Origin of the sequence: Streptomyces litmocidini (assembly GCF_014649755.1) — a bacterium.
Taxonomy (GTDB): Bacteria; Actinomycetota; Actinomycetes; order Streptomycetales; family Streptomycetaceae; genus Streptomyces; species Streptomyces litmocidini.
Window position 1 is genome coordinate 1 of the sequence record NZ_BMTQ01000002.1, and the last position, 56869, is coordinate 56869.

The following is a 56869-nucleotide window of genomic DNA, read 5'->3' on the forward strand; positions in this document are numbered from 1 at the left end:
TCCGGTCCCGTTCGCTTTCGCTCCGGGCCCTTCCGGCGTCTCCGACTCTATCAGATCCTTTCGGCGTCTGATTCCCAGTCAGGGGGGTTTGTCTTTCCGGCTGTTGGGCCGTTCCGACGTCTCAAACTCTAGCGGGTTTCCCCGGCGGCTCATAATCGAGCCATTCGAAATGAATTTCGGCATGCCGAAATTCATCCCGGCAGGGAGTCTGTGCTGAGTAAGAGGTGCCGCATCAGCGGCGGGAGTGGTTGCCGAAGAACCGTTCCGGCTCCGTGACAACTCGGAGAACACTACGCATCCGGGAGGGGCGTGTCAACCCCCGCCCGTGCCCCGTTCCACCCCGTCCGACAGGTCGTCCGACGGGTCGTCCAGCAGGTCAGTCGAGGTCCGTCAGGCGGCCGCCGGCGTCGGGCTGGGTGAGCTCCACTCGGCGGAGGAGGCGGATGAGGACATCGCCGAGGACGCCCTTCTCCTCCGTCGTGAGGTCCTGGAGCAGGTCCTCCTCGAAGTCGGTGGCCATGCGCATGGCCTCCAGCCACTTCGAGCGGCCCTCGTCGGTGAGCTCGACGATCACGCGGACGCGGTTGTTCTCGTCGCGGTCACGGGTGACCAGGCCCTCGCCGGCCATGCGGTCGATGCGGTGGGTCATCGCGGCCGGGGTGAGGCCCAGACGCTTGGCGAGTTCGCCGGGGCCCAGGCGGTAGGGCTCTCCGGAGAGGACCAGCGTCTTGAGGACCTCCCACTCGGCGTTGCTGATGCCGAGGTCGGCGAGCTGGCGGCCGTACGCCACGTTCATCCGGCGGTTCAGTCGGCCGAGGGCGGAGACGACCTTCTCCACCTGTGGGTCGAGGTCGCGGTACTCGCGCTGATACGCGGCGATCTGCTCGTCGAGGCTCGGCTCCTGGGGAGCGGTGTCGGACATGCGGGGAGTATCCCACGGGCCTCGTTGGCGTTGAAGTCCTTCAGTGTGTACTGTTAAGGAGTTAACTTTAGCGTTGAAGTCTTCAGGGTTCAGTCGTACAGGTCTGAACCCGCGACCGAAGTGGGTGAGTGTGACCAAGGCGAGGGGCGCGGCGATGCGCCGGATTCAGGCAGGCAGCGCGCTGAGCGCGTTCGGACTCGGTTTCACCGTGCCGTACCTCTATGTGTACGTGGCGCAGGTGCGGGATCTGGGCGCGGCCACGGCGGGGGTCGTGCTGGCCGTCTTCGCCATGGCTGCACTGGTGGTGCTGCCCTTCAGCGGGCGGGCCATCGACCGGCGCGGTCCCGTGCCCGTCCTGATGGTGGCCTCGGTCCTGGCGGCGGTGGGCGCGGTGGCGATGGGCTTCGCCTCCAGCGTGCCGGCGGCCGTGGGGGCCGCGGCGCTGCTCGGTGCCGGTACGGCCGTGCTCCAGCCGGCCCTCGCCACGATGATCGTCTGGTGCTCGGCGCCGGCCGGGCGCACGCGGGCCTTCGCGATGCAGTTCTTCCTGCAGAACCTCGGGCTCGGCATCGGCGGCCTGATCGGCGGTCTGCTGGTCGACACCAGCCGGCCCGGCAGCTTCATCCTGCTGTTCTCGATCGAGGCGGCGATGTTCCTCGTGCTCGCCGCGGTCGTGGGGACCGTCCGGATGCCGGACTCCCCGGCGCTGCAGGGCGCCCGTCCGTCCGACGGCGGGAAGACCGGCGGTGTCCGCGCGCTGCTCGGGCACAAGGCGATGGTGCAGCTGTGCGTCCTCGGCTTCGTGCTGTTCTTCGCCTGCTACGGGCAGTTCGAGTCGGGCCTCGCCGCGTACGGCACGGAGGCCGCCGGCATCCAGCCGTCGGCGCTCGGGATGGCCCTTGCCGCGAACACGGCGGTGATCGTGGTCGCCCAGTTCCTGGTGCTGCGGTTCGTCGAGCACCGGAAGCGGACCCGGGTGATCGCGGCCGTGGGTCTGATCTGGGCCGTGGCCTGGGCGGTCGCCGGGTACGCGGGCCTCGGGCACGGCAGCCAGGCCATGGCGACGGCGGCCTTCGTCTCCACGTACGCCCTCTTCGGGCTCGGTGAGGCGATGCTGTCGCCGACCGTGGCCCCGCTGGTGGCCGATCTGGCGCCGGAGTCGATGGTCGGGTCGTACAACTCGGCCTTCGCCCTGGTGAAGCAGCTGGCGCTGGCCGTCGGTCCGGCCGTGGGCGGGCCCATGGGGGCCGCGCTGCACGGGCCGTACATCGTGACCTTCGTGCTCTTCTCGCTCGGGATCACCTTCCTGGCCGTCCGGCTGGGTCGGCAGCTCACTCCCGAGCAGGACCGGCCGTCGCTCGCGGTCAAGCCGTCGAAGGTGGTCGCGCGGCACGAGCCGGTCCGTGAGGACGAGACCGCGGTCGCCTAGTCCGGAATCAGTCCGGCAGGGCGAACTCGCACCAGACCGCTTTGCCGCCGCCCGGTGTGCGGCGGCTTCCCCAGGACGAGGCGATCGTCGCGATGATCGAGATGCCGCGACCCGCCTCGTCCTCCGTTTCCGCCCTGCGACGGCGCGGCAGGTGGTCGTCGCCGTCCGTGACCTCGATGATCAGGCGCCGGTCGGTGCGCCGCAGCCGCAGGCGCATGGGCGGGGTGCCGTGCTGGAGGGAGTTCGCCACGAGCTCGCTGGTGGCCAGGACGCCCAGGTCGCGCAGCTCGACGGGGAACCGCCAGGAGGAGAGGACGCCGGAGGCGAAGGCACGCGCGCGTGGTGCCGCTTCGACGCCGCCGAGGAGTTCCAGGGCGGCGTTGTGGAAGAGCTCGGCGTCCGCGCCCTTGCGGGAGGGGTGCTGGACGACCAGGACGGCGACGTCGTCGTCGTGCTCGGCGGTGACCCCGAGGGCGCGGAGGAGCCGGTCGCAGACGACCTGCGGGGTGCCGTCGGCGCCGGCCAGGGCACGGGCCAGGGCGGCGACGCCCTCGTCGATGTCCTCGCGGCGGCGCTCGACGAGACCGTCCGTGTAGAGGACGGCGGTGGAGCCGGGCGGCAGGGCGATGGAGCCCGAGGCGTGCAGCCAGCCGCCGGTGCCCAGCGGCGGACCGGTCGGGTCCCCGGCGCAGCGGACGGTGCCGTCCTCGTCCCGTACGAGGATCGGGAGGTGGCCCGCGGAGGCGTACACCAGCTTGCCCTCGCTGGGGTCGTGGATCGCGTACACGCAGGTGGCGATCTGGCTGGCGTCGATCTCGGCGGCGAGGCCGTCGAGGAGCTGGAGGACCTCGTGCGGGGGCAGGTCCAGGCGCGCGTAGGCCCGGACGGCGGTGCGGAGCTGGCCCATGACGGCGGCGGCGCGCACGCCCCGGCCCATCACGTCGCCGATGACGAGCGCGGTGCGGCCCGCGCCGAGGGTGATCACGTCGTACCAGTCGCCGCCGACGGCCGCGTCCGCGACGCCGGGCTGGTAGGTGGCGGCGATCCGCAGGTCGTCGGGCTGCTCCAGTTCCTGCGGGAGCAGGGAGCGCTGGAGGGTGACGGCGGTCTCGCGGTGTCTGCGCTCGCTGGCCCGGAGCCGCTCGGCGGCCTCGGCGTGGTCGGTGACGTCGGCGGCGTGGACGAGGACTCCGCCGCCTTCGAGGCGGGGGCTGTCGACGGGCAGGCAGGTGACCGTGTACGAGCCGCCGCCCCGGGTGCGGCGGGACTTGACCGTGCGGGGCCTGCCGCTGCGCAGCACCTGGTCCATGAGGGGCAGCAGGCCGAGTTCCTCGGCCTCCGGGCAGGTGTCGGCGACGGTGGCGCCGGCGGGGCGGGGGCCGAAGGCGGCGGCGTACGCGTCGTTCACGTACGCGATGCGGTGCTCCGGTCCGTACGCGAGCGCGACGAGCCCGGGGAGGCGGCCGAGCAGCTCCCGTACGGAGAAGTCCTCCAGGGCGGGGACGTCGGCCGCCTCGGCAGCGCTGTCGGTGAGCTGCTCCAACTGCTGACCGTACTCACCGCGGGCGGCGGGCACGGAACCTTCGGGCCCCCGCGCCGCGCGGCGCTGCGTGCCGGGGAGCCGGGCGCTCCAACGGGTGAAGTTCACGGATGTGTATGCCTCGTGGTGTCGGTGCCGTGCAGAGTCACGCTGTGCAGGTGTGAGCCCACCTATGGTCACACGTCCAGTGTGGACGAGTGCACTGACAGTGATGTCAGGACCGCGGCTTGTCGCCGTCGCCGGGGGGTGGAGCCGCGGCGAGTTCGAACTCGGCCCTGGGGTGTTCCAGCGAGCCGAGGGAGACGATCTCCCGTTTGAACAGGCCGGACAGGGTCCATTCGGCGAGGACCCGGGCCTTGCGGTTGAAGGTCGGCACCCTGCTGAGGTGGTAGGCGCGGTGCATGAACCAGGCCGGGTATCCCTTGAGCTTGCGTCCGTAGACGTGGGCGACCCCCTTGTGGAGGCCCAGGGAGGCGACGGAGCCCACGTACGCGTGCGTGTACTCCTTGAGCGGCTGCCCGCGCAGGGAGGCGGCGATGTTCTCGGCGAGCACCCTGGCCTGGCGGACGGCGTGCTGGGCGTTGGGCGCACACTCCTTGCCCGGTTCCTCCGCCGTCACGTCGGGGACGGCGGCGGCGTCGCCGGCCGCCCAGGCGTGTTCGACGCCCTCGACGGTGAGCCGGGCGGTGCAGCGGAGCCTTCCGCGTCCGTCCAGCGGCAGGTCGGTGGCGGCGAGGACGGGAGCGGGCTTCACGCCGGCGGTCCAGACGACCGTGCGGGTGGGCAGGCGGGTGCCGTCGCTGAGGACGGCGACCCGGTCCTCGCAGGTCTCCAGGCGGGTGCGCAGTCGGACGTCGACGTTCCGGCCGCGCAGCTCGCGGATGGCGTACCGGCCCATCTCCTCGCCGACCTCGGGGAGGATCCGGTCGGAGGCCTCGACGAGGACCCAGCGCAGGTCCTCGGGCTTGAGGTTGTGGTAGTAGCGCGCGGTGTAGCGGGCCATGTCCTCCAGTTCGGCGAGGGCCTCCACGCCCGCGTAGCCGCCGCCGACGAAGACGAAGGTGAGGGCGGCGTCGCGGATGGCGGGGTCGCGGGTGGAGGAGGCGATGTCCATCTGCTCGATGACGTGGTTGCGCAGGCCGATGGCCTCCTCGACGGTCTTGAAGCCGATGCCGTGGTCGGCGAGGCCGGGGACCGGGAGGGTGCGGGAGACGGAGCCGGGCGCGATGACCAGCTCGTCGTACGTCAGGTCGAGGGTGCCGGCGCCCTCCTCCTCGGTGGCGAGGGTGGAGAGGGTCGCGGTGCGCTTGGCGTGGTCGACGGAGCGGACCTCGCCGATGACGATGCGGCAGCGGTCGAGGACCCGGCGGAGCGGTACGACGACGTGGCGCGGGGAGATGGAGCCGGCCGCGGCCTCCGGCAGGAACGGCTGGTACGTCATGTACGGCTCGGGGGTGACCACCACGATCTCGGCGGTGCCGGCTCCGAGCTCCGTCCTGAGCTGCCGCTGGAGGCGCAGCGCGGTGTACATGCCGACGTATCCACCGCCGACCACGAGAATGCGCGCAGGTTCGGTCACTGTCCCATGACGCACCGCCGTCCGTGGTTTGTCCACAGGCTCGGCAAATTGTGTGACCGGAGGGGTACGGAGGCGTGGGGTGGCGCACGACAGGCGCGCGGGGAAACCGCGCAGGTCACGGTGGGTGGGGGCGGTTCGGGGAGGGGTCGGAAACGGGAGCCTTCCGGGCCTTGCTCCGATCGGGGGGCGCACCGGACGGAACTTCCCCTTCTGAATTGACCCCGACTCAACTATGTTCGTACTTCGTCGGGGTGTCGGATCGGAGTGCGCGTGGACCGAAGCGCTCGTCCGCCGGAGACCCCGTGTCAGGGCGGGGAAGTCTCCGGGGGGAGACATCATGAGCGGGGGAACGCTTATGCAGATTCAGGATTCACGGTGGCAGTCGGGCGCCGGGACGGCGACCGTCGTCGACGGGCACGCCCCGGGGACGGCCGAGGTGCGTAACGGGGCGCCGGTGGCGGGCGGCAGGTCCGCGCCGCTGCGGGTGGACGCCCAGCGCAATCTGGAGCACGTGCTGCGGGCCGCCCGCGAGGTGTTCGGCGAGCTCGGCTACGGGGCTCCGATGGAGGACGTGGCGCGCCGCGCCCGGGTCGGCGTCGGCACCGTCTACCGCCGCTTCCCCAGCAAGGACGTGCTGGTGCGGCGGATAGCCGAGGAGGAGACCTCCCGGCTGACCGAGCAGGCGCGGGCCGCGCTGGGCCAGGAGGAGGAGCCGTGGTCGGCGCTCTCCCGGTTCCTGCGGACCTCGGTGGCCTCGGGCGCGGGACGTCTCCTGCCGCCGCAGGTGCTGCGGGTGGGCGTGGACGACTCCGGTGCGCCGCTCGTCGCGGACGACGCGGACGAGGCGGCCCGGGTGCCGTACCAGCGGGGTGGCGTCGAGCAGGCCGACGCGCGCGTGGTCGCGCCGCGCGGGGTGCCGGTCGACGAGCGGGACGACGCGGGGGCCTCGGAGCTCCTGGAGGTCGTCGGGCGGCTGGTCGACCGGGCGCGTGAGGCGGGCGAGCTGCGGACGGACGTGACCGTGGCGGACGTGCTCCTCGTCATCGCCACCGCCGCGCCGGCCCTGCCGGACGCGGTGCAGCAGGCGGCGGCCTCGGCGCGGCTCCTCGACATCCTGCTCGAGGGTCTGCGCTCCCGGTAGGAGGGCCGCGGTCGTTTTCGTACGGCCGTTCTCGTGCGGTCGGTGCCGTACGGACGTACGGTCGTTTCCGTACGGCTGGGCTTCTCGTGGTCCGGGCGGGCCCACGGCAGGACACGAACGCGTGCGCGGTTACGCCCGGATACACGAAGTCGCCCCGGACGAGTGGTAAGTGGACGCGGCGCTTCGGCGCGCCCGCGCTCTGTGGCAGGCTTGGCCGACATTCGGGTCCGAGCGTGGTACGGGGGCTTCCGCGATGAGCGGTGACAGTCGGGACGATCCGCTGGGCAGTGGCGGCGGCGCGGAGACCGGAGGCCTTCCCTCCCGGCAGGTGCCGAGCCAGGGCGGGCCGGGAGGTCTCTCCGGCGTGCCGTCGCCGACGTCGACCGGTGCCGCGGGTCCCGCCGGGTCGTCGGGCCCTCCAGGAGCGTCGACCGGACCCGCCGGGCCGACCGGACCCGCCGGACCACTCGACGCGAGCGTGCCGCAGCAGCGCGAGGGCAAGCCCGCGGGGCCGGGCGCCGGGGCGGCAGGCGGGACGGGGCCCGCCGACAGCGGCGGTGGTGGCGGTGCCGAGGGCGGTGATGTCCTCGGCGGTGACGGCGACGCCGACGGCACCCACGGCGACGGCACCGGCAGCGGCGACGCCCGGGGCGGTCGCGTCGCCCACGGCCACGCCCCCGGGGTGCACGCCCACAGCGGTGACGCCGGCGACGGTGACGCCCCCGGTGGTGACGGCCATGGTGGTGACGGCCACGGACGTGACGGCGGTGTCGACCTCGACGAGCCCGACACCGTCCTTCCGCCGCCGCGCGAGCTGCCGCCCTCCGACGCCGAGCTCGTCCGGCGCATGCGGGACGGTGACGACTCCGCGTACGAGGAGCTGTTCCGCCGCCACTCCGAGGCCGTCCGCCGCTACGCCAGGACCTGCTGCCGGGACGCGCACACCGCCGACGACCTCACCGCCGAGGTCTTCGCCCGCACCCTCCAGGCGGTCCGCGGCGGCGCCGGCCCCGAACAGGCCGTGCGCGCCTACCTCATGACCACCGTCCGGCGGGTCGCCGCGAACTGGGTCAGGACCCAGAAGCGCGAGCACCTCGTCGAGGACTTCGCGGTGTTCGCCGCGGACGCCGCCCGTTCCGCCGAGGTCTCCGACCCGACCGTGTCCTTCGGGGCGGGGATGGACCTCGGCGCGGACGTCCGCGCCATGCACGAGGCCGAGCAGTCCCTCGCCCTGCAGGCCTTCCGCTCGCTGCCCGAGCGCTGGCAGGCCGTGCTCTGGCACACCACCGTCGAGGAGGAGTCCCCGAGCGAGGTCGCCCCGCTCTTCGGACTGACCGCCAACGCCACGGCCGTGCTCGCCAGCCGGGCCCGCGAGGGCCTCAAGCAGGCCTACCTCCAGGCGCACGTCAGCCAGTCCCTGACCGCGGGCGGCGACTGCGCCCGCTACGCGGACCGGCTCGGCGCCTACGCGCGCGGCGGGCTGCGGATGCGGGCCGAACGCGGCCTGCGCACGCACCTCGACGAGTGCGCCAAGTGCCGGCTCGCCGCCGGTGAGCTGGCCCATGTGAACGCCGGGATCCCCGCGCTCCTGCCGGTCGCCGTCATCGGCTGGTTCGCCGCCGGGTACTCGCTCAAGGCCGCCGGTGTCGTCGCCGGTGGCACCGCCGCCGCGGCCGGTGCGGGCGCGGCGGCCGCCGCCTCCGGGTCCTCCGGGGGCGCCGCCTCGGGCGGCTTGGCCGCCGAGGGGCTCGGCGCGCCCGCGAAGGCCGGCCTCGCGGCGGTCGTGGCGGTCGCCGCGGCCGCCGGGCTCGTCTGGGCGATGGCCGGGGACCCGCAGCCCGTGGCCGCGCCCCGGCCCGCCCGGCCGGTCGTCGCCCCCGCCGTGCCGCCGAAGCCCGCGCCGCCGGCGGAGCCCTCCCCGAAGCCCGTGCCGCCCGCCCCGCCCGTCACCTCCGAGCCGCCGGCGCCCGCCCCGCCGCCTCCCCCGAAGCCCAGCCCCAGGCCGACGCCCAGGCCCACGCCGAAGCCGACGCCGAAGCCGACGCCCAAGCCGTCCCCGAAGCCCACGCCCGAGCCGGTGCCGAGGCCCGCGCCGAAGCCCAAGCCGTCCCCGAAGCCCGCACCGGCCGTCTACCAGGTCAGCGAGCTGCAGTACGGGACCTTCGGCGACGGCACCAAGCCCGAGGTGGCCCTCTCGGACAGCAGCTGGATGTGGCAGCGCGACGGCCTGTCCATCGGCGGCACGCGGTACGCGCACGGGGTGAGCGTCCACGCGCCGTCCTCGCTGCTCATCGACCTCAACCGGCGGTGCACGAGTTACGACGCGGTCGTCGGCATCGACGACCTGAGCGCCCGGCTCGGCGTCGGCGGCGTCCGCTTCTCCGTCTACGGGGACGGGGCGCGGCTCTGGCGCTCCGGGGTCGTCCAGGCGGGCGACCCGCCGGTCCCGGTGCACGTCGACCTCTCCGGGCTCTCCACGATCCGGCTCGTGGTGGAGGAGCACACGCCGTTCGGCCGGGCCGCGGTGGCCGACTGGGCGGAGTCCCGGATCAGCTGCTCCTGACGCCCGTCCCGGCGGCCGGGCGGGCGGGGACGAAGGGTTCGACGAGGTCGAGGACCTCGTCGAGGCCCAGCTCCGCGCCGGCCGCGCGGGCCGCCGCCAGGGCCGGCCCGTCGAGTTCGACGAGGGCCCGGGCCGTCACGGACTCGGCGTCCTTCAGCTCGGGGACCGAGCGGGGCGTGTCCCGGCGCCACCGGTCGGCGGCGGCCAGGACCCGTACGGCGAGCTCGGCCTCGCCCGCCTCGGCCAGGACGATGGCGAGTCCCTCCCCCAGGCCGGTGGTGATGAAGTCCGCGCACTGCGCGTCCCGCGCGGTGCGGAGTGCGGTGACGGCCGTGGCGACGGCGGCGAGCCCCTTGCCCTCGTACGCCTCGACGCGGGCGGCGATTCCGGTCATCGCCGCCACGAAGTGCGGGGGCGGGGTGCCGAGCGCGACCGCGCGGCCCGCCTCCTCCAGCTGGGCGCGGGCCTCCGTGATGTCACGGTGGTGGAGGGCGAAGGCGGCGCGGAGGAAGCAGACGTACGTCTGGGTGTCCCGTACGTGGTAGCGGTCGGCCTCCCGCGCGGCCTCGTCGAGGGTCCGCTCGGCGGTCTCCAGGTCGCCGGTGCGGTAGGACAGTTCGGCCAGGCGGGCGAGGAGGAAGGGTGCCTCGGCGTGGGCGCCGACCTCGCGGGCGAGGGCGAGTGCCTCCTCGTACGCCTCGCCCGCCTCCGTGTGCCGGCCCCGCATCGTGTACGACTCGGCCGCCGCGCTCGCTATCTGGGCCCCCATCCAGCGGTCGCCGACGCGCCGGGCGATGTCGCGGAGTTCGGCCAGGGCGTCGTCGACGCCGGGCATGCCGCCGGGCATGTCGACGACCATGTGCGTGCGGAACATGAGGCTGACGCCCAGCTCCCAGTCGCCGCCGTGGCGGCGGCAGTTGTCGACGGCGGTGTCGAGGAGGGCGCGGACCGCGGCCGGTTCCTCGGTGAGGTACGCGGTGAAGGGCCAGAGCAGGCCGGGGAAGCGGGCCGCCTCGGGGCCGGGGTCCGTGCCGAACGCGTCGCGGACGCGCCGGACGAGCGCGAGGACCTCCGGCTGCTGGAAGTCGCCCATCGTGTGGCTCTCGACCGCGAGGAAGAAGTGCAGCATGCGCAGGTGCATGCGGGGCCAGTGGCGGGGGTCGGCGGGGTCGGACGGGTCCTCGCCGAGGGCGATCGCGCGCTCGACCCAGGCCAGGCCCTCGGGGCGGTAGTTCCGCAGCCACCAGAACCAGCCCATGGCGAAGACGAGGCGGAGGGCGGTGGCCTCGTCGGGCGGGGGTCCCCCCTGTTCGAGCGAGGCCGGGAGTCCGGGGGACGTGGCGAGGGTGCGGTGGAGGGCGGCGCGGATGTTGTCGAGGTCGCGCTCGACGCGGTCGATCCAGGGGAGCTGTTCCGCCGAGCGGAGGCGGGGCTCGGCGGTCTCGGCGAGGGCGGTGAAGTGGGCGGTGTGGGTGGCTTCGGCGGCGGCGAGCAGCTCGGGGTCCTCGGCGGCGCGCTCGGCGGCGTACTCGTGGATGGTCTCCAGGAGCCGGTAGCGCATCTCGCCGTCCTCGGTGGGGGTGGCGACGACGAGGGACTTGTCGACCAGGGCGCCCAGGGTGTCGGCGGCGCCCGGGGAGAGGGCCTCGGCGGCGGCCAGGTCCCAGCCTCCGGCGAAGACCGACACCTGGCGGAGCAGGGTGCGTTCGGCCGGGTCGAGGAGGTCCCAGGACCAGTCGACGACGGCGCGGAGGGTCTGCTGGCGGGGCAGGACGGTCCGCGAGCCGGAGGTGAGGAGGAGGAACCGGTCGTCGAGGCGGTCGGCTATCTGGCGCGGGGTGAGGAGGCGGAGGCGGGCGGCGGCCAGTTCGATGGCGAGGGGCAGGCCGTCGAGGCGGCGGCAGATCTCGTCGACGGCCCCGCCGCCGTCCCGGGCGAGGTCGAAGGAGGGGCGCGCGGTGCGGGCCCGTTCGACGAAGAGGCGGTGGGCGGGGTCGGGTGGGAGGGGCTCGACGGGGCGGACGGACTCGCCGGGGACGCCGAGGGGTTCCCGGCTGGTGGCGAGGACGCGCAGGTGCGGGCAGTGGGTGAGCAGGGTCTCGGCGAGGGCGGCGGCCGCGTCGATGACGTGCTCGCAGTTGTCGAGGACGAGGAGCAGCGGGCGGCGGGCCAGGTGCTCGACGAGGTGGGCGGTGGGGTCGTCCTGGAGCTGCGCTCCCTCGCGGGTGATCAGGTTGATCTCGCGGAGGCGGAGCGCGGAGAGGACGGCGCCGGGGACGGCGGCGGGGTCGTCGAGCGGGGCGAGTTCGGCGATCCAGGCGGCGGGGCCGGCGGCCCGGAGCGCGGCCTCCTCGGCGAGGCGCGTCTTGCCGGAGCCGCCGGGTCCGGTGAGCGTGACGAGCCGGGAGCGGGCCAGGTCCGCGTGGAGGGCGTCGAGTTCGGGCTCGCGGCCGACGAAGGAGGTGAGCCGGGGGCGGATGTTGCCGGCTTCGGGGGCGGGGGCCGGGGCGGGTGGCTCCGGGGCGCCGGGGGCGGACGCGGGCGGGGCCGGGGCGGGGGCCGCGGTCGGGGCCGGGGCGGGGGCTGGGGTCGGGGTCGGGGTGGGGGCCGGGGCCGGGGCCGGGGTGGCTCCGGTGAGGAGTTCGTGGTGGAGGGCGGTGAGTTCGGGGCCGGGGTCGGCGCCGAGGGCGTCCGCGAGGGTGCGGCGGGCCGACTCGTACGCGGTGAGGGCGTCGGCGTGGCGGCCCTCGGCCCGCAGGGCGCGGATGAGGTGGGCGCGGAAGGCCTCGTCGTACGGGTACGTGGTGGTGAGCTCGGTCAGCTCCGGTACGAGGCCGTCGGTGGCGCCCCGGCGCAGGTCGGCCTCGACGCGCTGCCGGAGGGCCGCGAGCCGCTGTGCCTCGGGGCGGAGGCCCGCCGGGTCGGGCAGGTCGGCGAGGGCGGGGCCGCGGAAGAGGCCGAGGGCCTCGCGGAGGAGGGCGGCGGCGGTGCCGGGGTCGCCGGCGTCGAGGCGGGCGGCGCCGTCCCCGGCCTTGCGCCGGAAGACGTACAGGTCGATGTCGTCGGGGCCGGCGACGAGCCGGTAGCCGGGGCCGGGGGTGGAGGCGACGGCCTCCCTGCCGAGGATCCGGCGGAGGCGGCCGATCAGGGCCTGGAGGGCGGCGGGGGCGTCCTGCGGCGGGTCGTCCCCGTACACGTCGTCGGCGAGCTCGCCGACGGAGACGGCCCGTCCGCCGCGCAGCGCGAGCGCGGCGAGCAGCGCGCGCAGCCGGGCACCGCCGAGGGGCAGCGGGGTGCCGTCGGGCCGGAGGGCCTCGGTGGTGCCGAGGATGAGATACCGCACCGGCCCATTGTGTCGGGCGGGCATGGCGGACGCCTCGGGGTTTACCCCGGTGGGCCCCCTCGGAAGGCGCCGGTGTCCAGGTCGAAGCCGGGGGGAAGCGGGACGACCGGCCCCGGCTGGTTCGTGGACGTGTTTGCGGGCGAAGTCGTCCCCGACGGGCCCGGAGCGGACGACGGCCTCTCCGGCCCCGGGACGAAGTCCGGGAAGCGTTCGCTCGGACGGGCGTGCCGTGGGGTTCCGCGCGCTCGGCGGAGCCTCACGCCGGCAGTGACCGTCTCGACGCCGGGATCAGCGGGCCCCGGGCCGCCCGAGGGGCGCGGGGGGTCGTGGTGTCCGTCCAGCAGGAGCCGCGACGGGCGAGGAGGCGGCGGAGCCAGAGTTCGGTGGAGACGAGGTCGGCGAGGCCGTCGAGGGGGACGGGGGCGCCGTCGGCCGCCGCGCGCAGCGCCTTGCGGACGACGCGGGCCTCGATCAGGCCGGCGTCCGCGAGGAGCGGCGCGTCGAAGAGGGCGAGGAGCTGCGGGAGCGCGGCGCGCAGGCCCGCGCGCGTGGCGGCGGCCGGGACGGCCGGGTGGGGGGCGCCCCAGCCGGCGGGGACGTCGTGGACGCCGGCGCCGGAGAGGACCGTGCGCAGGACGCCGGCCCGGGCGTCCGGCTGGACCCGGAGCGATTCGGGGAGTTCGCGGCAGGCCCGGACGACCTGGTTGTCCAGGAACGGGGCGTGGAGGCGTTGGCCCCGGATCTCCGCCGCCTGTTCCAGGACCCGGTGGTCGGCCGCCGCGCGGACAAGGGCGGCACGCGCGCGTGCCTCGCCGGGGCGCTGGACGGCGGCCGGGAGGGTCGCCGCCCGGTTCAGGCGAACCGATACTTCGGCGAGGGCCTCGCCCGTCAGCCAGCGCGCCGCGGGGCCCGGCCGCGACCAGGCGAGGGCGGAGAGCGAGGCCTCCAGGGGCCCGGAGCCGTCGGGGGCCGTGCGGTTCGCCTCCAGGACCCGCCGGGCCGCCGTCTCCAGCCCCGTCCGGTACGGGGTGCGGGCCAGCTTCCGCGCCGCCCGGTAGACGGTCAGCGGCACCAGGAGCGAGCCCGCCGACGGCCCCGAGGCCTTGGCGAGCGCCGTCACCGGCCGCACCAGGGAGCGGCGCCTGCGGTCCATCAGGAGGTCGGCCAGGCGCGCCGGGTGCGCGTCCAGGACCTGCTTGGCGCCCATGCCGGTGAAGTGGTCGGCGCTGCCGCCGGCGAGGCGTCTGCGGTGCCGTTCCGCCGTGACGAGCGCGGGGCCCGGCTCGTCCGTGAGGGGTCCGTCGAGCGCCGCGTACGGCAGGGCCTCCTCGCCGCCCGCGACGACGACGTGGTGCAGGCGGGGGTCGGCGGCGATCGCGCGGGCCCGTTCCAGTTCCGCCGTGCGGCGCGCGCCGGCCCGGGTCGCCAGGTCGTTGAAGGTGACGGCGAGCAGCCGCTCCCCCGCGCCCGTGCCCTGTCCGGTGATCGTGCCGGGCACCCCCGGGAGGCCCGCCGCGAGCAGGGCGAGCGTGCCGGAGGCGCTGCCGCCGGACAGGTCGGCGCCGATGCCGGGCGCGGGGCCCGCGCCCCGGGCGGCGCGCCGGTCGGCGGGGCCCATGCCGGGGACCGGGCCCGGGTCGGGGAGCGGCGTCTCGGGCGCGTGCCGGGGGGCGGTGAGCCGGGCGCGTACGGCCTCGACGAGGGCGTCCCGTACCCCTTCGACGGCCTGCCGGGGGTCGGCCTCGGGCGCCGCGACGGCGAGCGAGGCCACCTGCTCGTAGCCGGTGATCTCGCGCGAGCCCTCCCGCAGGATCAGCGCGTGCCCGGGCGGCACCCGCCGCACGCCCTCGTAGGGGGTGGAGTCGCGCAGGGCCTCCGGGGTCTCGGGGCAGGCGAGCAGGGCGGCGAGGTGGCCGATGTCGAGCTGGGCCTCGACGAGGTCGGCGAGCGGCAGGGCGGCGGTGGCGTACGCGGTGCCGCCCGCCCACGGGGTGTGGAACACCGGCCGGGCGCCCGCGAGGTCGCCGGTGACGGTGACGCGGCGGCCGGTCCTCACGACGGCGGTGTAGCTGCCGGGCCAGGCGGTCAGGTGCCGCAGCGCGCCCCCGCGCGCGGTGAGCAGCCCGATCCTCAGTTCCTCGTCGCTCGCGGCGCAGCAGCCGAGGACGGCGAGGCGGGTGTGGTCGTCGGCGGCCACCACGCGGACCTCGTCGGGGCGCCAGTCGCCGACCGCCCAGAGCGGGTCGGGGCCGTCCCACAGGAGTTGTGCGCCCACCGGTTGCACCGTGCGCCCCTCGGCCGCGGGGCCGGTGCCGTACGGGGCGCCGGGGTCGTATCCGGGGTCGTATCCGGGGTCGTACGGGGAGCCGGAGGCGGGTCCGGAGCCGGGGGCGCGCCCGGAGCCGTACGCGCCGTGCACCGTGCCCGCCCGGCCCGCCGCGGTCGTTGCGAAGCTCGCGGCGACACTGCTCCAGCCCACCAGCCATCGCATCGGCGCCTCCACATCCGTTTCGGTGGAGGACATGCTGCCATGACAACGGCGCACGGGGCGGGGTGCGGGTGCACGCGCGCGAAAGCCGAATGCGCCCCTGGCATGGGCCGGTTGGCCTTCGGCGGGGCACGGGCGTCATTCGGCCAAATATCGATGCCCGGTGGACGTTTCGGAGGGTGTCCGGGCACAAGGCCGGCCACCGGCTGTCCGGGAGGCGCTCCCGCCCCCCGGTGCCGTCCGCCGCCCGCGGGGAATGGGGCGGCGGTGTCCCCCGGCCCACTGGTCCGGACACCGTTCCCGGCCGAGCGGGCCGACCCACGCGGTACTCATGGAAGCGCTCCCCCGCCGGCCGGACGAGAGCGCACGGCCGGGCGCACGGCCACACGGCGGGGGCACGAGCCGCCGCGCCGGGCCCGTTGGTCGCACGTTCACACAACAATCTCGCCATACGGAACACCGCCCCTTAACGGTAGGGATGCGGCGAACTACGCTGTGCTTACGAATGCCGCACGCCTATGCCCGGCGTCGTGGCGGCCGTCTGGGTTGTCGAGGGGTGGCGTCATGTCCAGGGAGCAACGCGGGCCGAACGAAAAGCTCGGCACGGTTCTCGCCCTCGCGGGAATCAGCAACGCCGGGCTCGCCCGGCGCGTCAACGACCTCGGCGCGCAGCGGGGGCTGACGCTTCGTTACGACAAGACCTCGGTCGCCCGGTGGGTGTCCAAGGGCATGGTGCCGCAGGGCGCCGCCCCGCACCTGATCGCCGCCGCGATCGGGCAGAAGCTGGGGCGGCCCGTGCCGCTGCACGAGATCGGTCTCGCGGACGCCGACCCGGCGCCCGAGGTCGGACTCGCCTTCCCGCGCGACGTCGGCGAGGCGGTCCGCTCGGCCACCGATCTGTACCGGCTGGACCTCGCCGGACGGCGGGCCGGCGGGGGCGGCATCTGGCAGTCGCTCGCCGGGTCCTTCTCGGTCAGCGCGTACGCCACGCCCGCCTCCCGCTGGCTGATCACCCCCGCCGACCCGTCGGTGGAGCGCGAGGCCCCGCGCCCCGGGGCGGGCACCGGCCTCGCCGCGGCGGGCACGACGGCCGCGGAGCACGCGCGCGTGGGCCACAGCGACGTCGCCAAGCTCCGCGAGGCCGCCGAGGACGCGCGGCGCTGGGACTCCAAGTACGGCGGCGGGGACTGGCGTTCCTCGATGGTGCCCGAGTGCTTACGCGTGGACGCGGCCCCGCTGCTGCTCGGCTCGTACTCGGACGAGGTCGGCCGGAACCTGTTCGGCGCGACGGCCGAGCTCACCCGGCTCGCCGGCTGGATGGCCTTCGACACCGGCCAGCAGGAGGCCGCCCAGCGCTACTACATCCAGGCGCTGCGGCTGGCGCGCGCCGCCGCCGACGTGCCCCTCGGCGGATACGTCCTCGCCTCCATGTCCCTCCAGGCCACCTACCGGGGCTTCGCCGACGAGGGCGTCGACCTCGCCCAGGCCGCGCTCGAACGGAACCGGGGGCTCGCCACCGCCCGCACCATGTCCTTCTTCCGGCTCGTCGAGGCCCGTGCGCACGCCAAGGCCGGCGACGGGGCCGCCGCCGCGGCCGCGCTCAAGTCCGCCGAGGGCTGGCTGGAGCGCTCGCGGGAGGGCGACGCCGACCCGACCTGGCTCGGCTTCTACTCGTACGACCGGTTCTGCGCCGACGCCGCCGAGTGCTACCGGGACCTGCGGATGCCGCGCGAGGTGCGGCGCTTCACCGAGCAGGCGCTGTCCCGGCCGACGGAGGAGTTCGTCCGCTCGCACGGGCTGCGGCTCGTCGTCTCGGCCGTCGCCGAACTGGAGTCGGGCAACCTGGACGCGGCCTGTGCGGCGGGCACGCGCGCGGTGGAGGTGGCGGGCCGGATCTCCTCGGCGCGGACGACCGAGTACGTACGGGACCTGCTGCACCGGCTCGAACCGTACGGGGACGAACCGCGCGTCGTGGAACTCCGCGAGCGGGCGCGGCCGCTGCTCGTCGCGCCGGCGTGAGACGGCCCGGCGCGCGGGGCGGCCCGGCACGAGGAGCGGCCCGGCACGAGGAGCGGCCCGGCACGAGGAGCGGCCCGGCACGAGACGGCCCGGCGCGAGGGGCGGCCCGGCACGAGGGGCGTCCCCGAAGTGACGCGCGTCCCACGAGGTGGGCGTTTAGCCGCGTTGTCAGTGGGCCAGTGCACTATCGGGGACGGGAGGTGGCGCTGGTGTTTGACTGTGACGTGCTGGTGATCGGCGGTGGGATCGTCGGTCTGTCGACGGCGTACGCCCTGACGCGCGCCGCTCCCGGCACCCGGGTCACGGTCCTGGAGAAGGAGCACGCCCTCGCGCGCCACCAGACCGGACGCAACAGCGGAGTGATCCACAGCGGGATCTACTACCGGCCCGGGTCGCTCAAGGCGCGGTTCGCGGTCCAGGGCGCGGCCGAAATGGTCAAGTTCTGTGCGGAGTGGGGCATTCCGCACGAGGTGACGGGGAAGCTCATCGTCGCCACCACGCGCGAGGAACTGCCCCGGCTGCACGCGCTCGTGCAGCGCGGCAGGGAGAACGGCATCCCCGTGCGCGAGCTCGGCCCCGCGCAGATCAGCGAGTACGAGCCCCGGGTGCGGGGCCTCGCCGCGATCCACGTCGGCACGACCGGCATCTGCGACTACGGGGCGGTCGCGGAGCGGCTCGCCGAGTCCTCCGGGGCCCGGATCCTGTACGGCGCGGAGGTCACCGCCGTCGACCGGCGGCCGTTCGGCGTGGCCGTGGCGACCGCCGACGGGCGCGTGGTGCGGGCCAAGGTCCTGGTGAACTGCGCGGGGCTCCACTGCGACCGGATCGCCCGGCTCACCGGCGACGACCCGGGCATGCGGATCGTCCCCTTCCGGGGGGAGTACTACGAGCTCGCGGACCCGTCGCTGGTCAGGGGCCTGGTCTACCCGGTCCCGGACCCGGCCTTCCCCTTCCTCGGGGTGCACCTCACCCGGGGCATCGACGGCGGCGTCCACATCGGGCCCAACGCGGTCCCGGCCCTCGCGAAGGAGGGGTACGGCTGGTCCGTGGTCCGCCCGCGCGAACTGGGCGCCACCCTGGCGTGGCCCGGCTCGTGGGCGATCGCCCGCGAGCACTGGCGGTACGGGGCGGGCGAACTGCGCCGGTCGCTCTCGAAACGGGCCTTCACCGAAGCGGTGCGGCGACTGCTGCCGATCGTCGAGGAGTCCGACCTGCGGCGGGCGGCGCCGGGGGTGCGGGCGCAGGCGGTGCTGCGGGACGGGACGCTCGTCGACGACTTCCTGATCCGCGAGGCGGCTCGGACGGTGCACGTCCTGAACGCGCCGTCGCCCGCGGCCACGGCTTCCCTGCCGATCGGGCGCGAGGTGGCGGCCCGGGCCCTGTCCCGCCTGTAGCCCGCCGGGTGCGGAGGCCCTTCTCCCGGGTCCGCCGTAGAATCGGCCGCATTGTGTCTGAGCAGATTGAGAACGGCCCGCAGCCCGTCGCCGCCCCCGTACAGCCCGTCGCGCGGCGGGGCAGCCGGATGTTCGCCCCCGGCGAGGGACCCATGCCCGATCCCGCCGGGGCCCACCACGAGCGGCGGATCCGCAGCTTCCAGCCGCGTCGCAGCCGCGTCACGTACGGGCAGGCCGAGGCCATGCTGAAGCGGTGGCCCGACTGGGGGCTCGACATCGACGGCAAGCGGGTCCTCGACCTCGAAGAGATGTTCGAGGGGCTTCCGGTCGTCCTGGAGATCGGCTTCGGCATGGGCGAGGCGACGGCCCAGATGGCGGCCGCCGATCCCGGGACCGGGATCCTCGCCGTGGACGTGCACACCCCGGGCCAGGGCAACCTGCTGGGCCTCGCCGACCGGAACGGTCTGACCAACGTCCGGGTCGCCAACGGCGACGCGGTCATCCTGCTGCGCGAGATGCTCCGGGACGCGTCCCTCGACGGCTGCCGGGTCTACTTCCCGGACCCGTGGCCCAAGGCGCGCCACCACAAGCGGCGGCTCATCCAGCCCGAGTTCCTCAGCCTCCTGGCGCCGCGGATGAAGCCCGGGGCCGTGCTGCACTGCGCCACCGACTGGGAGGAGTACGCCGAGCAGATGCTCGAGGTGCTCTCCGCGCATCCGGACTACGAGAACACGCAGGCCGACGGCGGCTACGCGCCCCGCCCCGACTTCCGTCCCCTCACCCGCTTCGAGGGGCAGGGCCTCGACAAGGGGCACGTCGTCCACGACCTGCTCTTCCGGAGGAAGTGACCCCCGGGGCCCGTGGGCTCCGGGGCCCCGACCCGCATATCCCCGTCGCCGGTGTCGGTGCGGGTCGTTAGGGTCGCTCACGTGTCGAACTTCGCCACCGGCGCCCCGCCGGACGCCGCTCCCGTCCCGTACCGGGACACCGAGGAGCCGGCCTTCCCCGCCGCCGCCGACCGGTCCCAGTGGCGCTACCGGCCCCGCCGGGCCTTCTGGCGCAGCCGGCTGGTCCGCGCGGTCGCCGTCGTGACGCTGCTCGCGCTCTGCGCCCTGGTCATCCTGGCGCTGGTCCGCGAGCAGACCGGCACGCGGGGCTTCCTCGTGGGCCTGGGCCTGGCCGTGCTTCCCGTACCGCTGCTGATGTCGGCGTTCCGATGGCTCGACCGGGTCGAGCCGAGCCCCTGGAAGAACGTGCTGTTCGCCTTCGCCTGGGGAGCCTTCGCCGCCGCGCTCGTCGCGATCCTGGCGAACTCCTTCGCGGTCCGCTGGATCGCCGCCACCACGGCCGATCCGGACTCCGCCGACACCCTCGGAGCCACCTTCGTCGCCCCGGTGGTGGAGGAGAGCGCGAAGGCCGCGGCGATCCTGCTGCTGTTCCTGTTCCGCAGACGGGACTTCGGCGGTCTCGTCGACGGGGTCGTGGTCGCCGGTTTCACCGCGACCGGCTTCGCCTTCACCGAGAACATCCTCTACCTGGGGAACGCCTTCGGCGAGGACCAGGAGTTCGGTGCCTCGGGGCTCGGTTCGGTGACCGCGGCGACCTTCTTCGTACGGGCCGTGATGTCGCCGTTCGCGCATCCGCTGTTCACCGTGCTCACCGGCATCGGTTTCGGCTTCGCCGCCCTCGCGCCGCGCGGGAAGCGGCTGCGCCGGGTGCTGCTGCCCCTGGCCGGGCTGCTGCTCGCCATGGGCCTGCACTCCACCTGGAACGGCTCGGCCACCCTCGGCGGCCCGCTGGCCTTCTACGCGGTGTACGGGGCGCTCATGGTCCCGGCCTTCGGGCTGCTGACCTGGCTGGCGGTGTGGAGCCGGCAGCGCGAGCTGCGCACGATATCCGGGGTGCTCCCGGCGTACGCGGCGGCCGGCTGGCTCGCGCCCGCCGAGCCGCTCGCGCTGTCCTCGATGCGCGCCCGGCAGGTGGCCCGCTCGTTCGCCGCCCGGACGTACGGGCCGTCGGCCGCGCGGGCGGTCGGCGAGTACGAGTCCTTCGCGACGACCCTCGCGTTCCTGCGGGACCGGGCTCGGCGCGGCACGGCGGGGCCCGACTTCCCGGCCCGGGAGCAGGAGCTGCTGCACCACCTGTGGCAGCGTCGCGAGGTCGCCTCCCCGGCCCTCACGTACGCGGCCCGGGTGACGGGCCGGGCCTGGGCGCCGCCGCAGTACCTGGACTACGACGGCTACAACCCGTACCGCAGCTAGACCGCGGAGGCCTCCGTGAGGAGGGTCATTTCGGCCTCCGTGAGGGTGAGGCCGGCGGCCGCGACGAGGGCCGGCAGCTGGTCGACCGTGCGGGCCGAGGCGATCGGCGCGGCGACGGTCGGGCGGGAGGCGAGCCAGGCGAGGGCGACCGTGGCGGGCTCCGCTCCGTGGGCCTCGGCGACCGTGTCGAGGGCGGAGAGCACGGCCCGGCCCCGCTCGGTTTCCAGGTGCTTGGCGGCGCCGGCGGAGCGGACGCTGTCGACGTCGGCGCCGGGGCGGTACTTGCCGGTGAGGAAGCCGGCCGCGAGCCCGTAGTACGGGACGGCGGAGAGTCCGGCGTGCTCGACGACCTTCAGGAGCGGGCCCTCGTAGGTGTCGCGCGAGACCAGGTTGTAGTGCGGCTGGAGGGCGACGTAGCGGGCGAGGCCCTCGGCCTCGGCGAAGTCGAGGGAGGCGCGCAGCCGCTCGGGGGAGATGTTGGAGGCGGCGACGGCGCGCACCTTGCCGTCCCTCACCAGCTGGTCGAGGGCGGTGACGATCTCCTCGACGGGGACGGACTCGTCGTCGAAGTGGGTGTAGTAGAGGTCGATGTGGTCGGTGCCGAGGCGGCGGAGCGACTCCTCTGCGGCCGCCTTGATGGTGGGGGCGGAGAGGCCCTTGAAGCGGGGGTGGGCGCCGCCCTTGGTGGCGACGACGATGTCGGAGCGGTTGCCCCGGGAGGCGAGCCAGCGGCCGATGACGGTCTCGGACTCGCCGCCCTCGTTGCCCTCGGCCCAGGCCGAGTAGACATCGGCGGAGTCGACGAAGTTGCCGCCCGCGGCGGCGTAGGCGTCGAGGACGGCGAAGGACTGCTGTTCGTCGGCGGTCCAGCCGAAGACGTTGCCGCCCAGGGCGACGGGGAAGACGTGCAGGTCGGAGGTGCCCAGTCGGCGCAGAGAGGTCATACGTGATTCAACCGTTCCCGCCGCCGGGCCTATTCCGCCGATCGTCGGGGGTTCAGAGGCTCAGGCCCTTGGAACGGAGCCAGGAGGCCGGGTCGATGCCGTCGCCACCGGCGGTGTGGACCTCCATGTGGAGGTGGGCGCCGGTGACGTTGCCGGTGGCTCCGACGCGGCCGACGGTCTCGCCGGTGGAGACGGTCTGGCCGGCGCTGACCAGCATGGACGAGAGGTGGCAGTACCAGACCTCGGTGCCGTCCTCCAGCTCCAGGACGATCCGGTAGCCGTAGGAACCGGACCAGCCGGCCGACTTGACGGTCGCGCCGTGGACCGCCTTGAGCGGGGTGCCCGTGGGGGCGGCGAAGTCGAGGCCGGTGTGGTAGCCGGAGGACCACATCGAGCCGGACTGCATGTAGGTGGCGGTGAGGGTGTACGAGGAGACCGGCAGCGAGTAGCTGGCGGCGAGCTGGGCGAGGCGCTCGGCCTCGGCCTTCGCCTTGGCCTCCGCTTCGGCCTTCGCCTTGGCTTCCGCCTCGGCCTTCGCCTTCGCCTCGGCGGCCGCCTTCTCCGCGGCGGCCTCCTTGGCCACGGCCTCCGCGGCGGCCTTCTCGGCCGCGGTCTTCTCCGCGGCGGCCTTCTCGGCGGCGTCGGCGGAGGCCTGCTGCTGCTCGGCCTGCTGGAGGATGCGGGCGCGCAGGGCCTCGCCCGCGGCGGGGGCGGCGGCCTGCTCGGTGTGCTCGTCGGCCGCGGTGGTGTAGGTGGCGGCGGTGAGCGGGTTCGGGTTGGCGCGGTCCGCGGTGACGGGCGCGCTGTGCTCCTCGGGAAGGAGGTCGCCGACGCCGGGGAGGTCGTGGGCGTCCGGCAGGCCCAGGTCGGGGAGGTCCGGCAGCGATATGGAGACCGGGGGCTTCTCCTGCGCGGTGGCGAGGCCGCCCGCGCCGACGGCCGCGATGACGCCGACGCCGAGGACGGTGGAGGAGCGGGCGAAGTTGGAGCGCTGCTTGACGACCCGGTGCCGGCCGCCGGAGCGGTTCTCGGCGCGGAGGGAGCCCTCGGTGGGGTTCCACTCGGTGTCGGAGGCGGCGGCGGGGCCCGCACCGCCACCGAACGCGTCGAAGGGGGCTTCGGGTGCGGGAGTGTTGGACGCCACGGGGGCGCGCTCCTTTCCTTCCTTCTCGCCTACCGGGTTAGCTGACGGGTTCGGAGCAGGAAGGTCTCCTACGGGCTCGACCGCGCGCGTGCGTGGTTCGCACGGGTGCGAAGGGGCCCGATTCACCCCAAGTGGTGGTTCCCCGGTTCCTTTTCAGGATTCGGCGCGTGCGCACGGTGCCGCCTCTTGCGGCGGCTGGGACGACCGCGCTGCGTTATCGAACGTTAATAGACAGGGGGTCCCGATTCCAAGCCGTTCCCCTTGATCATTCATTGAATTGAGGGCGTATCGCCCGAGTTGACCCCCCTTCAGAGAGGCGCAAGGGGGGAAGGGTGAAACCTTCGCGATCTGACGTTATGTCAATTGTTATCGCAGTGACACCTCTCGACTACGCCTGGTGACCGGGCCCGCCCGGCGGCACCACCGGCATCGTCCGGCGCCGTTCGGGCTGCCCCGTCGCCGGGCGGCTCAGCGCGAGCAGCGCCATGTCGTCCGTCGACCCGCCGCCGGTGTGGAGCCGTACGTCGCCCACGAGCGCGTCGAGCAGCTCCTCGGGTCCCGGGAAGATCCGTCCGGCGAGGCGCGCCGCCGGATCGTAGAAGACGCCCTGCGCGTTCCGCGCCTCCGAGAGGCCGTCCGTGTAGAAGAGCAGCGTCGCGCCCGGCGGGAACGGTCGCGCCTCCGCCCGGTCCGGCCACGCCGCCAGGTCGCCCATGCCGAGGGGCAGCGCCGCCTCGCCCGGCTCCAGCGTCTCGAGCCCCCCGTCCGCGTGCAGCATCAGCGGCGGCGGGTGCCCCCGGTTGACGACCCGTACGAAACCGCCGAAGGTCCCGCTCCCGTCGGCACGCGGGATCTCTGCCAGGACGGCCGTGGTGAACCCCTCGAAGGCGTCGAGGCCGTGCCGGCGGGTGCCCTCCCGGGCCAGGGCCCGTTCCAGGCGCTGCGCCACCCCCTCCAGGGTCCGCTCCTGCTCGGCCGCCTCCCGGAAGGCCCCGATGACGATGGCGACGGCCTCGACCGCGTCCATCCCCTTGCCCCGGACGTCCCCGACCACGAGCCGCACCCCGTGCGGGGTGTCCTGGACCGCGAACAGGTCGCCGCCGATGAACGCGTCGGCCTGCGCCGCCTCGTACCGCGCCGCGCACTGCAGTCCGCCGATCCGCTCGGCGGGCGTCGGCAGCACCGCCTTCTGCGCGGTCTCGGCGATGACCCGCGCCGAGGCGAGCCGCTCGCCGCTGCGGCGCACGACCCGGTTGATGAGGAGGGCGAGCACGGAGACGGTGACCACGGTCAGGGTCTCCGTGAGCGCCGGGACCTCGTCGGCCGTGCCGTTGTAGAAGTGCAGCCCCACGGAGGCGAGGACGGCGCCGATCCCGGTGAGGAGGGTGGTCAGCGTCGAGAAGAAGGGCGCGGCGATCAGCGGGGCGGCGGAGAAGAGCGGCGACGCCGTGTACGCGGGCGGGGTCGCCAGGTCGAAGACGACACCGCCCGCGATGACCAGCGGGGGCAGCGCGCGGATGAACCGCCGGGCACCGCCGTACTCGGGGCGGCCCTCGCCGTCCCGCCGTCCTCCGCCCGCCGCTCCTAGGGGGTGCCCCACCTGTGCTCTCCTGCCCGGTCCGACCCGGCCGCGGTCCGCGCCGCGCCCTCCCAGGGTGGCCGCCGCCGCCCGCGGCGGCGACTCCCACGGGGCCGAGTGGCGTACGGGGTCAGCCGGCCGCGAGCCGCCCGCCCCGGGCGAGGATCTCCATCGCCGCCGCGCAGCCCAGGCCCACCGCGCACAGCGCGAGCCACGGCGCCGCCGACCAGCCGGTGACGTCGAGGAGCGCGCCGGTCCCCAGGTTCCCGAGGGTGATCCCGATCCCGCACACCGTGTTGTAGAGCCCGTAGTGGGTGGCCACCCAGCGCCCCCGGGAGAGGGCGACGACCGTGTCCATCTCGTACGGGTAGAGCACCGCGTTCGCGACGGCCAGGACCGCCGCGCACAGCAGCAGTCCCACCGGCCCCCGGCCCAGGGCGGCCGGGGCGAGGAAGGCCCCGCCCATCAGCGCGAGCCCGAGGACGAGACACCGCTCCCGGCTGAGCCGGCGCCGGGTCCAGGCCGTGATCCGCAGCTGCCCGGCGAGCGCGACGAGCGCCGAGACGACGAACAGCGCGGTCGTCGTGCCCGTGCCGCCCGCCGCGAGCGGCAGCGCCAGATAGACCTGGAAGTAGAGCACGTACGAGCCGGTCATGGCGAGCGAGAAGAGCCAGAAGGTGCGGTGGGAGAGCACCGTGCGGAACTGCCCCCGCGCTCCCTCCTCCCCCGCAGGACCGGCGGCCTCCCCGGCAGGACCCGCGGAGGCCCGTACGGGCAGGTGCCGGAGCTGTACGACGGTCAGGCCGGCGAACAGCACCGCCGCGACCACGCACGTCAGCCGGAACGACACCCCCGTCAGGGCCACCCCGACGAGCGGTCCGAGCAGGATGCCCGCCTGGTAGTACGCGTTGAACAGCGCGAAGGCCTCCACCCGGCGCTCCTCCCCCGCCTCCGCCGCGAGACAGGCCCGCACGGCGGGGTTGAACAGGGCCCCCGCGAGACCCGTCGCGAGCGAGGCCGCGATCAGGGTCGGCAGCGACTGCGCGAAGGCGAGCGCCCCGAAGCCGACCGTCCGCAGCGCGCAGCCGGCCACGATGAGCGGCTTGAAGCCCAGCCGGTCGGCGAGCGCCCCGCCGACGAGGAACATGCCCTGCTGGGAGAGGTTCCGGGCGCCGAGGACGAGACCGACGGCCCAGGCGGCCATGCCGAGCCCGTCCGCGAGGTGCGCGGCCAGGTACGGCATGAGCATGTAGAAGCCGAGGTTGATGGTGAGCTGGTTGAGGAAGAGGAGCCGTACGGCCGGATCGAAGGTGCGCGTCTGCCTCCAGACGCCCCCGGCCTTCGCGCGCGTGGTCGCCGTCGTCGTCATCGGACACGCCCCAGGGCCCGGCGGGTCCAGCCGGTGACGGTGTCGGCGGAGACGTACGCGGCGGGGTCCTCCCGTACGGGACCGTCGAGGAGCCCGTGCGCCGCGCAGAACTCGTCGTTGAAGACGGTGTCGAAGTACCGCTGCGGCCCGTCCGGGAAGACGGCCGCGATCCGGGTCCCGCGCGGCCGCGTCCGGGCCAGCCAGCCGGCGACCAGCGCGACGGCGCCCACGCTCCAGCCGCCGGTGGCGAACTGCCGCGAGGCCAGTCGGCGGGCCGCGCGGACCGCCTCCGCCGGGCCCACCCAGTGCACCTCGTCGAAGGCCCCGTGGTCGACGTTCCCGGGGTGGATGGAGGAGCCGAGGCCGCGCATCAGCCGCTCCCCGGCCGGAAGGCCGAAGACGGTGGAGTCCACCGAGTCCACCCCGACCAGCTCCAGGGCCGGGCTGGAGCCGGCGCGCAGGGCCCGGGAGATCCCGGCCGAGTGGCCGCCGGTGCCGACCGCGCAGACCAGGACGTCGATCCGGTCGAGCTGCGCGGACAGCTCGGCGGCGAGCCCCGCGTACGCGGCGGGGTTGTCGGGGTTCCCGTACTGGTCGGGCCACCAGGCCCCGTCGAGGCTCCCGAGCAGCTCGGCGACCCGGTCCATCCGGGCCTGCTGCCAGCCGCCGTGCGGGCTGGGCTCGGGGACGACGTGGACCCGGGCCCCGTGGGCGACGAGCATCCGCTCGACGATCGGTTCGAGACCGGGGTCGGTGACGACGTGCACGGGGTGGCCGTGGAGCACGCCCGCGAGGGCGAGGCCGAGACCGAGGGTCCCGGAGGTCGACTCGACGATCGGGGCGCCGGGCCGCAGCTCCCCGCGGCGGCGGGCCTGCTCGACCATGTAGAGGGCGGCGCGGTCCTTGATGCCGCCGAAGTTGAAGCCTTCGAGCTTGGCCCAGTAGCCGTCGTCCGTCCACAGGACGGGGGTGTTGCCGACGGTCTGTCCGTCGACGGGAAGCGCCGGTGGTGCGGTCATGGGGGTGTGTCCTCGGGGGGTGTGCGGAAGGGAACCTGGTCACGCGAGTGCGGGACCCGGCTCAGTTCCGGTCCACCCCGAGGGCGAGCAGCAGCCGGCCCGGTTCGGGGCCGGGGCCCGCCCGGTACCGGACGCAGCGCGCGCGGGGATCGGTGCGGAGGTCCGCCGCGTGGGGCGGGGCCGAGGCTCCGTCGGCGTCGGGCGCGGCGAGCGGGGAGGCGGGGGCCTGCGCGGGGAGGTGGGCGTCGAAGGTCCAGGCGTCCCCGGACCGCTCGCAGCCGTGGGAGTGCGCGGGGGCGGAGACGGTGGCGGTGCCGGAGGTCGGCAGCACGTGCCCGTGGGAGCCGTGGCAGACGCTCACGAGGAGGGCGAGGAGCGCGAGCAGGACGAGCACGGCGGGCGCCCGCCGGCTCACATCGCTCACACGCTCGTCACTCATGGTGCGCGTGAGGTTACGGTGGGGCGCGACGCGGCCGCAAAGAGGCGGGCCCGGTTTCGGCCACCGTTTACTTCAGACAGGCCCGTCCCGCTCCGGACGGGTCCACCCCGCCCCGGACGGGTCCGGAGGGGTTCCCGTCCGCTCCGGACGGGCGCAGGGGTTCCCGTCCGCTCCGGACGGGTCCTCCGTCAGAGGTTCCGCTCCGCGTAGACCTCCATCGCGTCCCGGACGAGGACCGCGGTGCCCTCGCCGTGCTTGTCGTAGTTGGCGGTGAAGCGCGGGTCGTCGACGTACATCCGCCCGAGGCCGATCACGTACTCCCTGCTCGGCGTCGTGGTCGTCGACAGCCACGCGATCTGGCGCCGTGCGATCTCCTGCACCTCGTCGCTGTCGGCGGCCAGGCCGTCCCGGGCCGCTCGTCCGAAGTCGCGGGCGATGCCGGCCTGCTCCTCCACGAACGCCTTCTTCTCGGCGTCGGTGAGCGAGCGCCACCAGCGGTCGCCCTTCTCGTACGCGTCGCGGCCCCAGCGCTCGGTGACCTCCTCCTCGTACCGCGTGTGGTCGAAACCGTCGAACACCTCGTCGGCCATGAGTTCCTCTCCTCTCTCGGTCTTCCGCAGAGTGGTCCGCACCGACGCGATCTGGCGTCCGATGCGCTCGCGCTCCCGCTCCAGGAGGGCGAGATGGGTGCGCAGGGCGGCGGAGGCGTCCCGCTGCCCCGCGAGGACCTCGGCGATGGCGGGCAGCGAGAGCCCCAGCTCGCGCAGCAGCAGGATCCGCTGCAGCCGCACGAGCCCCGCCTGGTCGTAGTACCGGTAACCGTTCGCGCCGATCCGGCTCGGCTCCAGCAGTCCGCGCTCCCCGTAGTGCCGGAGGGTGCGGCTGGTGGTGCCGGCCTTCTTGGCGATCTCCTGGATCGACCACTCCATGCCGAGAACGCTAGATCTTGACGCTGCGTCAAGGTCAAGCGGAGCGTCCGGACACACGACGAAGGCCCGGATCCAGTGACTGGATCCGGGCCTTCGTCGCTACTGAGTAGCGGGGACAGGATTTGAACCTGCGACCTCTGGGTTATGAGCCCAGCGAGCTACCGAGCTGCTCCACCCCGCGTCGGTAAACACGACTCTACGGCATGACTGGGGCGATCACGAAATCGGTTTCCGTCAGCACCCGCAGTCGTCGGAGTCGACCGGCGCCGTCAGCGGGTCGGCGGCCTTCTCCGCGGGCCCCTCCCACGTCTCGTACGCGAAGCCCTCGCGCACCCAGTACTCGAAGCCGCCGAGCATCTCCTTCACCTGGAAGCCCAGCTCGGCGAGGGCCAGCGCGGCGCGCGTGGCGCCGTTGCAGCCGGGGCCCCAGCAGTACGTGACGACCGGCACGGACCGGTCGAGCAGCTGCTCGGCCTGCTCGGGGACGAGCGCGGTCGGCAGGTGGACCGCGCCGGGGACGTGGCCCTGGTCCCAGGAGGCGGTGGACCGGGAGTCGATCACCACGAAGCCCGGGTCGGTCCCCTCGGCGGCGGCGGTGGCGAGCGCGGAGGCCACGTCGGAGACGTCGGCGTGGAAGGCGAGGCTGGCGGAGAAGTAGGCGGCCGCGGCGGCGGGGGAGGCCGGCGGCGTGCGGAGTACGGGGTTGACCTGCGGAGTCGTCGTCGTCATGGTGATCAATCTACGGACGAAGATCACCGTGCTGAAGTGGGGATTCACGGCGATCGGGGGCACCGGCCGGGGAATCCCGGGCGTTCGCCACGAGACGGCGGGGATCTCACACACCGGAATCCGGAGGCCCGGTCTCCGCTGTCACATCCGCAGCATTCCATCCGTCATGACGGCATGACGGGACGCGAACGGGGAGATCGACGAGTGGACCACGAAACGGCAGTCGGCCAGGGGCTCGACAAGGACTTCCTGGCCCGGCGCTTCGACGCCGACCGCGGCCATCTGCGGGCGGTGGCCTACCGCATGCTGGGCTCGCTCAGCGAGGCCGAGGACGCCGTCCAGGAGGCCTGGTTCAAGCTCAGCCGCAGCGACGTCAGCGGGGTGGAGAACCTCAGTGGCTGGCTGACCACGGTCGTCGGCCGCGTCTGCCTGGACATGCTGCGCTCGCGCGGCTCGCGCCGCGAGGACCCGCTGGAGTACTACGTCCCCGACCCGGTCGTCCGGGTCGCCGACACCACCGACCCGGAGCACGCGGCCGAGCTCACCGAATCCGTCGGGCTCGCGCTCCTCGTCGTCCTGGACGCCCTGGGGCCGGCGGAGCGGCTCGCGTTCGTGCTGCACGACATGTTCGCCGTCTCCTTCGACGAGATCGCGAAGATCGTGGACCGCACCCCGGCGGCGACCCGCCAGCTCGCCAGCCGCGCCCGCCGCCGGGTCCAGGACGCCACCCCCGCCCCCGGCCCGGACGCACGGCGGCAGCGGGAGATCGCCGACGCCTTCATGGCCGCCGCGCACGGCGGCGACTTCGAGGGGCTGCTCGCCGTCCTCGACCCGGACGTGGTGCTGCGCGCGGACGGCGGCAGGACCCTCGCGGCCGTCTCCCGGGTCGTCCGGGGCGCCGAGGCCGTCATCGCGCAGGCCCTCACGTACGCGAAGTTCCGCACGGGCGCGCTGCGGGTCGTGGCCAACGGCCAGCCCGCCGTCCTGTCGGTCGTCGAGGGACGCCCGGGCGCGCTCATGACGTTCACGATCGTCGGGGACCGGATCGTCGAACTGCACATCCTGGCGGACCCGGAGCGCGTCGAGGCGCTCGGCTTCACGGAGGAGGACCTGGCCGGGGCGACGTACTGATCCGGCCCCCGTCCCGTACCGCCGACCGCACCGCCCGACGGGCGGTCACCTCTCCCTGGCGGCCCACCAGCTCCCGGCCGCCAGGGAGGCGCCCGCGCTCGCGACGCCGAGGAGGGCGCCCGCCGCGACGTCGCCGGGGTAGTGCACGCCGGTGTGGACCCTGGAGTAGCCCACGGTCCACGCCAGGGCCGCGAGGGGCAGCGACAGGGGCGGCAGCACCGACCCCACGGCGGTGGCGAAGGCGACCGCCGACGCGGTGTGCCCGGAGGGGAACGACGCCGAGGTCGGCATGGGGACGTGCCGGCCCACCACCACCCGGGCCGCCTCCCGGTCCGGCCGCGGCCTGCGGACCAGCCGCTTGCCCAGCAGGTTCGCCGAGGCCGAGGCCACCGCGATCGCCCCGACCCCGGCGAGCGCGGCCCGTCGCGGCCGGCCCGGGACCAGTGCGAGGGCCGCGGCGACGGTGAAGGAGATCTTGGAGTGGTTCGCCGCCGTGGAGAGCCGGCGGAGCGTGGTGTCGAGCGTGGGCGTGGAAGTGGCGGCCACCGCGGCGTACAGGGCGCCGTCGACGGCCCGGATGTCGTGCAGGACCGCCCGGAGGGTCCCGGTCGTCGTGTCGTCCGTCATGCTCCGCTCCTAGGGGGTTCGGTGGTACGGGAGTTCAAAGGGGGCGGGAGTTCGAGGGGCAAGGGGTTCAAGGGGCAAGGGGTTCAAGAGGTACGGGGAGGGCGGGGGGGCAAGGGGTCCGGGGGTACGGGGTTCAAGAGGGACGGGAGCCCCACGGGTCGCCCCGGTCCGGCTCCTCGGGGAAGGCCAGCCGGGTCAGGCGCCGCCAGTCCAGGGGCGGCGGCGGCACCGGCGACCCCGGCCGGCCGCGGGGCACGAGGACCCGCAGGGCGCGCGGACGCAGGGCGCAGACCACGGGCGTGGGCAGGGTCAGCGCCTCGCCGTCCACGGCGACGGGGATGACGGCGCCCGCGCCGGGGCCGCCCCCGACCTCCACCCTACGGGCCGTCAGGACGTTCAGGCCGGTCGCCCGGTTGCCCAGGACCGCCAGCTCCGCCGCCTGGGCGGCCCCGTCCACCCGGACGCCGATCACCCCGAGCACGCCGCCGTCGAGGCGCGTCCTGCGGGCGGCGACCGTGCCGAACGGGTCGGGCGCCGCGTACGGGTTGTTGCTGACGAGGAGCGCCTGCTGCGCGGTGAGCGGGGTGGAGTCGGCGAGCGCGTCGAGTCGGTCGCCCTCACCGCCCTGGAGCAGATCGGGCAGGGCGTCGAGGGCCGTGCCGGCCTTCGCGTCGCGGTACTCGGGGCGCTGGACCACGTCCGCGTACACCCCGAAGGAGACGGTGTTGACGAACGGCCGCCCGGCGACGTCGCCGAGGTCGACCCGGAGCTCCTCCCCGTCGGTCAGCGCGTCGAGGCAGCGGGACGGATCGGAGCGGTCCAGGCCCAGGTCCATGGCGAAGTGGTTGCGGGTGCCGGCCGAGATCACCAGGAACGGCAGGTCGTGCTCGGCGGCGACCTCGGCCACCAGCGCCTGCGTGCCGTCGCCGCCGGCCACCCCGAGCAGATCGGCGCCCTCCGCCACGGCCTTGCGCGCGAGGCCGGCGACATCGGCGGGGGCGGACGGGTCGAGCAGGATCACCCGGGCCCCGAGCGCCTCCGCCCGCTCGACGAGCCGGAACCGCTCGACCTTCCCGCCCCCGGACTTCGGGTTCATGATCAGGACGGGTCGGCGGGGCGGGACGCCGGGCTCGCCCCGCATCAGCACGTCCCGCTCGTCCTCCGGCCGGCGCAGGGCGGACCGGGCGCAGGACAGCGCCACGCCCCACAGCCCCAGGGCCACGAGGGCGTTCACCCAGACGCCCCCGACGACGTACAGATAGAGGGTCACGAGGGGCGCGGCCACCGCGAGCACCCCGCCGAGCAGCCGCAACGGCCCGCGGTGCGCGAGGAACCACCAGACGCCGACGGCCGAAGCGGCCAGCCCCACGATCCCGCTCAACAGGACCAGCGGCCCGCTGCCGAGCGCGGCCAGCAGGGCCGCGCCCGCGACCGCCATGGCGATCAGCGCCCGGCGGGCCAGCCTCTGGGCCTCCCCCGCCGGATCACCGGAACCGCTCGCCGTCACCGACCCCACCTCCGCACTCCGCGTCCACGCTTCCCCACGTTCCCCCTACCCGCCCCCGGGAAGAGCCCGTTCGGAGGAAGGATCCCCGGGGAACAGGACGACGGGAACGCGGGGAAGGTTCTCGGACCGACGAAGGTCACACGGTCGGAACCGGGTGGGTCGCCGCGTCTCCGGCGTGATGGCCGGTCAACTCACGCTCATGCCACGGTCCGGCCACCGGCCGCGTTCCTCTCGCATCGCGTCGACCTTCCGGGACGCCTTGACGAGTGAGGGGGCCGGCCGGCTCCGGCCGGCACGAGGAGGACACGGGCGACGAGGAGTTCGACATGCCGCTGGGGACGGAGCCGCCCCTCGCCCGCAGGCGGTGAGGCCGTCAGGTGCCCCCGGCCCGCCGGGATCCGCCTCCCGCCCGGACCGTCCGCTCACGCCTTGCTCGCGCACCCGCCCCGGAACGACGGAGCGCCCCACCCGGTCGGAACCGGGCGGGGCGCTCCACAGCAGGTCAGAGGGTTTCCCCCTCCCCTGCCTTCGGTAGGCCGTGTGGGACTCGAACCCACAACCAATGGATTAAAAGTCCACTGCTCTGCCAATTGAGCTAACGGCCCGTGGACAAGCACACCCGAGCAGCATAGCCCGAGAGGGCCCGGGAACCGATCGGGTATCCGACACCGGCCGTGCCTCGGGCGTGGCGGAGGCTCGATCCGCGGGGTGCCGGTACGGGACAGGGCCCGTACCGGCACCGGAGTGCTCGTACGGGCCCTGGCTCAGGGGATCAGGCGATGTCAGCCGTTGCGCTTCCAGCGCGGCTTGTCGTCGCGGCGGCCGAAGGAGCCGCCGGTCGAGCCGGTGCTGCCGCGGTGGTCGTCACGACGGCCGTACGGACGGTCGCCGCCCGAGCGGAAGCCGCCGGCGGGGCGGTCGTCGCGACGGTCGCGGTTGAACGGACGGTCGCTGCCGCGGTGGCCGCCGCGGTCGTCGCGGTTGAAGCCACCGGACGGACGGTCGTCACGACGGAACCCGCCGGAGGGACGGTCGTCGCGGCGGAAGCCGCCGGACGGACGGTCGTTGTCACGACGCTCGAAGGAACGGCCGCCGCGGTCGTCGCGGTTGAAGCCGCCCGACGGACGGTCGTCACGACGGAACCCGCCGGAGGGACGGTCGTCGCGGCGGAAGCCGCCGGACGGACGGTCGTTGTCACGACGCTCGAAGGAACGGCCGCCGCGGTCGTCGCGGTTGAAGCCGCCCGACGGACGGTCGTTGTCACGACGCTCGAAGGAACGGCCGCCGCGGTCGTCGCGGTTGAAGCCGCCCGACGGACGGTCGTCACGACGGAAGCCGCCGGACGGACGGTCGTTGTCGCGGCGGAAGCCGCCACGGTCACCGCCGCGGAAGCCACCGCGGTCACCGCGGTCGTCACGGTTGAAGCCACCGCGGTCGCCGCGGTCACGGCGCTCGAAGTTGCCCCGCTCGTCGCGGAAGGTCGAACGCTCCTCGCGGCGCTCCTCGGCCTTCGCGGCGCGCTCGGCCTCGACGGCGGCGGCCGCGACCTCGGCCTCGGCGGCCTCGGTCACCTCGGCGACGGCGGCCTCCGGGTCCTCGCCGCGCTCGCGGGCGGCGCGGGCGACCAGGCGGTCGGCCTCCTCGCGGAGCTCGACGGCACGGCGCTGGAGGCGCTCCAGCTGCTTGGTCAGGTCGGCGACCTCGCGCTCGGCCTGCTTGGCCGAGTTGTTCGCGGAGTCGGCCTGGACCTCGGTCAGCGAACGGGCGCCGGTGATCTCGGCGACCTCCGGGTCGAAGGCGCCGGCGCCGCCGACGATGTGGCGCGAGGCGTCGACGCCCGCGTCCTCCATCAGGCGGAAGATCTGGCGGCGCTGGTGCGGCAGGGCCAGGGAGACCACGACGCCGGAGCGGCCGGCGCGGGCGGTGCGGCCCGAGCGGTGCAGGTAGTCCTTGTGGTCGCCGGCCGGGTCCACGTTCAGGACCAGGTCGATGCCGTCGACGTGGATGCCGCGGGCGGCGACGTCGGTCGCGACGAGCGCGTTGACGTAGCCCTCCTTGAAGTCGGCCAGGGTGCGCGTGCGGGCGCCCTGGGTCATGCCGCCGTGCAGGGCGTCGGCCTTCACACCGGCCTCGCGCAGCTGCTCGGCGATGCGGTCCGCGCCCAGCTGGGTGCGGACGAAGATGATCGTGCGGCCCTTGCGGGCGGCGATGGCGGCGGTGACCGGGGCCTTGTCCTTCGGCTTCACGACGAGGACGTGGTGGGTCATGGTGGTGACGGCGCCGGCCGACGGGTCGACCTCGTGCGTGACCGGGTTCACCAGGTAGCGCTTGACGAGGGTGTCGATCTCGTTCTCCAGGGTGGCGGAGAAGAGGAGGCGCTGACCGCCCTCGGGGACCTGGTCGAGCAGCTCGGTGACCTCGGGCAGGAAGCCCAGGTCGGCCATCTGGTCGGCCTCGTCGAGGACGGCGACCTGGACGGCCTCCAGGGAGCAGGCGCCGCGGTTGATGATGTCGCGCAGGCGGCCCGGGGTGGCGACGAGGATGTCGACGCCGCGCTCGAGGGCGTAGATCTGGTTGCCCATGGACGTACCGCCGCAGACGACCTTCATCTTGAGGCCGAGCACGTCGCCGTAGGGCTGGAGGGCGTCCGCGACCTGCATCGCGAGCTCACGGGTCGGGGTGAGGATGACGCCGCGGGGCTTCTTCTTCTCGGTGCGGCCGTCCGCCAGGGTGGCGAGCAGCGGCAGACCGAAGGAGAGGGTCTTGCCGGAGCCGGTGCGGCCGCGGCCGAGGATGTCCTTGCCGGCCAGGGCGTCCGGGATGGTCGCCGCCTGGATCGGGAAGGGGGTGGTGACGCCGTTCTGCGCGAGCTTGCGCACGATGCCCTCGGGCAGACCGAGGTCGCCGAAGGTGAGGGTGGGCTCGGCGGGCTCCTCGACGGAGGCCTCGGCGCCGGTGTCGTCGCCCTCGAACTCGTCGAGCTCGGTGGCCTCGACGATCGCGACGGTCTCGGTGGCCTCTACGGCCTCGACGATCTCGTCGTTCTCGGGCATGACGGCGTGGTCAGAACTGAAAATGGACATGCGAAATGCGAAACCTTCCGGAGTCTCGGCACGCGCCCGTCAACTCCGTGATTTCGCAAATCGACCGCCTCAATGCGGTCAGCCACGGCTAGGGAGAGTACGCGCCACACGGCGCTCTTCTGTGTCGGCGCCGGGCAATGGGATCAAACGATCTACCACCATACGCACCCTCCCCCACCTGTGGCAAATCGGACTACGTCACACCGGTCCGACCTGCGGGGATGCCGTCGGCTCCGAGGGCGCTCCCGGCCCGTCCGCCGCTCGCATCGCGCCCAGCTGGGTGTCGGGGCCGGAGGACGGCGGATCGGTGGGGTTGGAGGTCGGCTCCGGGGTCGGCTCGGGCGTCGGGTCGGAGGTCGGCTCGGGCGTCGGCTCGGGGCTCGGCGGGGGCGGCTCGGGCGTGGGCGTGGCCCCGCCGTCCTGCCCCCCGGCGCCTCCGCCGTTCCCCCCGTCGCCGCCCCCGTCGCCGCCGTTCCCCCCGCCCCCGCCGGGGCCGCCGCCCGTGGCCTCGTGGCCGCCGCCGGCCGGCTGCGGCTTCGACGGTCCTCCGGGTCCGCCGGGGCCCTCCACCGGCAGTACCGCGCCCGGCGAGGGCTTCGCCGTGCCCGACGGCGAGCCGCTCGGGACCGGGGACTCCCTGCCCGCGCCGGCCGGGGCCGGTCCGCCCTTCTCCGGTCCGCCGTTCCAGGCCCCGCCGCCCCCGCCCCGGGCACCGCCGCCACCGTCGGTCTCGGCCGTCGCGCCGTGCTTCCCCCCGGACGCGCCGGGCGTCGGCTTCGCCCCCTCGTCACTCACACTCATACAGCCGCTCAGACCGGCACAGGCCGCGACGGCCAGCGCGGTGGCGGCCCATCTCACCGGGGTGGGCAAATGGCGCACGGGGGGCACCTCCAGGACACAACGGGCAGGAACGGAACGCGTCGCCCTGCCCAACTCCCCGGGCACCACAAGGGACACGGCCCCCGCGGGCCCGCCCAGTCCGGCCGGAGCCGCCCGATCGGGCCGGGCCCACGGCGTCCGATCCGGTCCGCGCCCGCCGGATCCGCCCGATCGCCCCGCGGTCCGCGCCCGCCCCGCTCAGCCGTAGCCGAGCGCGTGCAGCCGGGCGTCGTCGATGCCGAAGTGGTGGGCGATCTCGTGCACGACGGTGATCTCGGTCTCCTCGACCACGTCCTCGCGCGACTCGCACATCCGCAGCGTCGGCCCCCGGTAGATCGTGATCCGGTCGGGCAGCACCCCGGCGTACCACTCGCCGCGCTCGGTCAGCGGCGTCCCCTCGTAGAGCCCGAGCAGCTCGGGGTCGTCCGGGGCGGGCTCGTCCTCCACGAACACGGCGACGTTGTCCATGAGCCGTGTCAGCTCCGGCGGAATCCGGTCCAGGGCCTCGGCGACGAGCTCCTCGAACTCCTCGCGCGTCATCTCCAGCACGGGCCCATTCTCCCCCTCCCGGAAACCGTTTTGGCGATAGCGGCCGGCATCCCATATGCTTCTCACGTCCCCGACGCACTGAGAAGTGCGCAGGTGAGCCTCTAGCCCTCATCGTCTAGTGGCCCAGGACGCCGCCCTTTCAAGGCGGTAGCACGGGTTCGAATCCCGTTGGGGGCACGCATCACCGTGTGCGATACTAGTGATCACGCACAAGCAAGGCTCTGTGGAGCAGTTGGTTAGCTCGCCACCCTGTCAAGGTGGAGGTCGCGGGTTCAAGTCCCGTCAGAGTCGCTGAAGCTGGAAACGGCTTCGTGGCTGGGTAGCTCAGTTGGTACGAGCGATCGCCTGAAAAGCGATAGGTCGCCGGTTCGACCCCGGCCCCAGCCACAGAGGGAAGGCCCCGTTCGAAAGAACGGGGCCTTCTTCGTGTCCGCCGGAAGGCGGGGGTACGGGGGAAGGGGCCGCGCCCCTCCCCCCGTACCGCTCAGGCCTCCTCGCGCCGCCCCGCCCTGCGGCCCCGCACCGCGAACACCGCCGCCACCGCGACCACGACCACGACGAGCAGCGCCCAGTCCGGCACCGAACGGCCCAGCGAGGCGACCCGCTCCTCCACGGCGAAGGACTCGTCCACCGGGAGCAGGCCCGGCAGCCCGGTCGTCCCGTCGAAGACCAGGAAGAGGGCCCCGAGGGCGACGAAGAAGAGGCCCGAGAGCAGCGAGGTGGAGTGGGCCTCGAAGCGGCCGACACGGAGCGGCCGGCCGCGCAGCCAGCGCCGCCGCCCCAGCTCGTACCGGTCCCAGAACAGCGCCAGGACGAACAGCGGGACGGCCATGCCGAGCGCGTACACGGCCAGGAGCAGCCCGCCGTACGCCGGGCTGCCGCTCAGCGCCGCCACCGTCAGGACGCTGCCCAGGATCGGGCCCGCGCAGAAGCCCGCGAGGCCGTAGACCAAGCCGAGGGCGTAGACGGAGAGCGCCGAGACGGGCCGGATCCGGCCGCTCGCCCCGGTGATCCGGCGAGAGGTGAAGCCGAGGCCGAGGGCCTGGAGGACGCCGAGGCCGATGATCAGCCAGCCGCCGACGGTGACGAGCAGCTCCCGGTGGCCGTAGAAGAACCGGCCGGCGAGGGAGCCGGCCGCGCCGAGCGGGACGAGGGTGGTCGCCAGGCCCGCGTAGAGGATGCCGGTCCTGGCCACGAGCTTCGCGCGCGTGTCGATCGAGTACGCGAAGAAGGCGGGCAGGAGCAGGGCGCTGCACGGGCTGAGCAGGGCGAGGAGGCCGCCGAGGAAGGCGGCGAAGTAGCCGATGCCGGAGGTCACCGGTCGGCCTTCTTCGGGGCGGTCTCCTTCGGGGCGGCCTTCCGGGAGGCGGCCTTCGCCGCCGCCTCGATCGCCTCCGTGAAGGTCTCCAGGGGCTGGGCGCCCGCGATCGGCCGGCCGTTGATCAGGAACGACGGGGTGGAGGAGGCGCCGAGTTCGTACCCCTGCTCCTGGTCCTTCCGCACGGCCTCCCGGGCCGCCGCGCCGTCGCCGTCCCTGGCGAACCGGGCGAGGTCGGGCACGCCGGCCTCCGTCGCGAGGGCGGTCAGCCGCTCCTTGCCGAAGCCCTTCTCCTTGGCGCCCTCGGCGTAGGCGGCCCGGTGGAACTCCCAGAACCGGCCCTGCCGCCCGGCCGCCCAGGAGGCGCGGGCGGCGGCCTCCGACTCCTCGCCGAAGATCGGGAAGTTCCGCCACTCGATGCGCAGGGTGCCGTTCTCGACGTACTTCTTCACCAGGGCGGGCTCGGTGTCGCGGGCGAACTTCCCGCAGTAGCCGCACTTGAAGTCGGCGTACTCGACGAGCACGACGGGCGCGTCGACGCGGCCGAGGGCGAGCTCGTCGGAGGCGTCGCGGCGGGCGTAGGCCTCCAGTTCCGCGTAGACGCCGGCGGAGGGGTCGGCGGAGACCTCGGCGACGGACGAGGAGCCGGAGGCACCGGGGGACGAGGGCTTGGTGGCGGTGTACGAGACGGCGCCGGCGAGCACGGCGGCGGCCGCGACCCCGGTGACGATCATGATCGGCTTGGACTTGGACATGGGGAAGCGCTCCTGGAGGAGGAAGAGGGAGGGGGCGGCTGGGGACGGCCGCCCGCCTACACCCTCAGCACCGACAGCTCCACGGGGGTCGGCACGCGCGCGGGCGGCTCCCGGCCCGGCTGCGCGGCCGGGCCGACCGCGTCCGGCCGCCGGACCCCGGGCGCCGCCCGGTCGGCGGCCAGGGCCGGCAGCAGCTCGGGGAAACCGTGCGCACGCGGCGGTACGCCGGGGTTCGCGGCCCCCTCGTCGACGGCACGGCCCGGGTCGCAGCCGGGCACGGCGGCACCGAGGACGACCGGGGCGGGGCCGTGAGCCGGGGCCGGGCCGGAGACCGGGGCCGGGCCCGGGGCCGCACCCTCCGGAGCGGAGGCGCCGTACGTCAGAAAGGAGAGCACCAGGCCCAGGAGCGCGGCGAACGCCGCCGCCGCGCGGGGGGTGCGGGACATGCGAAACCTCTCCGGTCCGGGCCAGATGCCCGAAATACTACGCACGGCCCCCCGGCCCACCTCGTAAATGGGTTCGCCGCTTCTCGTCCGCAGGTGCGATCCTGGATCCCGTATGTCTACTTCCTTCGCCGCCCTCCAGTCCGTCCTGGCCGAGGTCTCGCTGCGGGACTCCCACCGGCTCGGCCGCCGTCTCGAAGGCGCCCGCCGCATCCGCAAGCCCGAGGCCCGCGCGGCCGTCCTGGACGAGATCGCCGCCGAGGCGGCCAAGGCCAAGGAGCGCGTCGACGGGCGCGCCGCCCGCGTGCCCGCGGTCACGTATCCCGAACAGCTGCCCGTCTCGCAGAAGAAGGACGAGATCCTGGAGGCGATACGCGACCACCAGGTCGTGATCGTCGCCGGTGAGACGGGCTCCGGAAAGACCACCCAGATCCCGAAGATCTGTCTGGAGCTGGGCCGGGGCGTCCGGGGCATGATCGGGCACACCCAGCCCCGCCGGATCGCCGCCCGCACGGTCGCCGAGCGCGTCGCCGAGGAGCTGAGGACCCCGCTGGGCGAGGCCGTCGGCTGGAAGGTCCGCTTCACCGACCAGGTGAACCCCGACGCGACCTTCGTGAAGCTGATGACGGACGGCATCCTGCTCGCCGAGATCCAGACGGACCGCGAGCTGCGCGCGTACGACACGATCATCATCGACGAGGCCCACGAGCGGTCCCTCAACATCGACTTCCTGCTCGGCTACCTGGCCCAGCTGCTGCCGAAGCGCCCCGACCTCAAGGTCGTCATCACCTCGGCGACGATCGACCCCGAGCGCTTCTCCCGGCACTTCGGCGACGCCCCGATCGTCGAGGTCTCCGGCCGTACGTACCCGGTCGAGGTCCGCTACCGGCCGCTCCTGGAGGAGGACTCCGAGGAGGCCGACCGGGACCAGATCACCGCGATCTGCGACGCCGTCGACGAGCTCCGCAAGGAGGGACCGGGCGACGTCCTGGTCTTCCTCTCCGGCGAGCGGGAGATCCGCGACACGGCGGACGCGCTGCTCAAGAAGAAGCTCTTCGACACCGAGATCCTGCCCCTGTACGCGCGCCTGTCGCACGCCGAGCAGCACCGGGTCTTCCAGGCGCACTCCGGCCGCCGGATCGTCCTCGCGACCAACGTCGCCGAGACCTCCCTGACGGTCCCCGGCATCAAGTACGTGATCGACCCGGGCACCGCCCGCATCTCCCGCTACTCGCACCGGACCAAGGTGCAGCGGCTGCCGATCGAGCCGATCAGCCAGGCCAGCGCCAACCAGCGCAAGGGGCGCTGCGGCCGTACGTCGGACGGCATCTGCATCCGGCTGTACTCCGAGGACGACTTCCTCACCCGCCCCGAGTTCACGGACGCGGAGATCCTCCGTACCAACCTGGCCTCCGTCATCCTCCAGATGACCGCGGCCGGCCTCGGCGACATCGAGAAGTTCCCCTTCATCGACCCGCCGGACCACCGGAACATCCGGGACGGCGTGCAGCTCCTCCAGGAGCTCGGGGCGATCGACCCGGCCGAGAAGGACCCGAAGAAGAGGCTCACCCCGCAGGGCCGGAAGCTGTCCCAGCTGCCGGTGGACCCGCGGCTGGCCCGGATGGTCCTGGAGGCCGACAAGAACGGCTGCGTCCGCGAGGTCATGGTGATCGCGGCGGCGCTGTCCATCCAGGACCCGCGCGAGCGGCCGGCGGAGAAGCAGGCGCAGGCCGACCAGCTGCACGCCCGCTTCAAGGACGAGACGAGCGACTTCCTCGCCTTCCTCAACCTGTGGCGGTACGTCCGCGAGCAGCAGAAGGAGCGCGGTTCCAGCTCCTTCCGCCGGATGTGCAAGCAGGAGTACCTGAACTTCCTGCGCATCCGCGAGTGGCAGGACATCTACGCCCAGCTGCGGACGGTCGCCAAGCAGATGGGCATCCACCTCAACGAGGAGGACGCGCCGGAGCAGTCCGTGCACGTCTCCCTGCTCTCCGGCCTGCTCTCCCACATCGGCCTGAAGGACGTGAAGGAGTCCAAGGACGGCGGCCGGGACCCGAAGCGCGAGGGCGGCGGCCGGAACGAGTACCTGGGCGCCCGCAACGCCAAGTTCGCGATCTTCCCCGGCTCCGCGCTCTTCAAGAAGCCCCCGCGCTTCGTGATGTCCGCCGAGCTGGTGGAGACCTCGCGGCTCTGGGCCCGGGTCAACGCCCGGATCGAGCCCGAGTGGATCGAGCCGCTCGCGCAGCACCTGGTGAGGAAGACGTACAGCGAGCCGCACTGGGAGAAGGACCAGGCGGCCGTGATGGCCTTCGAGAAGGTGACGCTGTACGGCGTCCCGATCGTCGCCGACCGCAAGGTGAACTACGGGCGGATCGACCCGGAGGTCTCCCGCGACCTGTTCATCCGGAACGCGCTCGTCGAGGGCGACTGGCGCACGCACCACAAGTTCTTCGCGGACAACCGCAAGCTGCTCACCGAGGTCGAGGAGCTGGAGCACCGGGCCCGGCGCCGGGACATCCTCGTCGACGACGAGACGCTCTTCGACTTCTACGACAAGCGCGTCCCCGAACACGTCGTGTCCGGTGCCCACTTCGACTCCTGGTGGAAGCACAAGCACCGCGAGGAGCCGGAGTTCCTCGACTTCGAGCGCGAGATGCTCATCAACGAGAAGGCGGGGGCGGTCACCAAGGACGACTACCCGGACTCGTGGCGGCAGGGCGCGCTGAAGTTCCGGGTGACGTACCAGTTCGAGCCGGGCGCGGACGCGGACGGCGTGACCGTCCACGTGCCGCTCCAGGTGCTCAACCAGGTCACCGACGAGGGCTTCGAGTGGCAGATCCCGGGGCTGCGCGCGGAGGTCGTCACGGAGCTGATCCGCTCCCTGCCGAAGCCGATCCGCCGCCACTACGTCCCGGCGCCGAACTTCGCGGCCCGCTTCCTCGACTCCGTGGTCCCCGTGCAGGAGCCGCTGACGGGCGCGCTCGCCCGGGAGCTCCAGCGGATGGTCGGCGTCCCGGTGACGGCCGAGGACTTCGACTGGGCGAAGGTCCCCGAGCACCTCAAGGTGACCTTCCGGATCGTCGACGAGCGGCGCCGGAAGCTGGCGGAGGACAAGGACCTGGAGGCGCTGCGGCTGAAGCTGCGGCCCAAGGCCCGTCAGGCGCTCTCCAAGGCCGCCCAGGCGGCCACGGCGGGCCCGGACGGCTCCGGCCCCTCCCTGGAGCGCTCGGGGCTGAAGGACTGGACGATCGGGACGCTCACGAAGGTCTTCGAGACCAAGCGGGGCGGTCAGCCGGTCAAGGCGTACCCCGCGCTGGTCGACGAGGGCGACTCCGTGGCCGTGCGGCTCTTCGACTCGGAGGCCGAGCAGGCGCGGGCCATGTGGCAGGGCACCCGGAAGCTGATCATGCTGAACATCCCGGTGAACCCGGCGAAGTTCGCCTCGGAGAAGCTGACCAACCAGCAGAAGCTGGCCCTGTCGTCGAACCCGCACGGCTCGATCCAGGCGCTCTTCGACGACTGCGCCACCGCCGCCGCCGACAAGCTGATCGCGGACCACGGCGGTCCGGCCTGGGACGAGGAGTCCTTCCGGAAGCTGTACGACAGGGTCCGCGCGGACCTCGTCGACACGACGGTGCGGACGGTGGGCCAGGTCCAGCAGATCCTGGCGGCCTGGCAGGCGTGCGAACGCCGGCTGAAGGCCACGAACAGCCTGGCGCTGATCAACAACCTGACCGACGTGCGCGCGCAGCTCGCCTGGCTGATGCCGGCCGGTTTCGTCACCCGTACGGGGCTGAAGCGGCTGCCGGACCTGATGCGCTACCTGGTGGCGGTGGACCGGCGGCTCCAGCAGATGCCGACGGGCGTCCAGCGGGACACCACCCGCATGGAGAAGGTCCAGGAGATGCAGGACGAGTACGCCTGGCTCCTGGAGCAGCTTCCGAAGGGGCGTCCGGTGCCGACCGAGGTCACCGACATCCGCTGGATGATCGAGGAGCTGCGGGTGAGCTACTTCGCCCACGCGCTGGGGACGGCGTACCCGATCTCGGACAAGCGGATCGTGAAGGCGATCGACGCGGCGGCGCCGTAGGGCCCGGGGGTCCGTGGGCCCGTGGGGTCCGTGGGCCCGTGGGGTCCGTGGGCCCGTGGGGTCCGTGGGCCCGTAGCCGGGCCCTCGCCGTCGGTGAGTTCGACCGGACCCCCTGACCTGCTGTACAGTCTGTCTCGCAGCCAAGGTCCTGTGGAGCAGTTGGTTAGCTCGCCACCCTGTCAAGGTGGAGGTCGCGGGTTCAAGTCCCGTCAGGATCGCCTCTACGAAGGCCCGCATCGTGAGATGCGGGCCTTCGTTGTGCTCCCGTGTCTTGACGGGGTCGCGCGCCCGCCGGTACCCCGGACATCAGGGAACCGGGGGCCCACACCGGAGGTGGTCGCGCATGGCCGCGGCGTCCGCAGCACGGCACGACACCCGCGCGCTGCTGCGCGCCCATCTGGCGGCCGCGTCGCGGTACGGGCACCTCACCCGCCAGTGCCCGGTCTGCCATCGCCTCCTGCGGCTCGCCATGGAGACCCCGGAGCCGGAGGAGCCGGAGGAGCCGGCGGACGCGGCCGAGGACGAAAGTCCCACCGACCCATGACCGACGGCGGGTTGGGGACGTTCCGCGAAGTGGGAGGCTGTTCCTTGGCAAGACTTCCCCGGTGTGACGGGAGTCACTGAAAGAGTTTCAGAAACCTCCGTACTTACACCCTCCCTACACCGCCCCGATTTAATATGTGCAATTGCACCACCCTGGAGGGTCCCGACCCGGAGGGCGTGTGGCGCCGGACACAAAAAGATCGCGCTGGACCCGGCGGAGTCCAGCGCGATCGTTGACGGAGACCTGTTGGGGCAGGAGCCCGTCGGCAGTACCAGGGGTGGGCGACCGGATTGGGGGATCCGGAAAGGCCCGGTGTTACGGGGTGTTGCGGGGTGCTGCAGGGTTCTGCGCGACCTCAGGCCTCGCTGCGCTGCTGCGGAATGCCCGCCAGCAGGGCGCGAACCTCGGCCTCGCGGTACCGGCGGTGCCCACCCAGGGTGCGGATGGACGTGAGCTTGCCCGCCTTCGCCCAACGGGTAACCGTCTTCGGGTCCACGCGGAACATCGTGGCAACCTCGGCGGGGGTCAGCAGCGGCTCGGCATCAGGGGTGCGAGCGGTCATGAGCGGCCTCCTCGGGAGAACCGAACCTATCTCGGTTCTTTCCTCTAAATTCTGCACCTTGACCCGCCATGCCCGAAATGGCAGAAGCGGGTCGAGTCGGTTATAGGACGAACGGCTTGTCCTCGGCACTACAACTACACCATCCGTCCAGCCGCGTCGGCCAAACCGATGGAATTGCCCTCGCAGGTGTTCATCAGCGGCGGAAGTCGACTGACCATGCCATAACGGACAGTCACGCCACTGTGACGATCAGTCACAGAGCGATCAGGAGTCCTCAGACCCCCCATAGAGTGCAATGCTGAGCGTTCCGCCCGAACTTGGGCGGAAGGAACCCTCCCCGGACTCCTTGTCCTATTTTGGCACGAGGGTGGGTGATGGGCGCAAGGGTGCGTTACGTGCTGTCCGTCACGCTTGAACCAAAGGCCCGGATCGGGACCAACGTCCCCGCGCCGGCGGTGCGAAAGCCCCGGCCGACCGGGCGGACGTCGATCCGGCCACCGGAACCGGCCACCGCCTCGAAGATCATTTACACCCGCCGGACATGTCTTGTCGATACCGACCTGACGAACTTGTCCGACTGGTGTCAGTTCGCGAAACGCAGGTCCCTGACGGCCCGCCAGCGCTCCGCGAGGCGTCCGTACACCTCGTTCGCCGCCTCGCCGTCCCCGTCCCGCAACGCGGCGATCCCCTCCGCCAACTGGGCCGCCGACCGGTCCTCCGCCAGCCACCGGGCCGGCAGCGCGTGCACCAGACCGCCGAAGTCCAGCTCCACGAGCGCCCGCGGATGGAACTCCTCCAGCCAGCGCCCCACTTCGACCAGCCCCTGCGTCATCGGACCGTCGTCGACGGACTCCCGCAGCGCCTTGAGCGCCCGCGCGAGCCGCCGCCGCGCCTGGGCCATCGTCGTCCGGTAACGCAGCACCGGCGCCCGGCCCGTCACCGCGCTTCCGGGGTCTCCCGGCTCGTACTCCCGCTCCTCGTCCCCGAAGAGCGCGAACCAGCGCAGCGGCACCTGCCAGACCCCCGTACGGATCCACGGCCGCGCGTCCGGGTTCCGGCTCAGCCAGCGCTCGTAGTCGCTCGCCACCTGGGCGCGCACCACCGGCGGCAGCATCGCGTCGAGCACCGCCGCCGGGTACGGGCCCGCCGCCAGCTCCTCCATCGCCAGCCAGCCGCGCAGCCGGGTCCGCCAGGGGCAGATCACCACCACCCCGTCCAGGTGCGCGACGAAGGCCTCCCCGCTCTCGTGCACCGGCACCGGCACGGGCGGCGTCGGCAGCAGGTCCGCGAGCGAGCGGCGCAGCTCCTCCTGCGCCCCCGGGACGCCCGGCCGGCGCGCGTAGCGCGCCCAGTGGGACCGCTCCGGCTCGGGGAACGCGGCCAGCGGCTCGTACACCCGCAGATAGGACGCGTAGGGAACGGGGACCGTGGGGGCGACCGACATGTCGCAAATCCTTCCACGGAGGTACCCCCGGAGGGGGTGATCCTCAGCACTGCGCCCGATCTACGCACAGGTAGGACTTACCCTCTTGCCGAACTGGTCCTCCCCCACCCACAGGGAGGGCCGCCACCGCCGCTTCGTACTTGGGAGTCACCACCGTGACCGATGTGACCGGCGTTCCTGGCGACGTACTGAACACCCTGTTCCACTCGGAGCAGGGTGGCCACGAGCAGGTCGTCCTCTGTCAGGACCGCGCCACCGGCCTCAAGGCCGTCATCGCCCTCCACTCCACCGCCCTGGGCCCCGCCCTCGGCGGCACCCGTTTCTACCCGTACGCCACCGAGGCCGAGGCGATCGCCGACGCGCTCAACCTGTCGCGCGGCATGTCGTACAAGAACGCCATGGCCGGGCTCGACCTGGGCGGCGGCAAGGCCGTCATCATCGGCGACCCCGAGCAGATCAAGACCGAGGAGCTCCTCCTCGCCTACGGCCGCTTCGTCGCCTCCCTCAACGGCCGCTACGTCACGGCCTGCGACGTCGGCACCTACGTCGCCGACATGGACGTCGTCGCCCGCACCAACCGGTGGACCACCGGCCGCTCCCCCGAGAACGGCGGCGCCGGCGACTCCTCCGTCCTCACCGCCTTCGGCGTCTTCCAGGGCATGCGCGCCGCCGCGCAGACCCTCTGGGGCGACCCGACCCTGCGCGGCCGCAAGGTCGGCGTCGCCGGCGTCGGCAAGGTCGGCCACTACCTGGTCGAGCACCTCCTGGAGGACGGCGCCGAGGTCGTGATCACCGACGTGCGCGAGGAGTCGGTGCGCCGGATCACCGACAAGCACCCGCAGGTCGCCGTGGTCGCCGACACGAACGCGCTGATCCGCGTCGAGGGCCTCGACGTCTACGCGCCCTGCGCGCTGGGCGGCGCCCTGAACGAGGAGACCGTGCCGTTCATGACCGCGAGCATCGTCTGCGGCGCGGCCAACAACCAGCTCGCCCACGCGGGCATCGAGAAGGACCTGGAGGCGCGCGGGATCCTCTACGCGCCCGACTACGTGGTCAACGCCGGCGGCGTGATCCAGGTCGCCGACGAGCTGAACGGCTTCGACTTCGACCGCTGCAAGGCGAAGGCGACGAAGATCTTCGACACCACCCTGGAGATCTTCGCACGTGCGAAGGCGGACGGCATTCCGCCGGCCGCGGCGGCCGACCGGATCGCCGAGCAGCGGATGGCGGACGCCCGCCGCCGCTGATCCGCGCGGCAGGACGGCACGGAGGGCCGGCCCGCCCCCGGGGAGACTTCGCTCACGCCTCCCGGCGGGTCGGTACTCCAGAAGAGGTTAAAATCGCGATTGACCAGCGAGGAAAGGGCACCTCGAAGGTTCTGTACCGGGGTATGTGATGCGCGCGGCGTACCGTAGACCCACGGAAACAGGTACCGTTGAAGCCCTACGGACCGGTCTCTCTGCCGAGAGTCCGTTCCGAACCATGAACGCGTGTCAAGACTCTGGGGCCGACGAGCCCCGTCACCGAGGGGGTCGAGCCATGGGGCGCGGCCGGGCAAAGGCCAAGCAGACCAAGGTCGCCCGCCAGCTGAAGTACAGCAGCGGCGGGACAGACCTGACGCGTCTGGCCAATGAGCTGGGCGCTTCGACTTCGAGCCAGCCGCCGAATGGCGAGCCGTTCGAGGACGACGACGAGGAAGACGACCCGTACGCCCAGTACGCGGATCTCTACAACACGGACGACGAGGACGAGGACGACCAGTCCGGTCCGAGCACGTCCCCGCGTCGCGCTTGACCTTCTGAATCACCGAAACCCGGACCGGGGTCACCCGGCCGGGTTTCTGTGCTGTCCGCACGCCGATCCCGGTCGCCGGGACACGCGAACGGGGCGCCCCCTCAGGAGCGCCCCGCCGTACAGCCGCGCACTGCTTCGCGGCGTCCTCAGCCCGCGTACGTGCCCACCAGCTCCGCGCCGGTCGCGTGCGCCCCGCGCTCGGTGATCTCGCCCGCGACCCAGGCCTCGACCCCGCGGTCCTCCAGGGTCGCCAGGGCCACGTCCACGGACTCGGCCGGCACGACGGCCATCATGCCGACGCCCATGTTGAGGGTCTTCTCCAGCTCCAGGCGCTCCACCTGACCGGCCTTGCCGACCAGGTCGAAGATCGCGCCCGGCGTCCAGGTCGAGCGGTCGACCGTGGCGTGCAGCCCGTCCGGGATCACCCGCGCCAGGTTGGCGGCGAGGCCGCCGCCCGTGATGTGGCTGAAGGCGTGGACGTCCGTGGTCCGGGTGAGGGCCAGGCAGTCCAGCGAGTAGATCTTCGTGGGCTCCAGGAGCTCCTCGCCGAGCGTCCGGCCGAGCTCCTCGACCCGCTGGTCGAGGGTCATGCCGGCGCGGTCGAAGACCACGTGCCGGACGAGCGAGTACCCGTTGGAGTGAAGGCCCGAGGACGCCATGGCGATGACCGCGTCCCCCGTACGGATGCGGTCCGCGCCGAGCAGCCGGTCGTGCTCCACGACACCCGTGCCCGCGCCGGCGACGTCGAAGTCGTCCGGGCCGAGGAGGCCCGGGTGCTCCGCCGTCTCGCCGCCGACCAGGGCGCAGCCGGCCAGGACACAGCCCTCGGCGATGCCCTTCACGATGGCGGCGACCCGCTCCGGGTGGACCTTGCCCACGCAGATGTAGTCGGTCATGAAGAGCGGCTCGGCGCCGCAGACGACGATGTCGTCCATGACCATCGCGACCAGGTCGTGGCCGATCGTGTCGTACACGCCCATCTGGCGGGCGATGTCGACCTTCGTGCCCACGCCGTCGGTCGCCGAGGCGAGCAGCGGACGCTCGTAGCGCTTGAGGGCGGAGGCGTCGAAGAGGCCGGCGAAGCCGCCGAGGCCACCGAGGACCTCGGGGCGCTGCGTCTTCTTCACCCACTCCTTCATGAGCTCGACGGCGCGGTCGCCCGCTTCGATGTCGACGCCCGCGGACGCGTAGCTGGCGCCGCCTGCGGCACTGTCGGTCTGAGACATGGGTTCAGAGCTTTCGTGTCGTACTGCGGGTGTGCAGCGGGGTCTTACGGGCGACGGAGGGCGTCGGAGGCCGCGGTGGCGGCCGGGCCGGCGGCCAGCTCGGTCTCCAGGAGCTGCTTGCCGAGCAGCTCGGGGTCCGGCAGCTCCATCGGGTACTCGCCGTCGAAGCAGGCACGGCAGAGGTTCGGCTTCTGGATCGTGGTCGCCTCGATCATCCCCTCCAGGGAGATGTACGAGAGCGAGTCCGCGCCCAGCGACTTGCCGATCTCCTCGACCGACATCCCGTTGGCGATCAGCTCCGCGCGGGTCGCGAAGTCGATGCCGAAGAAACAGGGCCACTTGACCGGCGGCGAGGAGATCCGGATGTGGACCTCGGCCGCACCGGCCTCGCGGAGCATCCGGACCAGGGCGCGCTGGGTGTTGCCGCGGACGATCGAGTCGTCGACGACCACGAGCTTCTTCCCCTTGATGACTTCCTTGAGGGGGTTCAGCTTCAGCCGGATGCCCAGCTGGCGGATGGTCTGGGAGGGCTGGATGAAGGTGCGCCCGACGTAGGCGTTCTTCACCAGGCCGGCGCCGAAGGGGATGCCCGAGGCCTCGGCGTAGCCGATGGCGGCCGGGGTGCCGGACTCCGGCGTCGCTATCACCAGGTCGGCCTCGACCGGCGCCTCCTTCGCGAGGCGGCGGCCCATCTCCACGCGGGAGAGGTACACGTTCCGCCCGGCGATGTCGGTGTCGGGGCGGGCCAGGTACACGTACTCGAAGACACAGCCCTTGGGCTTCGCTTCCGCGAATCGCGAGGTACGGATGCCGTTCTCGTCGATCGCGATCAGCTCGCCCGGCTCGACCTCGCGGACGAAGGTCGCGCCGCAGATGTCGAGGGCGGCGGACTCGGAGGCGACCACCCAGCCGCGCTCCAGACGGCCGAGGACCAGCGGGCGGATGCCCTGCGGGTCACGGGCCGCGTAGAGCGTGTGCTCGTTCATGAAGACGAGGGAGAAGGCGCCCCGGACGTCGGGGAGGACCTTCGCGGCCGCCTGCTCGATGGTGAGCGGCGTGCCGTCTTCGTCCACCTGGCCCGCGAGGAGCGCGGTGACCAGGTCGGTGTCGTTGGTGGCGGCGACCTGGGTCGCGCGGCCTTCCTTCTTGGGCAGGTCGGCGACCATCTCGGCGAGCTGCGCCGTGTTCACCAGGTTGCCGTTGTGGCCGAGCGCGATCGAGCCGTGGGCGGTCGCCCGGAACGTCGGCTGCGCGTTCTCCCACACGGAGGCCCCGGTGGTCGAGTAGCGGGCGTGACCGACCGCGATATGACCTTGGAGGGAACCGAGAGAAGTCTCGTCGAAGACCTGGGAGACGAGTCCCATGTCCTTGAAGACGAGGATCTGGGAGCCATTGCTGACCGCGATTCCCGCGGATTCCTGACCCCGATGCTGGAGGGCGTAGAGCCCGAAGTACGTGAGCTTTGCGACCTCTTCACCCGGAGCCCAGACACCGAAGACGCCACAAGCGTCCTGGGGGCCTTTCTCACCGGGGAGCAGATCGTGATTGAGTCGACCGTCTCCGCGTGGCACGTTTCCGAGTGTAGACGGGCTCGACCACTGGTCCGAATTGAGGAAATGCGGGGGTGGCCGGACTCGTGCGATCGCACCAAATGATCGAAACCGGCTTGGAGGGGCCCACGAAGCAGGCGGGGTAAGGGATTCCGGCCCCCGGGCCCCGGCGAGCGGACGCTCGTACCAGGCCCGGGGTGGTGCCGCGATGTGACGGACGCCGCAGTCGGCGTCCGGTCAGCGGGCGCTCGCGGTCGCCGTGAGGCCCTCGCCGGAGGCGTCGGTGAGGGTCAGCGTTCGGTGGTTCAGCCGATAGGAGAGCGGGCCGTCGAGGAGCTCGTACAGCCTCGTCTCCAGCTTCATCTGCGGGCTCGTGCACATCATCCGGGTCGTCGCCGCCGGCCCCTCGACGGTGAGCGTCCGGGCCTCCTCGTCGACGCGGGCGGTCGCGGAGAAGTCGTTGCAGCCGAGATTTCCGGTGAGCTTGCCGTCGGCACCGAGGACGAGGCGCGCCTTGGCCCCGCTGCCGGCGGGGAGCGACGACGCCGTGTCCCCCGAAACCAGCCCGTCGACCTTCCACGGGGTGCCCCGCAGCGGCACCCCGTCCTCGGCCGTCAGCTCCACGCCGTTCCGCCCGTCGGCCGAGGCGAGCCGGAGACCGTCACCCTTCATCGTCCCCTTCAGCGGGCCCGAGAAGGCCTTGAGCAGCTCCTTCTCGAAGCGCTGCCGGTCGGCGGGACAGCCGATCCCGGTCACCCCGCCCGGGGAGACCGTGAGGGTGTCGCCCCGGACCACCACACCGGCGTCGAAGGTGTTGCAGCCGCTGTTCCCGTGGGCTCGGCCGTCCTTCCCGAAGTCGACGCGCGTGCCGTCGGGCGCCACCGACCTGCGGCCGTCGAGCGTGACGGCCCCGACCGTCCAGTGCGTGCCCGCGACCGGCAGATCGGGCTCTCCCGCGCCCGCGCCGCTCCCCGTCCCTCCTTCCGCACCGCAGGCGGTGAGCAGGAGCAGCGGGACCAGGACGACGAGTGCGCGTGGCTTCGACATGCCGATGGGACGGAACGGGCGGCCGTACGGTTCCGGGGGCTAGCCCATGAGGGGAAGGAGACCGTCCAGATCCGCCCGTTCGCCGCTCGCGCTCACGTGCGCCGCGTCCAGTTCCGCCGCCCACTCCGTACGGCCCGTCGCGAGCCGGAGCCAGGTCAGCGGGTCCGTCTCGACCACGTTCGGCGGGGTGCCCCGGGTGTGCCGGGGGCCCTCCACGCACTGCACCACCGCGTACGGCGGGATCCGCACCTCGACCGCCCCGCCCGGCGCCTTCGCCGCGAGCGCGTCGGCGAGCAGCCGGGTGCAGGCCGCGAGCGCCTGGCGGTCGTACGGGACGTCCGCGCCGGTCGCCGCGTTCAGGTCGTCGGTGTGGACGACGAGTTCGACGGTCCGGGTCACGAGGAAGTCCCCGAGCCTCATCGCGCCGAAGCGGGTCGGGACGAGCCGCTCGTCGGAGGCGGTCGCGACCGCCTCCTCGTACCGCGCGAGGGTCTCCGCGTACAGCGCCGGCAGGTCGCCCGTGCCGATCGCCCGGGTGTCCTCGTCGATGCTCCCCGCCTCCGTGGCCGTGGCCGGGGGCCAGTCGACCAGGGCGAGTTCCCGCCGCTCCGGCTCGGGCTCCGCGAGCTTCCGCGACAGGGACGCGAGCACCGTCGTCAGGTGCGCCGCCAGGTCCCGCACCGTCCACTCCCCCAGCCGGGTCGGCCCGTCCAGCTGCTCGGGCGTGAGCGCGGTCACCGCCTCCCGGACGTGCCCGAACTGGGCGAGCACGGCGGCGCGGGTCTTGGCGGAGTCGTAACTGCGGGCGCGCTTCTTGGCAGGTGGCATGGCCCGAGGCTAGCCCCGAGACTGGAAGGAACGGAGCCGATCCGCAGCGAAGGCAGGCGACGGGACCATGACCCATCACGAACACCCCCATGCCGCACTGGTGCGCCGGGGCTACGAAGCGTTCGGCAAGGGTGACATGGAGACGCTGGGCTCCCTGATGACCAGCGACTGCACCCACCACGTGCCCGGCGAGAGCCAGATATCCGGACACTACAAAGGCCGGGACAACGTCATCGGCGGCTACTACCGGATGCTCGGCGACCTGAGCGGCGGCACCGTGCGCGTCGAGCTCAAGGGCGTCTACGTGGACGGCCGCAGCCACGTCATCGCCACGCACCGGTTCTTCGCCGAGCGCGGCGACCGCGGCATCGAGATGGACGGCGGCCTCTTCTTCACCCTCGTCGGCGACAAGATCTCCGACATCGACGAGTGCGTCGCCGACATCACGGAGACGGACTCCTTCTGGGGCACCGGCTGACGGCACGGAGCCCCCGCCCTTCCCGGGCGGGGGCTCCGTTCCGTACGGGTCGATCCGCGGATCAGGCCAGCAGGCCCGGGATCGTCGCCTCGTGCGCCTCGCGCAACTCCGTCAGGGAGAGCGTGAACTCGCCCTGCACGTCGACCGCGTCGCCGTCGACGACACCGATCCGGGTCGCCGGCAGACCCCGCGCACCGCACATGTCGGTGAAGCGGAGCTCCTCGCTGCGCGGGACGGCGACGACCGCACGGCCGGCCGACTCGCTGAAGAGGAACGTGAAGGCGTCCAGGCCCTCCGGGACGACCAGGCGCGCGCCGTTCCCGCCGCGCAGGCAGGACTCGACGACCGCCTGCACGAGACCGCCGTCGGACAGGTCGTGCGCCGCGTCGATCATGCCGTCGCGCGAGGCCGAGATCAGGATCTCGCCGAGCAGCTTCTCCCGGTCGAGGTCCACGGCCGGCGGCATGCCGCCGAGGTGCTGGTGGATCACCTCGGACCAGGCCGAACCGCCGAACTCCTCCTTGGTGTCGCCGAGCAGGTAGAGGAGCTGGCCCTCTTCCGCGAAGGCGATCGGGGTGCGGCGGTTGACGTCGTCGATCACACCGAGGACGGCCACGACGGGCGTCGGGTGGATGGCGACCTCACCGGTCTGGTTGTAGAGGGAGACGTTGCCGCCCGTCACCGGGGTGCCGAGCTGGAGGCAGCCGTCCGCGAGACCACGGGTGGCCTCGGCGAACTGCCACATCACGGCCGGGTCCTCGGGCGAACCGAAGTTCAGGCAGTCCGAGATCGCCAGCGGCTTGGCGCCGGAGGCGGCGACGTTGCGGTACGCCTCCGCCAGCGCGAGCTGCGCGCCCGTGTACGGGTCGAGCTTGGCGTACCGGCCGTTGCCGTCGGTCGCCATGGCCACGCCGAGGTTGGTCTCCTCGTCGATGCGGACCATGCCCGCGTCCTCGGGCTGCGCCAAGACCGTGTTGCCCTGCACGAACCGGTCGTACTGGTCCGTGATCCAGGACTTGGAGGCCTGGTTCGGGGAGGAGACGAGCCTGAGGACCTGGTCCTTCAGCTCGGCGCCGTTCTGCGGCCGGGGCAGCTTGCCGGCGTCGTCGGCCTGGAGCGCGTCCTGCCACTCCGGGCGCGCGAACGGCCGGTGGTAGGTCGGGCCCTCGTGGGCGACGGAGCGCGGCGGCACGTCGACGATCTGCTCGCCGTGCCAGAAGATCTCCAGGCGCTCGCCCTCGGTCACCTCACCGATGACGGTGGCGATGACGTCCCACTTCTCGCAGATCTCCAGGAAGCGGTCGACGTGCTCGGGCTCGACGATCGCGCACATCCGCTCCTGCGACTCGCTCATGAGGATCTCCTCGGGCGAGAGCGTCGCGTCGCGCAGGTGCACGCGGTCGAGCTCGACGCGCATGCCGCCGGAGCCCGCGGAGGCCAGCTCGGACGTGGCGCAGGAGAGCCCGGCGCCGCCGAGGTCCTGGATGCCCGCGACGAGCTTCTCCTTGAAGATCTCCAGGGTGCACTCGATGAGGAGCTTCTCCTGGAAGGGGTCGCCGACCTGGACGGCGGGGCGCTTGGTGGGCTTGGTGTCGTCGAAGGTCTCGGACGCGAGGACCGAGACGCCGCCGATGCCGTCGCCGCCCGTGCGGGCGCCGTACAGGATGACCTTGTTGCCGGGGCCGGAGGCCTTGGCGAGGTGGATGTCCTCGTGCTTCATCACGCCGATGCAGCCGGCGTTGACCAGCGGGTTGCCCTGGTAGCAGGAGTCGAAGACGACCTCGCCGCCGATGTTCGGCAGGCCCAGGCAGTTGCCGTAGCCGCCGATGCCGGCGACGACACCGGGCAGCACGCGCTTGGTGTCGGGGTGGTCGGCCGCGCCGAAGCGCAGCGGGTCGACGACCGCGACCGGGCGGGCGCCCATGGCGAGGATGTCGCGGACGATGCCGCCGACGCCGGTGGCCGCGCCCTGGTAGGGCTCGATGTACGAGGGGTGGTTGTGCGACTCGACCTTGAAGGTGACCGCGTACCCCTGGCCGACGTCGACGACGCCCGCGTTCTCGCCGATGCCGACGAGCATGGCGTCGTTCTCGGGGGTCTTCTCGCCGAACTGCTTCAGGTGGACCTTGCTGCTCTTGTAGGAGCAGTGCTCGGACCACATGACGGAGTACATGGCGAGCTCGGCGCCGGTGGGACGGCGACCGAGGATCTCGCGGATGCGCGCGTACTCGTCCTCCTTGAGGCCGAGCTCCTTCCAGGGCTGCTCGCTGTCCGGCGTCTCGCTCGCGTGCTTGACGGTGTCGAGGCTCATCAGGCGTTGACCAGCTTCTTGAGGATCGAGGTGAAGAAACCGAGGCCGTCCGTCTTGCCGGTGCCGACCAGCGGCTCGACGGCGTGCTCCGGGTGCGGCATGAGGCCGACCACGTTGCCCGCGGCGTTGGTGATGCCCGCGATGTCGCGCAGCGAGCCGTTGGGGTTCACGTCCAGGTAGCGGAAGGCGACCCGCCCCTCGGCCTCCAGCTCGTCGAGCGTGCGCTCGTCGGCGACGTAGCGGCCGTCCATGTTCTTGAGCGGGACCTCGATCTCCTGGCCCTCGGTGTAGTCCGAGGTCCAGGCGGTCTCCGCGTTCTCCACCCGCAGCTTCTGGTCGCGGCAGATGAAGTGGAGGTGGTTGTTGCGCAGCATCGCGCCCGGCAGCAGATGGGCCTCGGTGAGGATCTGGAAGCCGTTGCAGATGCCGAGGACGGGCATGCCCGCCTTCGCCTGCTCGATGATCGTCTCCATCACCGGCGAGAAGCGGGAGATGGCTCCGGCCCGCAGGTAGTCGCCGTAGGAGAAGCCGCCGGCCAGGACCACGGCGTCGACCTGCTTGAGGTCCTTGTCCCGGTGCCAGAGCGACACGGGTTCGGCGCCCGCCAGACGGGCGGCACGCAGCGCGTCCCGGTCGTCGAGCGTTCCGGGGAACGTGACGACGCCGATGCGTGCGGTCACGATTCCACCTTCACGACGAAGTCTTCGATCACGGTGTTGGCGAGGAAGGTTTCGGCCATCTCATGGATGCGGGCGAGGGCGGCGTCGTCGACCGGTCCCTCCACCTCCAGCTCGAAGCGCTTCCCCTGACGGACGTCGGCGATTCCGGCGAACCCGAGGCGGGGCAGTGCACGCTGCACCGCCTGCCCCTGAGGGTCGAGGATCTCCGGCTTGAGCATGACGTCGACTACGACGCGTGCCACTGGCACTCCCGGTGGTGTGTTGCGTGGGCGGTTCCCTCAGCGTACCTGCCTCCAAATTCTACGCGGGTAGAGATCTGAAGGATCCTACAAAAGCCCGGTTCGGAGCGGTGTGCGTCACACGAACGGCATCCGGACCCCGGACACGCGCCCCACACAAAATTCGAGTGAAATATTGCGGGCCGCATTGCGCCGGGACACGCTGAAACAATTGACGGGGCTTCACAATGCGACACCCACCGCTGTACAAAGGAATCCAGAAGAAAGCAGCATTGTCCCGGCACAGCCGTAAGGCCGACATCGCCGCACGTCAGGAGCGCCACAAGCGCCCTCACGGCCGCGACGGCCGCAGGAAAGGACCGATATCCGTGGCTCAACGTGTGGTGGTCACTCTCTCCGACGACATCGACGGCGGAGAAGCGGCTGAAACGGTCGCGTTCGGCCTGGACGGGAAGATGTACGAGATCGACCTGAATGCTGCCAATGCAAAGAAACTCCGCAAGGCCCTCGCGCCCTACCTCGCCGCCGGCCGCAAGCTGCCGGCCCGGGCGACGGCCGGCCGGAGCGCACAGGCCGTCTCCTACACGCACACCGCCCTCGCGCCCGACCCGGCGGCGGTCCGCGCCTGGGCCCAGTCCAACAAGATGGACGTCCCGGCCCGCGGCCGGATCCCCAAGCGCGTCTACGAGGCCTTCCGCGCGGCGAGCTGAGGCGGGGCGCCCGGGATGCCGGGCGCGCCGGGTGCCGGGGCGAGGGGTGCCGGGGCCGGGGCCCACGGGGTGCCGCGGGGGCGGCCCGGGCCTCGGCCCGAGCCGATTTGCATTGCACCCCCCTTGATCCGCTAGAGTCTGGATCACGCCGAGGGGCGAGGCCGAAAAGCCGAGTCCCCAGCAGCGTGCGGGTGTAGTTCAGTAGTAGAACATCCCCCTTCCAGGGGGAAGGCGCAGTGTGCG

General features: G+C 73.2%; 44 protein-coding genes, 7 tRNA genes and 1 riboswitch (1 of these 52 cut by a window edge). Of the genes, 19 read left to right on the forward strand and 32 right to left on the reverse strand.

Annotated features, from left to right (window positions below):
• Positions 1-376: 376 nt before the first annotated feature.
• Complete coding sequence (locus tag IE180_RS03260) at positions 377-922, reverse strand: MarR family winged helix-turn-helix transcriptional regulator (RefSeq protein WP_030694509.1); 546 nt, start codon at positions 920-922, stop codon at positions 377-379.
• Between the two features lie 154 nt (positions 923-1076).
• Here IE180_RS03260 and IE180_RS03265 point away from each other — a divergent pair, with 154 nt between their 5' ends.
• A complete protein-coding gene (locus IE180_RS03265; RefSeq protein ID WP_190155233.1) occupies positions 1077-2351 on the forward strand; it encodes an MFS transporter in 1275 nt (424 codons plus the stop codon).
• A gap of 7 nt (positions 2352-2358) precedes the next feature.
• Here IE180_RS03265 and IE180_RS03270 read toward each other — a convergent pair whose 3' ends face one another.
• Together IE180_RS03270 and IE180_RS03275 are read right to left on the reverse strand one after the other, a co-directional pair.
• Entirely contained in the window at positions 2359-3999 is a 1641-nt protein-coding gene (locus tag IE180_RS03270; protein ID WP_190155234.1) for an ATP-binding SpoIIE family protein phosphatase, read from the reverse strand.
• Between the two features lie 106 nt (positions 4000-4105).
• Positions 4106-5470, reverse strand: a complete 1365-nt coding sequence (locus IE180_RS03275; protein WP_190155235.1) for an NAD(P)/FAD-dependent oxidoreductase — start codon at positions 5468-5470, stop codon at positions 4106-4108.
• Between the two features lie 355 nt (positions 5471-5825).
• On the opposite strand from IE180_RS03275, the gene IE180_RS03280 reads away from it, so the two are divergent.
• Both IE180_RS03280 and IE180_RS03285 read left to right on the forward strand, forming a co-directional pair.
• Positions 5826-6611 (forward strand): TetR/AcrR family transcriptional regulator, encoded by a 786-nt coding sequence (locus IE180_RS03280; RefSeq protein WP_373302655.1) that lies wholly within the window; start codon positions 5826-5828, stop codon positions 6609-6611.
• 478 nt (positions 6612-7089) lie between these two features.
• Entirely contained in the window at positions 7090-9174 is a 2085-nt protein-coding gene (locus IE180_RS03285) for a sigma-70 family RNA polymerase sigma factor (RefSeq protein WP_308434354.1), read from the forward strand.
• Here IE180_RS03285 and IE180_RS03290 read toward each other — a convergent pair.
• Both IE180_RS03290 and IE180_RS03295 read right to left on the reverse strand, forming a co-directional pair.
• Positions 9161-12517 carry an ATP-binding protein gene (locus IE180_RS03290; protein ID WP_190155237.1) on the reverse strand — a complete coding sequence of 1119 codons (3357 nt, stop codon included), beginning with the start codon at positions 12515-12517 and terminating at the stop codon, positions 9161-9163. The genes IE180_RS03285 and IE180_RS03290 overlap by 14 nt on opposite strands.
• A gap of 256 nt (positions 12518-12773) precedes the next feature.
• Positions 12774-15008: an asparagine synthase-related protein gene (locus IE180_RS03295; RefSeq protein WP_190155780.1), complete on the reverse strand. Its 2235-nt coding sequence runs from the start codon at positions 15006-15008 to the stop codon at positions 12774-12776.
• 561 nt (positions 15009-15569) lie between these two features.
• Between IE180_RS03295 and IE180_RS03300 the strand changes: the two genes are divergently transcribed.
• The 4 genes from IE180_RS03300 to IE180_RS03315 all read left to right on the forward strand — a co-directional run bounded on the left by IE180_RS03300 (position 15570) and on the right by IE180_RS03315 (position 20679).
• Complete coding sequence (locus IE180_RS03300; RefSeq protein ID WP_190155238.1) at positions 15570-17024, forward strand: NsdA family TPR-like regulatory protein; 1455 nt, start codon at positions 15570-15572, stop codon at positions 17022-17024.
• A gap of 209 nt (positions 17025-17233) precedes the next feature.
• Complete coding sequence (gene lhgD / locus IE180_RS03305; RefSeq protein WP_190155239.1) at positions 17234-18418, forward strand: L-2-hydroxyglutarate dehydrogenase; 1185 nt, start codon at positions 17234-17236, stop codon at positions 18416-18418.
• Between the two features lie 128 nt (positions 18419-18546).
• Positions 18547-19266, forward strand: a complete 720-nt coding sequence (gene trmB, locus IE180_RS03310; RefSeq protein WP_229860327.1) for a tRNA (guanosine(46)-N7)-methyltransferase TrmB — start codon at positions 18547-18549, stop codon at positions 19264-19266.
• An 81-nt stretch (positions 19267-19347) separates the two neighbouring features.
• A complete protein-coding gene (locus IE180_RS03315; protein WP_229860273.1) occupies positions 19348-20679 on the forward strand; it encodes a PrsW family intramembrane metalloprotease in 1332 nt (443 codons plus the stop codon).
• Here the strand turns inward: IE180_RS03315 and IE180_RS03320 are convergent.
• The 9 genes from IE180_RS03320 to IE180_RS03360 form a co-directional block, all read right to left on the reverse strand.
• Positions 20676-21623 (reverse strand): aldo/keto reductase, encoded by a 948-nt coding sequence (locus IE180_RS03320; protein ID WP_190155241.1) that lies wholly within the window; start codon positions 21621-21623, stop codon positions 20676-20678. The genes IE180_RS03315 and IE180_RS03320 overlap by 4 nt on opposite strands.
• Before the next feature lie 52 nt (positions 21624-21675).
• A complete protein-coding gene (locus tag IE180_RS03325; protein WP_190155242.1) occupies positions 21676-22767 on the reverse strand; it encodes a M23 family metallopeptidase in 1092 nt (363 codons plus the stop codon).
• 11 nt (positions 22768-22778) lie between these two features.
• Positions 22779-22943: riboswitch (cyclic di-AMP (ydaO/yuaA leader) on the reverse strand.
• Positions 22944-23155: 212 nt separating this feature from the next.
• On the reverse strand, positions 23156-24367 hold the full coding sequence (locus tag IE180_RS03330; RefSeq protein WP_190155243.1) for a PP2C family protein-serine/threonine phosphatase: 1212 nt from the start codon (positions 24365-24367) through the stop codon (positions 23156-23158).
• A gap of 109 nt (positions 24368-24476) precedes the next feature.
• A complete protein-coding gene (locus IE180_RS03335) occupies positions 24477-25715 on the reverse strand; it encodes an MFS transporter (protein ID WP_190155244.1) in 1239 nt (412 codons plus the stop codon).
• Positions 25712-26734 carry a PLP-dependent cysteine synthase family protein gene (locus IE180_RS03340; RefSeq protein ID WP_190155245.1) on the reverse strand — a complete coding sequence of 341 codons (1023 nt, stop codon included), beginning with the start codon at positions 26732-26734 and terminating at the stop codon, positions 25712-25714. Before IE180_RS03340 ends, IE180_RS03335 begins: the two co-directional genes overlap by 4 nt.
• Positions 26735-26795: 61 nt before the next feature.
• A complete protein-coding gene (locus IE180_RS03345) occupies positions 26796-27173 on the reverse strand; it encodes a hypothetical protein (RefSeq protein WP_190155246.1) in 378 nt (125 codons plus the stop codon).
• A gap of 188 nt (positions 27174-27361) precedes the next feature.
• Entirely contained in the window at positions 27362-28102 is a 741-nt protein-coding gene (locus IE180_RS03350; protein ID WP_190155247.1) for a MerR family transcriptional regulator, read from the reverse strand.
• Positions 28103-28209: 107 nt separating this feature from the next.
• Positions 28210-28283: transfer RNA gene (locus tag IE180_RS03355), tRNA-Met, on the reverse strand.
• A 53-nt stretch (positions 28284-28336) separates the two neighbouring features.
• Positions 28337-28831, reverse strand: coding sequence for a rhodanese-like domain-containing protein (locus IE180_RS03360; protein WP_190155248.1), 495 nt, complete (start codon positions 28829-28831; stop codon positions 28337-28339).
• A 174-nt stretch (positions 28832-29005) separates the two neighbouring features.
• On the opposite strand from IE180_RS03360, the gene IE180_RS03365 reads away from it, so the two are divergent.
• Positions 29006-29962: a sigma-70 family RNA polymerase sigma factor gene (locus IE180_RS03365; RefSeq protein WP_190155249.1), complete on the forward strand. Its 957-nt coding sequence runs from the start codon at positions 29006-29008 to the stop codon at positions 29960-29962.
• A gap of 45 nt (positions 29963-30007) precedes the next feature.
• On the opposite strand, the gene IE180_RS03370 is transcribed toward IE180_RS03365, so the two are convergent.
• From IE180_RS03370 to IE180_RS03395, 6 genes are all read right to left on the reverse strand, one after another.
• Positions 30008-30589, reverse strand: coding sequence for a phosphatase PAP2 family protein (locus tag IE180_RS03370; protein WP_229860274.1), 582 nt, complete (start codon positions 30587-30589; stop codon positions 30008-30010).
• Positions 30590-30722: 133 nt separating this feature from the next.
• Positions 30723-32027, reverse strand: a complete 1305-nt coding sequence (locus IE180_RS03375) for a diacylglycerol kinase family protein (protein WP_190155783.1) — start codon at positions 32025-32027, stop codon at positions 30723-30725.
• Between the two features lie 601 nt (positions 32028-32628).
• Positions 32629-32701, reverse strand: a tRNA-Lys gene (locus tag IE180_RS03380).
• A gap of 177 nt (positions 32702-32878) precedes the next feature.
• Complete coding sequence (locus IE180_RS03385) at positions 32879-35179, reverse strand: DEAD/DEAH box helicase (RefSeq protein ID WP_190155250.1); 2301 nt, start codon at positions 35177-35179, stop codon at positions 32879-32881.
• Between the two features lie 198 nt (positions 35180-35377).
• Positions 35378-35980, reverse strand: coding sequence for a hypothetical protein (locus IE180_RS03390; RefSeq protein WP_190155251.1), 603 nt, complete (start codon positions 35978-35980; stop codon positions 35378-35380).
• Positions 35981-36256: 276 nt separating this feature from the next.
• Positions 36257-36607, reverse strand: coding sequence for a metallopeptidase family protein (locus tag IE180_RS03395; RefSeq protein WP_190155252.1), 351 nt, complete (start codon positions 36605-36607; stop codon positions 36257-36259).
• A 104-nt stretch (positions 36608-36711) separates the two neighbouring features.
• On the opposite strand from IE180_RS03395, the gene IE180_RS03400 reads away from it, so the two are divergent.
• From IE180_RS03400 to IE180_RS03410, 3 genes are all read left to right on the forward strand, one after another.
• Positions 36712-36784 (forward strand) — tRNA-Glu (locus IE180_RS03400).
• A 40-nt stretch (positions 36785-36824) separates the two neighbouring features.
• Positions 36825-36898: transfer RNA gene (locus IE180_RS03405), tRNA-Asp, on the forward strand.
• A 22-nt stretch (positions 36899-36920) separates the two neighbouring features.
• Positions 36921-36994, forward strand: a tRNA-Phe gene (locus tag IE180_RS03410).
• A 97-nt stretch (positions 36995-37091) separates the two neighbouring features.
• Here the strand turns inward: IE180_RS03410 and IE180_RS03415 are convergent.
• Genes IE180_RS03415 through IE180_RS03425 form a run of 3 tightly spaced genes read right to left on the reverse strand, consistent with a single transcriptional unit; the run spans position 37092 to position 39126 of the window.
• On the reverse strand, positions 37092-37925 hold the full coding sequence (locus IE180_RS03415) for a cytochrome c biogenesis CcdA family protein (RefSeq protein WP_190155253.1): 834 nt from the start codon (positions 37923-37925) through the stop codon (positions 37092-37094).
• Positions 37922-38680, reverse strand: coding sequence for a DsbA family protein (locus IE180_RS03420; RefSeq protein WP_190155254.1), 759 nt, complete (start codon positions 38678-38680; stop codon positions 37922-37924). Before IE180_RS03420 ends, IE180_RS03415 begins: the two co-directional genes overlap by 4 nt.
• A 56-nt stretch (positions 38681-38736) precedes the next feature.
• Complete coding sequence (locus IE180_RS03425; RefSeq protein WP_190155255.1) at positions 38737-39126, reverse strand: hypothetical protein; 390 nt, start codon at positions 39124-39126, stop codon at positions 38737-38739.
• A gap of 112 nt (positions 39127-39238) precedes the next feature.
• On the opposite strand from IE180_RS03425, the gene hrpA reads away from it, so the two are divergent.
• The 3 genes from hrpA to IE180_RS03440 all read left to right on the forward strand — a co-directional run bounded on the left by hrpA (position 39239) and on the right by IE180_RS03440 (position 43757).
• Entirely contained in the window at positions 39239-43213 is a 3975-nt protein-coding gene (hrpA, locus tag IE180_RS03430) for an ATP-dependent RNA helicase HrpA (RefSeq protein WP_190155256.1), read from the forward strand.
• Between the two features lie 144 nt (positions 43214-43357).
• A tRNA-Asp gene (locus IE180_RS03435) sits at positions 43358-43431 on the forward strand.
• Positions 43432-43556: 125 nt separating this feature from the next.
• The gene (locus tag IE180_RS03440; RefSeq protein ID WP_190155257.1) at positions 43557-43757 is read left to right on the forward strand and encodes a DUF6274 family protein; all 201 of its coding nucleotides are present in this window, start codon (positions 43557-43559) and stop codon (positions 43755-43757) included.
• Positions 43758-44112: 355 nt separating this feature from the next.
• Here IE180_RS03440 and bldC read toward each other — a convergent pair whose 3' ends face one another.
• Positions 44113-44319, reverse strand: coding sequence for a developmental transcriptional regulator BldC (bldC, locus tag IE180_RS03445; RefSeq protein ID WP_003949541.1), 207 nt, complete (start codon positions 44317-44319; stop codon positions 44113-44115).
• A gap of 583 nt (positions 44320-44902) precedes the next feature.
• Positions 44903-45763: a DUF8083 family protein gene (locus IE180_RS03450; protein ID WP_190155258.1), complete on the reverse strand. Its 861-nt coding sequence runs from the start codon at positions 45761-45763 to the stop codon at positions 44903-44905.
• A gap of 155 nt (positions 45764-45918) precedes the next feature.
• Between IE180_RS03450 and IE180_RS03455 the strand changes: the two genes are divergently transcribed.
• Together IE180_RS03455 and IE180_RS03460 are read left to right on the forward strand one after the other, a co-directional pair.
• On the forward strand, positions 45919-47010 hold the full coding sequence (locus IE180_RS03455) for a Leu/Phe/Val dehydrogenase (RefSeq protein ID WP_190155259.1): 1092 nt from the start codon (positions 45919-45921) through the stop codon (positions 47008-47010).
• A 292-nt stretch (positions 47011-47302) separates the two neighbouring features.
• Entirely contained in the window at positions 47303-47557 is a 255-nt protein-coding gene (locus IE180_RS03460; RefSeq protein WP_123453851.1) for a DUF3073 domain-containing protein, read from the forward strand.
• Positions 47558-47703: 146 nt separating this feature from the next.
• Here IE180_RS03460 and purM read toward each other — a convergent pair whose 3' ends face one another.
• The 4 genes from purM to IE180_RS03480 all read right to left on the reverse strand — a co-directional run bounded on the left by purM (position 47704) and on the right by IE180_RS03480 (position 52208).
• Complete coding sequence (gene purM, locus IE180_RS03465) at positions 47704-48783, reverse strand: phosphoribosylformylglycinamidine cyclo-ligase (RefSeq protein WP_190155260.1); 1080 nt, start codon at positions 48781-48783, stop codon at positions 47704-47706.
• A gap of 44 nt (positions 48784-48827) precedes the next feature.
• A complete protein-coding gene (purF, locus tag IE180_RS03470) occupies positions 48828-50354 on the reverse strand; it encodes an amidophosphoribosyltransferase (RefSeq protein WP_190155261.1) in 1527 nt (508 codons plus the stop codon).
• 216 nt (positions 50355-50570) lie between these two features.
• Entirely contained in the window at positions 50571-51380 is an 810-nt protein-coding gene (locus tag IE180_RS03475) for an META domain-containing protein (protein WP_190155262.1), read from the reverse strand.
• A 39-nt stretch (positions 51381-51419) separates the two neighbouring features.
• Positions 51420-52208 (reverse strand): maleylpyruvate isomerase family mycothiol-dependent enzyme, encoded by a 789-nt coding sequence (locus IE180_RS03480; RefSeq protein WP_190155263.1) that lies wholly within the window; start codon positions 52206-52208, stop codon positions 51420-51422.
• 67 nt (positions 52209-52275) lie between these two features.
• Here IE180_RS03480 and IE180_RS03485 point away from each other — a divergent pair, with 67 nt between their 5' ends.
• A complete protein-coding gene (locus IE180_RS03485; protein ID WP_190155264.1) occupies positions 52276-52686 on the forward strand; it encodes a nuclear transport factor 2 family protein in 411 nt (136 codons plus the stop codon).
• A gap of 61 nt (positions 52687-52747) precedes the next feature.
• Here the strand turns inward: IE180_RS03485 and purL are convergent, their stop codons facing one another.
• From purL to purS, 3 genes are read right to left on the reverse strand one after another with little or no spacing between them, the layout of a single operon-like run.
• Positions 52748-54997 carry a phosphoribosylformylglycinamidine synthase subunit PurL gene (gene purL, locus IE180_RS03490; protein ID WP_190155265.1) on the reverse strand — a complete coding sequence of 750 codons (2250 nt, stop codon included), beginning with the start codon at positions 54995-54997 and terminating at the stop codon, positions 52748-52750.
• Positions 54997-55677 (reverse strand): phosphoribosylformylglycinamidine synthase subunit PurQ, encoded by a 681-nt coding sequence (gene purQ, locus IE180_RS03495; RefSeq protein ID WP_190155266.1) that lies wholly within the window; start codon positions 55675-55677, stop codon positions 54997-54999. The genes purL and purQ overlap by 1 nt, the downstream gene beginning before the upstream one ends.
• Positions 55674-55919, reverse strand: a complete 246-nt coding sequence (purS, locus tag IE180_RS03500; RefSeq protein ID WP_015035032.1) for a phosphoribosylformylglycinamidine synthase subunit PurS — start codon at positions 55917-55919, stop codon at positions 55674-55676. The genes purQ and purS overlap by 4 nt, the downstream gene beginning before the upstream one ends.
• Positions 55920-56284: 365 nt before the next feature.
• Between purS and IE180_RS03505 the strand changes: the two genes are divergently transcribed.
• Together IE180_RS03505 and IE180_RS03510 are read left to right on the forward strand one after the other, a co-directional pair.
• The gene (locus tag IE180_RS03505; RefSeq protein ID WP_190155267.1) at positions 56285-56626 is read left to right on the forward strand and encodes a histone-like nucleoid-structuring protein Lsr2; all 342 of its coding nucleotides are present in this window, start codon (positions 56285-56287) and stop codon (positions 56624-56626) included.
• A 187-nt stretch (positions 56627-56813) separates the two neighbouring features.
• Positions 56814-56869, forward strand: a tRNA-Gly gene (locus IE180_RS03510); it runs 16 nt beyond the window's last position.

Excerpts from the sequence above, each read along its gene's own strand:
- IE180_RS03295 (WP_190155780.1), bottom strand. The coding sequence starts at position 15,008 with ATGCGATGGCTGGTGGGCTGGAGCAGTGTCGCCGCGAGCTTCGCAACG.
- IE180_RS03340 (WP_190155245.1), bottom strand. The coding sequence starts at position 26,734 with ATGACCGCACCACCGGCGCTTCCCGTCGACGGACAGACCGTCGGCAAC.
- IE180_RS03265 (WP_190155233.1), top strand. The coding sequence starts at position 1,077 with ATGCGCCGGATTCAGGCAGGCAGCGCGCTGAGCGCGTTCGGACTCGGT.
- IE180_RS03420 (WP_190155254.1), bottom strand. The coding sequence starts at position 38,680 with ATGTCCAAGTCCAAGCCGATCATGATCGTCACCGGGGTCGCGGCCGCC.
- purM (WP_190155260.1), bottom strand. The coding sequence starts at position 48,783 with ATGTCTCAGACCGACAGTGCCGCAGGCGGCGCCAGCTACGCGTCCGCG.
- purL (WP_190155265.1), bottom strand. The coding sequence starts at position 54,997 with ATGAGCCTCGACACCGTCAAGCACGCGAGCGAGACGCCGGACAGCGAG.
- IE180_RS03480 (WP_190155263.1), bottom strand. The coding sequence starts at position 52,208 with ATGCCACCTGCCAAGAAGCGCGCCCGCAGTTACGACTCCGCCAAGACC.
- IE180_RS03360 (WP_190155248.1), bottom strand. The coding sequence starts at position 28,831 with ATGACGACGACGACTCCGCAGGTCAACCCCGTACTCCGCACGCCGCCG.
- trmB (WP_229860327.1), top strand. The coding sequence starts at position 18,547 with ATGTTCGCCCCCGGCGAGGGACCCATGCCCGATCCCGCCGGGGCCCAC.
- IE180_RS03370 (WP_229860274.1), bottom strand. The coding sequence starts at position 30,589 with ATGACGGACGACACGACGACCGGGACCCTCCGGGCGGTCCTGCACGAC.
- bldC (WP_003949541.1), bottom strand. The coding sequence starts at position 44,319 with ATGACCGCTCGCACCCCTGATGCCGAGCCGCTGCTGACCCCCGCCGAG.
- IE180_RS03365 (WP_190155249.1), top strand. The coding sequence starts at position 29,006 with ATGACGGGACGCGAACGGGGAGATCGACGAGTGGACCACGAAACGGCA.
- IE180_RS03485 (WP_190155264.1), top strand. The coding sequence starts at position 52,276 with ATGACCCATCACGAACACCCCCATGCCGCACTGGTGCGCCGGGGCTAC.
- IE180_RS03335 (WP_190155244.1), bottom strand. The coding sequence starts at position 25,715 with ATGACGACGACGGCGACCACGCGCGCGAAGGCCGGGGGCGTCTGGAGG.
- IE180_RS03440 (WP_190155257.1), top strand. The coding sequence starts at position 43,557 with ATGGCCGCGGCGTCCGCAGCACGGCACGACACCCGCGCGCTGCTGCGC.
- IE180_RS03390 (WP_190155251.1), bottom strand. The coding sequence starts at position 35,980 with ATGAGTGTGAGTGACGAGGGGGCGAAGCCGACGCCCGGCGCGTCCGGG.
- IE180_RS03350 (WP_190155247.1), bottom strand. The coding sequence starts at position 28,102 with ATGGAGTGGTCGATCCAGGAGATCGCCAAGAAGGCCGGCACCACCAGC.
- IE180_RS03375 (WP_190155783.1), bottom strand. The coding sequence starts at position 32,027 with ATGGCGGTCGCGGGCGCGGCCCTGCTGGCCGCGCTCGGCAGCGGGCCG.
- IE180_RS03460 (WP_123453851.1), top strand. The coding sequence starts at position 47,303 with ATGGGGCGCGGCCGGGCAAAGGCCAAGCAGACCAAGGTCGCCCGCCAG.
- IE180_RS03300 (WP_190155238.1), top strand. The coding sequence starts at position 15,570 with ATGTCCAGGGAGCAACGCGGGCCGAACGAAAAGCTCGGCACGGTTCTC.
- IE180_RS03345 (WP_190155246.1), bottom strand. The coding sequence starts at position 27,173 with ATGAGTGACGAGCGTGTGAGCGATGTGAGCCGGCGGGCGCCCGCCGTG.
- IE180_RS03385 (WP_190155250.1), bottom strand. The coding sequence starts at position 35,179 with ATGTCCATTTTCAGTTCTGACCACGCCGTCATGCCCGAGAACGACGAG.
- IE180_RS03425 (WP_190155255.1), bottom strand. The coding sequence starts at position 39,126 with ATGTCCCGCACCCCCCGCGCGGCGGCGGCGTTCGCCGCGCTCCTGGGC.
- IE180_RS03280 (WP_373302655.1), top strand. The coding sequence starts at position 5,826 with ATGCAGATTCAGGATTCACGGTGGCAGTCGGGCGCCGGGACGGCGACC.
- IE180_RS03450 (WP_190155258.1), bottom strand. The coding sequence starts at position 45,763 with ATGTCGGTCGCCCCCACGGTCCCCGTTCCCTACGCGTCCTATCTGCGG.
- IE180_RS03320 (WP_190155241.1), bottom strand. The coding sequence starts at position 21,623 with ATGACCTCTCTGCGCCGACTGGGCACCTCCGACCTGCACGTCTTCCCC.
- hrpA (WP_190155256.1), top strand. The coding sequence starts at position 39,239 with ATGTCTACTTCCTTCGCCGCCCTCCAGTCCGTCCTGGCCGAGGTCTCG.
- IE180_RS03475 (WP_190155262.1), bottom strand. The coding sequence starts at position 51,380 with ATGTCGAAGCCACGCGCACTCGTCGTCCTGGTCCCGCTGCTCCTGCTC.
- IE180_RS03260 (WP_030694509.1), bottom strand. The coding sequence starts at position 922 with ATGTCCGACACCGCTCCCCAGGAGCCGAGCCTCGACGAGCAGATCGCC.